Origin of the sequence: Desulfogranum japonicum DSM 18378, from assembly GCF_000429945.1 — a bacterium.
GTDB classification, from domain to species: domain Bacteria; phylum Desulfobacterota; class Desulfobulbia; order Desulfobulbales; family Desulfobulbaceae; genus Desulfogranum; species Desulfogranum japonicum.
The window spans coordinates 1-57,671 of record NZ_AUCV01000032.1 but is presented as its reverse complement, the minus strand read 5'-3'; the positions used below and the strand labels follow the sequence as shown (position 1 = coordinate 57,671).

General features: G+C 47.8%; 47 protein-coding genes, 3 tRNA genes, 1 other RNA gene and 1 pseudogene (1 of these 52 running past the window's edge). 23 read left to right on the top strand and 29 right to left on the bottom strand.

The features are described 5' to 3' along the window. The 4 genes in view from G493_RS29480 to G493_RS32305 are tightly spaced (at most 23 nt apart) and all read right to left on the bottom strand, a layout consistent with a single transcriptional unit that may run on beyond the window. Positions 1 to 246 carry the 5' end (the start) of an exosortase/archaeosortase family protein gene (locus G493_RS29480; RefSeq protein WP_232363772.1) on the bottom strand. The gene continues 618 nt to the left of window position 1, outside the view, so only the first 246 of its 864 coding nucleotides appear in the window; it begins with the start codon at positions 244 to 246; the stop codon falls past the left edge of the window. Next, positions 243 to 899 carry an exosortase C-terminal domain/associated protein EpsI gene (locus G493_RS32310; RefSeq protein WP_153306538.1) on the bottom strand — a complete coding sequence of 219 codons (657 nt, stop codon included), beginning with the start codon at positions 897 to 899 and terminating at the stop codon, positions 243 to 245. The genes G493_RS29480 and G493_RS32310 overlap by 4 nt, the downstream gene beginning before the upstream one ends. Before the next feature lie 23 nt (positions 900 to 922). Further along, positions 923 to 2,407 (bottom strand): porin family protein, encoded by a 1,485-nt coding sequence (locus G493_RS0114960; protein ID WP_028581043.1) that lies wholly within the window; start codon positions 2,405 to 2,407, stop codon positions 923 to 925. A gap of 22 nt (positions 2,408 to 2,429) precedes the next feature. Beyond that, positions 2,430 to 3,149, bottom strand: coding sequence for a polysaccharide biosynthesis/export family protein (locus tag G493_RS32305; protein WP_161629831.1), 720 nt, complete (start codon positions 3,147 to 3,149; stop codon positions 2,430 to 2,432). 274 nt (positions 3,150 to 3,423) lie between these two features. On the opposite strand from G493_RS32305, the gene G493_RS0114950 reads away from it, so the two are divergent. The 3 genes from G493_RS0114950 (at position 3,424) to htpX (ending at position 7,915) form a co-directional block, all read left to right on the top strand. After that, positions 3,424 to 5,709 (top strand): tetratricopeptide repeat protein, encoded by a 2,286-nt coding sequence (locus tag G493_RS0114950; RefSeq protein WP_028581042.1) that lies wholly within the window; start codon positions 3,424 to 3,426, stop codon positions 5,707 to 5,709. Between the two features lie 359 nt (positions 5,710 to 6,068). Further along, the gene (hpt, locus tag G493_RS0114940; protein ID WP_028581041.1) at positions 6,069 to 6,590 is read left to right on the top strand and encodes a hypoxanthine phosphoribosyltransferase; all 522 of its coding nucleotides are present in this window, start codon (positions 6,069 to 6,071) and stop codon (positions 6,588 to 6,590) included. 491 nt (positions 6,591 to 7,081) lie between these two features. Beyond that, a complete protein-coding gene (gene htpX / locus G493_RS0114935; RefSeq protein WP_028581040.1) occupies positions 7,082 to 7,915 on the top strand; it encodes a zinc metalloprotease HtpX in 834 nt (277 codons plus the stop codon). A 219-nt stretch (positions 7,916 to 8,134) separates the two neighbouring features. Here htpX and G493_RS32300 read toward each other — a convergent pair whose 3' ends face one another. From G493_RS32300 to ychF, 8 genes are all read right to left on the bottom strand, one after another. Further along, positions 8,135 to 8,830: a triose-phosphate isomerase gene (locus G493_RS32300; protein WP_051309334.1), complete on the bottom strand. Its 696-nt coding sequence runs from the start codon at positions 8,828 to 8,830 to the stop codon at positions 8,135 to 8,137. 291 nt (positions 8,831 to 9,121) lie between these two features. Further along, a complete protein-coding gene (locus G493_RS0114925) occupies positions 9,122 to 9,424 on the bottom strand; it encodes a DUF167 domain-containing protein (RefSeq protein ID WP_028581039.1) in 303 nt (100 codons plus the stop codon). Positions 9,425 to 9,461: 37 nt separating this feature from the next. Beyond that, positions 9,462 to 9,758, bottom strand: a complete 297-nt coding sequence (locus tag G493_RS0114920) for a YggT family protein (RefSeq protein ID WP_028581038.1) — start codon at positions 9,756 to 9,758, stop codon at positions 9,462 to 9,464. 76 nt (positions 9,759 to 9,834) lie between these two features. Further along, complete coding sequence (metG, locus tag G493_RS0114915) at positions 9,835 to 11,772, bottom strand: methionine--tRNA ligase (protein ID WP_028581037.1); 1,938 nt, start codon at positions 11,770 to 11,772, stop codon at positions 9,835 to 9,837. Positions 11,773 to 11,923: 151 nt separating this feature from the next. Next, on the bottom strand, positions 11,924 to 12,838 hold the full coding sequence (locus G493_RS0114910; protein WP_028581036.1) for a PSP1 domain-containing protein: 915 nt from the start codon (positions 12,836 to 12,838) through the stop codon (positions 11,924 to 11,926). Positions 12,839 to 12,863: 25 nt separating this feature from the next. Then, on the bottom strand, positions 12,864 to 13,838 hold the full coding sequence (holB, locus tag G493_RS0114905) for a DNA polymerase III subunit delta' (protein ID WP_028581035.1): 975 nt from the start codon (positions 13,836 to 13,838) through the stop codon (positions 12,864 to 12,866). Positions 13,839 to 13,877: 39 nt separating this feature from the next. Further along, positions 13,878 to 14,963: a 3'-5' exoribonuclease YhaM family protein gene (locus G493_RS29460; protein ID WP_051309333.1), complete on the bottom strand. Its 1,086-nt coding sequence runs from the start codon at positions 14,961 to 14,963 to the stop codon at positions 13,878 to 13,880. A gap of 60 nt (positions 14,964 to 15,023) precedes the next feature. Beyond that, on the bottom strand, positions 15,024 to 16,121 hold the full coding sequence (gene ychF, locus G493_RS0114895) for a redox-regulated ATPase YchF (RefSeq protein WP_028581034.1): 1,098 nt from the start codon (positions 16,119 to 16,121) through the stop codon (positions 15,024 to 15,026). Positions 16,122 to 16,391: 270 nt separating this feature from the next. Here ychF and G493_RS29455 point away from each other — a divergent pair, with 270 nt between their 5' ends. Both G493_RS29455 and G493_RS0114885 read left to right on the top strand, forming a co-directional pair. Further along, positions 16,392 to 17,702: an amidohydrolase gene (locus G493_RS29455; RefSeq protein ID WP_035274629.1), complete on the top strand. Its 1,311-nt coding sequence runs from the start codon at positions 16,392 to 16,394 to the stop codon at positions 17,700 to 17,702. 12 nt (positions 17,703 to 17,714) lie between these two features. Then, a complete protein-coding gene (locus G493_RS0114885; protein WP_028581033.1) occupies positions 17,715 to 19,856 on the top strand; it encodes a fibronectin type III domain-containing protein in 2,142 nt (713 codons plus the stop codon). A gap of 37 nt (positions 19,857 to 19,893) precedes the next feature. Here G493_RS0114885 and G493_RS0114880 read toward each other — a convergent pair whose 3' ends face one another. The 3 genes from G493_RS0114880 to G493_RS29450 form a co-directional block, all read right to left on the bottom strand. Continuing rightward, positions 19,894 to 20,760: a deoxyribonuclease IV gene (locus tag G493_RS0114880; protein WP_028581032.1), complete on the bottom strand. Its 867-nt coding sequence runs from the start codon at positions 20,758 to 20,760 to the stop codon at positions 19,894 to 19,896. 97 nt (positions 20,761 to 20,857) lie between these two features. Beyond that, entirely contained in the window at positions 20,858 to 21,610 is a 753-nt protein-coding gene (gene surE / locus G493_RS0114875) for a 5'/3'-nucleotidase SurE (protein ID WP_028581031.1), read from the bottom strand. Further along, the gene (locus G493_RS29450) at positions 21,603 to 22,343 is read right to left on the bottom strand and encodes a DUF1499 domain-containing protein (protein WP_051309332.1); all 741 of its coding nucleotides are present in this window, start codon (positions 22,341 to 22,343) and stop codon (positions 21,603 to 21,605) included. The genes surE and G493_RS29450 overlap by 8 nt, the downstream gene beginning before the upstream one ends. Positions 22,344 to 22,953: 610 nt before the next feature. On the opposite strand from G493_RS29450, the gene G493_RS33465 reads away from it, so the two are divergent. Beyond that, complete coding sequence (locus tag G493_RS33465; RefSeq protein ID WP_028581030.1) at positions 22,954 to 24,327, top strand: HD-GYP domain-containing protein; 1,374 nt, start codon at positions 22,954 to 22,956, stop codon at positions 24,325 to 24,327. Positions 24,328 to 24,438: 111 nt separating this feature from the next. Here the strand turns inward: G493_RS33465 and G493_RS0114855 are convergent, their stop codons facing one another. After that, the gene (locus G493_RS0114855; RefSeq protein WP_028581029.1) at positions 24,439 to 26,259 is read right to left on the bottom strand and encodes a M48 family metallopeptidase; all 1,821 of its coding nucleotides are present in this window, start codon (positions 26,257 to 26,259) and stop codon (positions 24,439 to 24,441) included. Between the two features lie 97 nt (positions 26,260 to 26,356). Here G493_RS0114855 and G493_RS0114850 point away from each other — a divergent pair. The 8 genes from G493_RS0114850 to G493_RS0114820 all read left to right on the top strand — a co-directional run bounded on the left by G493_RS0114850 (position 26,357) and on the right by G493_RS0114820 (position 31,742). After that, positions 26,357 to 26,433 (top strand) — tRNA-Ile (locus G493_RS0114850). A gap of 176 nt (positions 26,434 to 26,609) precedes the next feature. After that, the gene (locus tag G493_RS29445; protein WP_051309331.1) at positions 26,610 to 27,455 is read left to right on the top strand and encodes a Nif3-like dinuclear metal center hexameric protein; all 846 of its coding nucleotides are present in this window, start codon (positions 26,610 to 26,612) and stop codon (positions 27,453 to 27,455) included. A gap of 72 nt (positions 27,456 to 27,527) precedes the next feature. Continuing rightward, entirely contained in the window at positions 27,528 to 28,256 is a 729-nt protein-coding gene (locus G493_RS0114840) for a zinc ribbon domain-containing protein (protein WP_028581028.1), read from the top strand. Continuing rightward, positions 28,246 to 28,830 (top strand): ribonuclease HI family protein, encoded by a 585-nt coding sequence (locus tag G493_RS29440; RefSeq protein WP_051309330.1) that lies wholly within the window; start codon positions 28,246 to 28,248, stop codon positions 28,828 to 28,830. Before G493_RS0114840 ends, G493_RS29440 begins: the two co-directional genes overlap by 11 nt. Before the next feature lie 197 nt (positions 28,831 to 29,027). Next, positions 29,028 to 29,396, top strand: an RNA gene (gene rnpB, locus G493_RS32315) — RNase P RNA component class A. A 72-nt stretch (positions 29,397 to 29,468) separates the two neighbouring features. After that, positions 29,469 to 30,122 carry a 2-C-methyl-D-erythritol 4-phosphate cytidylyltransferase gene (ispD, locus tag G493_RS0114830; RefSeq protein WP_051309329.1) on the top strand — a complete coding sequence of 218 codons (654 nt, stop codon included), beginning with the start codon at positions 29,469 to 29,471 and terminating at the stop codon, positions 30,120 to 30,122. Next, positions 30,119 to 30,610: a 2-C-methyl-D-erythritol 2,4-cyclodiphosphate synthase gene (ispF, locus tag G493_RS0114825; protein ID WP_084813598.1), complete on the top strand. Its 492-nt coding sequence runs from the start codon at positions 30,119 to 30,121 to the stop codon at positions 30,608 to 30,610. Before ispD ends, ispF begins: the two co-directional genes overlap by 4 nt. Further along, on the top strand, positions 30,597 to 31,742 hold the full coding sequence (locus tag G493_RS0114820) for a M20/M25/M40 family metallo-hydrolase (RefSeq protein ID WP_028581025.1): 1,146 nt from the start codon (positions 30,597 to 30,599) through the stop codon (positions 31,740 to 31,742). The genes ispF and G493_RS0114820 overlap by 14 nt, the downstream gene beginning before the upstream one ends. Positions 31,743 to 31,907: 165 nt before the next feature. On the opposite strand, the gene selD is transcribed toward G493_RS0114820, so the two are convergent. Continuing rightward, positions 31,908 to 32,984 carry a selenide, water dikinase SelD gene (gene selD / locus G493_RS0114815; RefSeq protein ID WP_084813601.1) on the bottom strand — a complete coding sequence of 359 codons (1,077 nt, stop codon included), beginning with the start codon at positions 32,982 to 32,984 and terminating at the stop codon, positions 31,908 to 31,910. A gap of 216 nt (positions 32,985 to 33,200) precedes the next feature. On the opposite strand from selD, the gene purF reads away from it, so the two are divergent. The 5 genes from purF to G493_RS32295 all read left to right on the top strand — a co-directional run bounded on the left by purF (position 33,201) and on the right by G493_RS32295 (position 39,905). Further along, positions 33,201 to 34,640, top strand: a complete 1,440-nt coding sequence (gene purF, locus G493_RS29435) for an amidophosphoribosyltransferase (protein WP_051309328.1) — start codon at positions 33,201 to 33,203, stop codon at positions 34,638 to 34,640. Between the two features lie 198 nt (positions 34,641 to 34,838). Then, positions 34,839 to 35,036 carry a ferredoxin gene (locus tag G493_RS0114800; protein WP_028581023.1) on the top strand — a complete coding sequence of 66 codons (198 nt, stop codon included), beginning with the start codon at positions 34,839 to 34,841 and terminating at the stop codon, positions 35,034 to 35,036. 330 nt (positions 35,037 to 35,366) lie between these two features. Further along, positions 35,367 to 36,440 (top strand): hypothetical protein, encoded by a 1,074-nt coding sequence (locus tag G493_RS0114795; RefSeq protein ID WP_028581022.1) that lies wholly within the window; start codon positions 35,367 to 35,369, stop codon positions 36,438 to 36,440. Beyond that, positions 36,437 to 39,055, top strand: a complete 2,619-nt coding sequence (locus G493_RS0114790; RefSeq protein ID WP_028581021.1) for a cytochrome ubiquinol oxidase subunit I — start codon at positions 36,437 to 36,439, stop codon at positions 39,053 to 39,055. The genes G493_RS0114795 and G493_RS0114790 overlap by 4 nt, the downstream gene beginning before the upstream one ends. A gap of 232 nt (positions 39,056 to 39,287) precedes the next feature. Then, positions 39,288 to 39,905 (top strand): methyltransferase family protein, encoded by a 618-nt coding sequence (locus tag G493_RS32295; protein ID WP_051309327.1) that lies wholly within the window; start codon positions 39,288 to 39,290, stop codon positions 39,903 to 39,905. A gap of 246 nt (positions 39,906 to 40,151) precedes the next feature. On the opposite strand, the gene G493_RS0114775 is transcribed toward G493_RS32295, so the two are convergent. The 12 genes from G493_RS0114775 to rdgC form a co-directional block, all read right to left on the bottom strand. Continuing rightward, positions 40,152 to 41,363: an acetate kinase gene (locus G493_RS0114775; RefSeq protein ID WP_028581020.1), complete on the bottom strand. Its 1,212-nt coding sequence runs from the start codon at positions 41,361 to 41,363 to the stop codon at positions 40,152 to 40,154. Next, positions 41,360 to 43,504 (bottom strand): phosphate acetyltransferase, encoded by a 2,145-nt coding sequence (gene pta, locus G493_RS0114770; RefSeq protein WP_028581019.1) that lies wholly within the window; start codon positions 43,502 to 43,504, stop codon positions 41,360 to 41,362. Before pta ends, G493_RS0114775 begins: the two co-directional genes overlap by 4 nt. Positions 43,505 to 43,883: 379 nt before the next feature. Beyond that, the gene (locus G493_RS29425; protein ID WP_035274627.1) at positions 43,884 to 44,387 is read right to left on the bottom strand and encodes a PilZ domain-containing protein; all 504 of its coding nucleotides are present in this window, start codon (positions 44,385 to 44,387) and stop codon (positions 43,884 to 43,886) included. After that, positions 44,374 to 44,892, bottom strand: a complete 519-nt coding sequence (locus G493_RS0114760; protein WP_035274636.1) for a nitroreductase family protein — start codon at positions 44,890 to 44,892, stop codon at positions 44,374 to 44,376. The genes G493_RS29425 and G493_RS0114760 overlap by 14 nt, the downstream gene beginning before the upstream one ends. Positions 44,893 to 45,100: 208 nt before the next feature. Further along, on the bottom strand, positions 45,101 to 46,720 hold the full coding sequence (locus G493_RS0114755; protein WP_028581017.1) for a fumarate hydratase: 1,620 nt from the start codon (positions 46,718 to 46,720) through the stop codon (positions 45,101 to 45,103). A 290-nt stretch (positions 46,721 to 47,010) separates the two neighbouring features. Next, positions 47,011 to 47,844 (bottom strand): MBL fold metallo-hydrolase, encoded by an 834-nt coding sequence (locus G493_RS0114745; protein WP_028581015.1) that lies wholly within the window; start codon positions 47,842 to 47,844, stop codon positions 47,011 to 47,013. Between the two features lie 53 nt (positions 47,845 to 47,897). Beyond that, positions 47,898 to 49,049, bottom strand: a complete 1,152-nt coding sequence (gene hemW, locus G493_RS0114740) for a radical SAM family heme chaperone HemW (protein ID WP_035274625.1) — start codon at positions 49,047 to 49,049, stop codon at positions 47,898 to 47,900. Between the two features lies 1 nt (position 49,050). Continuing rightward, entirely contained in the window at positions 49,051 to 49,788 is a 738-nt protein-coding gene (gene radC, locus G493_RS0114735) for a RadC family protein (RefSeq protein ID WP_028581013.1), read from the bottom strand. A 15-nt stretch (positions 49,789 to 49,803) separates the two neighbouring features. Beyond that, positions 49,804 to 51,234, bottom strand: a complete 1,431-nt coding sequence (gene gatB / locus G493_RS0114730) for an Asp-tRNA(Asn)/Glu-tRNA(Gln) amidotransferase subunit GatB (protein WP_028581012.1) — start codon at positions 51,232 to 51,234, stop codon at positions 49,804 to 49,806. Positions 51,235 to 51,257: 23 nt separating this feature from the next. Next, positions 51,258 to 51,803, bottom strand: coding sequence for a hypothetical protein (locus G493_RS0114725; protein ID WP_028581011.1), 546 nt, complete (start codon positions 51,801 to 51,803; stop codon positions 51,258 to 51,260). Between the two features lie 427 nt (positions 51,804 to 52,230). After that, the gene (locus G493_RS0114720; protein WP_028581010.1) at positions 52,231 to 54,516 is read right to left on the bottom strand and encodes a tetratricopeptide repeat protein; all 2,286 of its coding nucleotides are present in this window, start codon (positions 54,514 to 54,516) and stop codon (positions 52,231 to 52,233) included. 147 nt (positions 54,517 to 54,663) lie between these two features. Next, complete coding sequence (rdgC, locus tag G493_RS0114715; protein ID WP_028581009.1) at positions 54,664 to 55,269, bottom strand: recombination-associated protein RdgC; 606 nt, start codon at positions 55,267 to 55,269, stop codon at positions 54,664 to 54,666. A gap of 607 nt (positions 55,270 to 55,876) precedes the next feature. Between rdgC and G493_RS0114705 the strand changes: the two genes are divergently transcribed. The 4 genes and pseudogenes from G493_RS0114705 to G493_RS29420 all read left to right on the top strand — a co-directional run. Then, positions 55,877 to 55,952 (top strand) — tRNA-Lys (locus G493_RS0114705). A gap of 15 nt (positions 55,953 to 55,967) precedes the next feature. Then, positions 55,968 to 56,045 (top strand) — tRNA-Glu (locus G493_RS0114700). Positions 56,046 to 56,461: 416 nt separating this feature from the next. Then, on the top strand, positions 56,462 to 56,959 hold the full coding sequence (locus G493_RS0114690) for a NifB/NifX family molybdenum-iron cluster-binding protein (protein ID WP_028581006.1): 498 nt from the start codon (positions 56,462 to 56,464) through the stop codon (positions 56,957 to 56,959). A gap of 504 nt (positions 56,960 to 57,463) precedes the next feature. Continuing rightward, positions 57,464 to 57,671: pseudogene (locus G493_RS29420) on the top strand (IS1634 family transposase); the annotation flags it as partial.

Below are 57,671 nucleotides of genomic sequence, written 5' to 3'. Positions count from 1 at the left end.
TAAAATCAGAAGCCCCCAATTAGCAGGTGAAATCTGCTTTTCTTTGATCTTCTCCCGAATGCTGAAAATCATGTACGCGGAAATAAAAGGAACAAAGAAACCATGGGAATAATTATCGTTTATTCCCCAATCATTTATGAGTTTTGTCAGAACTGGAAAATAAACCCCCAGAATTACGCCCAGAACCAAAACAAGAAAAGCAAGATCTATCTTGGTGTAAGATGTTGTTGAGCCATTGTTCATCATTGCGGGGCACCTGGTAGAAAGTTCTCTAACTCCTGCATTGCCATTGGTGCGAACTGATTTAATCTTTCCCTGGCAGTATCGAGGTCACCACCGGGTGCATAACTTATCAGGCGTACAAAACTTCCGTCACGGCGCTTCATGGTTATGGCATCAAGCACAAGGTATATTTTCTCCCAATACTCTGAAGCAATTATGCGCCCCCTGTTCTGGAACCAATAATAAACAACCTGATATTCATTACGATTACGTATTATAAGTTCTGAGACAGTCACAGGTTCAGGCAGGTTTGGCCCTTTGATGGTAACGGTATTTACGCTATCAATTCCCCAGCCTCCGCCTGGTATACAGTTCTTAGGAGAATGATATCCGCGCCCTCCTCCTACAGCCTCATAATAGGCTACATAAAAATTCACAACATCATCGGCAGTATTCTGGTAGTTATAGTCTAGGTAATCATCCACCCCCAGCATGCCGATAACCGCAGCACTGGACTTCATCTCACTCTTGACCTGCCACTGGCCCAATGTTTTCGGAAAATACTGCAGCGACTGCTTAATGGGGGTTCGCTGCACCCCCTGCACATCCTGAAGCAGGAAAAACATACCAACACACAGGCAGCAGATAAAGGCTACACGGATCAGAGAAATGTTCATAATAGCGAATACAGTTTGTCCTTTTACCAGCGCCACAGATCCTTGGCAGCACTCAAAGTCAGCATAACCCTATGGTCATTATACTGATCTGAACTCAGGTCACCATCTGAGACAAAATACGCGTATTTTACACCCACAGAATAGTAGCGCCAAAATGCGTAATCAAAGCCTACACCCATCTCATAGGTGTTTTTATCGTAAGTGACATCTCCTGTAGATTCTTCATCAGAGATATCATTTCTGTTAACGGCATCAAGATATTCATCCTGTGGATCCAGGTTGGATTCCCATTTGTACTTGCCATACACATTAAACCCCAGAGCCTGGGTGAGCTGCTGCTGGAAACGAAGCTGAGCGTCAAAGGTATCTTTCAGGCCGGAATCACCATTACCTGTGAAATTCTGCGTGTCATAGCGTTTATTCAAAGAAAGTGAAAGCTGCGCGTGTTCGTAGGTTCTGCTGAGATTAAAATACGCATTATACCCCCATTCACCATCAAGATCCTCTGCCTCGGCATATGAAGGGCCACCACCCAGTTTCATCTGGGTACGCTGGTTAAAAGCATGGTTCCAGCCCATGGACACATTGTGGGCAAGGGTATCCCTGCGATAATCATTTTCATACTTGGTGGTCCTGAAATCGTACAAAAATGGGTAAGAATCTTTGGCGTTTGGTTCGTAGGCCAGCCGGTAAAGGAACCTGTACGAATCCAAGTCATCGGAAATGAGGGAACCATCTTCCGGGTTTTCAGCGTCATCAAAAAGTCCACGGGAATACATACCTGCCAGAGATGTCGCCCATTTGCGATTGAAGGCGTATGTTGCATTTGCAGAAAACGCATGCCGATCATACTCATCATAGGCGTCATCATCTGATGACTCATTGCGCAAGACACTAAACGCATAGCCCAGTTCCAGAAGAGTTCTTTCGCTAAAAATGTATTCTGTCTTCAGTGCCAGATTATTCGTCCAGTAACGACTCCGGCCGTTATCTTTGGAAAGTTCATCCACATCGCTTTGACTAACCTCAGACTCTTGCTGCGAAGCATCTTCCCCTTCAGATGCAGGAGAATCGCTTTCCATGTCTTCTGTAATCACAGAGGAGGTGTCGGCAAACTCTTCAGCTGAAAAATACGGGTCATCGGAAAGTCTGAAATCATTGTTCACCTTAACAGCCCATCTCTGGCTGAGCATTCTTGTTGCTGCCAAACTCAGATAATGATCAATATCGGTTTCATCGTTCGTGTCATCATACTTGATGATTGGTGCATACCTGAAAGACAATGAATCACGGATGCTTTCAGAAACAATAATGATATCAGGTCCGATCCCAATCTGGCGTTTGTCACCATCATCTGCAGTTGCATTTTCTTGAGCGTCATCATCATAATTTCGTTCCCAGTAATCCACACCGGTATGTACGCTGCCTGAAATTATGGTTTGTCTTGCCATTGCAGGGGAACCAACGAGAAGGGACAGTGCCATAAGGGGATAAATGTGTTTCTGCATCGTGAATGTCCTCATGCTGAACTTAATGAACCACAATTACATCACCAGGCTGAATGATGATATTCTTTTCCAGGTGTTTTCCTTTGAGAAAATCACTATAGTCAAATTCAAAGGTCTGGCCGCCCTTATCCTTTTTCTTGTCGGTACTGCCTTTCTTTTCCTCATGCGGCACAAGATGGTCATCCTGTCGAATCACTGTAACCTCATTATTCGCCCACTCATTAAACCCGCCAGCCTTTGCGATGGCTTTAACCAGTGTTAATGGAAAATCAAGGTGATAAAGTCCTGGCGTCTTTACCTGTCCCATCAATGTGTATTGCCTGCTGTTACCCTGCACCAGGGTAACTGTTACACTTGGATTTTCATAAATGGAACTATATAATTCTTTCAGATAATCCGCTATCTGGCTCAGGGTCATGCCAACGACATATACATCGCCGATATGACGCAGTGAAACTCTTCCGTCCATACGTACTTCGGCGCCAGTTCCCCTACCCCGTAAAAAACTTGGAGTATTTTCATCACCCTCACCAGCGGAACTGCTTGCAGGGGCTTCCACCCCCACCGCCATGGATCCTTCGCCGTAAATCTCGACATAGATGATATCACGATACCCGACAATGTATTCACGGTCTGCATTCTTGGTTGCAGCCCCGACTATTTCTTTACGCAGTTTTTCTTTAGTTGCAGTGGGTACAGGCAAATCACCACTGGATTCAGCTGCAAAACTAAAAGATGACATACTGCTAACCAGCACACCGATACACAAAAAAAGACCAAGGATTTTTTTGGCGGAAATCATGTTGACCACCCCTATTAAATATTGTTTGTACAATCTATAATGTTATCCATGTTCTACCATCTTTATCACAATCACTGCAACCAATGCTGCAACAAAATCCCGAATAGTTGTTTTCTTCACAGGTAAGAGGCCTGGAAAACTTTTATTTTTCTAACAATTTTGCTAAAGTTGAGAGTGTCTGGCATTTTTCATCTACCACAGAAACGGAGACATCATGCTATTTTACCACAAAAAACCCCTTTTTTTCACTATCTTCTGCGCAGTGTGTCTGCTCCTGTGCAACGGGTGTACCGATGACACTAAGAAGTTGGAAACACATTATAAAAAAGCTCAGGTCTACTTGAACGAAGGAAAAGACGATGAGGCTATCATTGAATTCCGCAATGTCGTTCAGCTTGACCCTAAACATGCAGACGCAAGGTACCAACTCGGCCTGCTCTACCTGAAAGACCAAAAATTCAAGCAGGCTTTTGGAGAACTGCAGCGAGCCGCATCGCTAAATCCGGATAACCTGGATGCACGTATAAAGACTGCGGAATTCCTTCTGCTCAGCAGGCAAAAAGATGACGCCAGGACTCACATTGAGTTTGTGCTGCAGAAAGAGCCTGAAAACGTTGATGCCTTGGCCTTGCTTTCCAACCTGGAACTCATGGACGGGCAAAACGACAAAGCCATGCAAGCCATCAACAAGGCCATTAGTATTGCCAAAGAAAATCCCCGCCTGTACCTTATCCAGGGACGGGCATATGCCGCTCTGAAAAAAATGGACAATGCTGAAGCAAGCTTTAAACGTGCGGTTGAACTCAACAAGGAAAACCAGGGAACATACATTACACTGGTGTCGTTTTATGTGAGCAGCAAACAATACGACAAAGCCAAAACGGTTTTACATGAAATGGCAAAAACCTTTCCTGATTCGCCCCAACCCTATCTGCAGCTTGCCTCCATTTATCTTCGGGAAAATAACGTCAAGGAAACCGAGCAGTACCTGAACAAAGCCATGGAAATAGCACCTGAAGATGCAAATCTGAAGGTGGCTGTCGCAGACTTTCTTATAAAACAATATAAACCTGAAGAAGCTGAAAAGCTTTATATCGAAGCCATTGACAAAGCAGAACAGCCTGAAAATGTGGAAGCGAAACTGGCTAATTTCTATTTTGATCAGCGCAGATATGATGAAGCCCAGAAAAAAATAGATTCAGTTTTAGCTTCAAATCCGAAAAACGGCATAGCAAAGCTCGTTGAGGCCAAATTTGATCTGAAAGAAGGCAAATTTAACAGCACCCTTGATATTACGACCTCTTTGATTCACGATTACCCCAATTGGGGAGAAGTGTATTTTATCAAAGCAATGGCGCATTATAATCTCAAGGAGACGGAACTGGCCAAAAACGGACTTCTGGAAGCGATTGCCAAAGATCCGGTGTATTCCAAAGCCCACTCCCTGCTTAGCCTTTTACTCCTCCAGGAAGGTGATTTTGAAGGAGCAAAGAAGGAAGCTGCCACGGCTTTAAAAATTGACACACGAAATTTCCAGGCAGCTCTCACACTTGCCAAAAGCGCTCTTTTTTCCAAGGAGTTTGAGAACGCTGAAAAAATGTTTTCAGAACTTGACCAGAAAGTCCCTGATAACGTGGAAATTCTTGGCAACCTCGGCCTCGCATACATTGGCTTGAAACAACCAGAAAAAGCAAAAGAGGCCTTTGAAAAAATTCTGGCCTTACAGCCTGGCAACGCCAAGGCATTTATCTTTATCCTTCAAATGGCTAAAGAAGAAGGCATAAGTAAAGAGGCACTCCTGAAGATGACCCAGGAACAGCTTGAAAAAGCCCCTGACAGTGCCAGCCTGAATATTCTGTTCGGCGATCTCATGATGGGAGCGCAACAATTTGATGAAGCATTAAAAGCATATAAGAAAGCCCAGGAACTGGCACCACAAAATCCTGCACCATACTCCAAAAGTGCTCTCATATACAGAAAACAGGGTAAAACCGACCAGGCTCTCAGCGAATATCAGGGACTTCTCCAAAAAAATCCGGATTCCGTACCTGTGCTAATGGCCCTTGGCACGCTGTATGAGCAGACCGGCAAGCCTGAAGAGGCCAAGGAAACCTACAAAAAACTCCTTTCTGTATCGCCAAACTTTGCCCCTGCTGCCAACAATCTTGCATGGATGATTGCGGAAAGTGCCGACCCGGACCTTGGAGAGGCTCTGCGCCTTGCGATGATCGCCAAACAGGAGCAACCAGACAGTCCAAACATCATTGACACTTTAGGCTGGGTACATTACAAACGCGGTTCGTTCAGCCTGGCGCGGAATGAATTCAACCAGGCAGTGGCAAAAGATGAAGATAATCCAATTTTGCGATATCACCTTGCCCTTGCTTTAAATGCAGAAGGAAAACGGGTGGAAGCAATTCAGGAATTGAAAAAATCCCTGGAAAGCGACAAGCCATTTCCATTTCGCAAAGAGGCAGAGCAACAGCTAAAAGAATGGTAAAAGTAACACCCACAGGGGAATTGACTAACTTTGACAACTCCCCTGTGTTTGTAACTGATTACAGACTGCCTGGAGTTTTCACAAGCAGGCTGGCGCAGCATTTTAGGGTTGCGGAAAATAATAAATATCCAAAAATTGCATAAGATATCGATTTGCTAACGTTGTCATCTCAACGGTTCCTTACTGCCCGTATTGAGCCATTGACGTGACGATGTTACCGAGTTGAGAGACAAGCAAGATTGGATAATTTTTTTTCCGTGGCCCTCAGGGCACACGTAATCCAGAATAATCTCTGGAAGATCAGATACATAGTAAGCAGTTACCGGTAAAATAAAATTTGTGCGGAGATGAATACCCCTATGGATACAGAGGCTTCACTGGTCATTGGCCCGGAACAGATACAAAGCAAAGTAGTTGATCTGGGAAAACAGATAACCACTGATTATGCAGATAAGAGTCTGCTGATCCTGGGGGTGCTTAATGGCGCCTTTATATTTACCGCAGACCTTTGTAGGGCTATCTCCCTTGATATGGAGATAGATTTTATTCGCGTTGCCAGCTATGGCTCTTCTATATCCTCTTCAGGGGAAATATGTCTGCGAAAAGCTCCTGAAGGAGATCTTAGGGGAAAAGACATTCTCCTGGTGGAAGACATTGTAGATACCGGATCTACTCTGGCGTGGCTCCGCGACTACTTTGCAGATCAGGGCGCTGCATCGGTGAAAATCTGTGCTCTTATTGATAAAACCGAACGTCGCAATGTGGATGTGCATGTTGATTATCCGGGTTTTACAGTGGAAGAGGGCTTTCTCATTGGATATGGCATGGATTACGCAGAAAAATATCGCAATCTGTCAGCCATCTATTCACTGCATACCTGACACTGCCTCTTGTCGATGCACTAAACAGGTCAAATGATCGTGGTGCAGGCATAAATATCTTCTTCTGGTGTGGCTTCCATCTCATATTCTTGAGTTGATCACACCAGAAAAAATTTTCGCAACATCATCCAACTCCAGGATTATTTCTTTAGGGCCGCGGAAAATAATAAATATCCAATAATTGCATAGGATATCGATGTGGTAACGTCGTAGCGTCAATGGTTCCATACTGGCCGTATTGAACCATTGACGCTACGACGTTACCGAGTTGAGAGACAAGCAAGATTGGATAATTTATTTTTCCCGTGCCCTACAACGAGCTATTCCACATACTGCTCTTTCTCCCAGGCACAAAGAATCATCATGTCTTCTCTCAAGGATCTCCATACCGAATTCGCTTGACTGCTTCCACAAGTTTCTTATTTTATAAAGCATTAAAAAAGTGCGTAATATCAGACAACAATACTAACATTTATACTAACGACTCAGCTATGAACACTGCAAAAACCTTTATGCTAATGGCCGCGTTGACGGCACTCTTGATGATCGGCGGTCAGGCTATGGGGGGGCAACAGGGCATGGTCATTGCCCTTCTGCTGGCCTTGGGACTCAACTTTTTTGCCTACTGGAATTCAGATAAAATGGCTCTGGCCATGAATGGAGCACGGGAAGTCTCCCCAGGCGAAGCCCCTGAACTACATGCCATGGTTGCCTCTCTGTCTTCACGCGCGGGCCTGCCCAAACCCAAAGTATACATTATAGAAAACCCTACCCCCAACGCGTTTGCGACAGGCCGAAACCCTGACCATGCAGCAGTTGCCGTAACGACCGGAATCATGCGCATACTGAACCAGGAAGAGTTGGAAGGCGTTATTGCCCATGAGCTTGGCCATATAAAAAACAGGGATATTCTCATCGGCAGCATAGCGGCAGTGATGGCCGGTGCAATCTCATATCTTGCCACCATGGCGCAATGGGCCATGATTTTTGGCGGTGGCAGAGATGATGAGGATGGAGGCAATCCTCTGGTTGCCATTGTTATGATGATTGTTGCCCCCATTGCTGCTTCATTAATACAGATGGCCATATCAAGAAGCAGGGAATACATTGCCGATGCTACAGGAGCAGAAATTTGCGGTCGCCCCAAAGCATTGGCCAGTGCGCTGAACAAGCTCTCAAATGCGAACCAGCAGCATCCCATGGATGTCAATCCGGCCTCTGCTCAAATGTATATTGTCAATCCACTTAAAGGCAGCACCATAGCCAATCTTTTCTCCACCCACCCTCCCATGGATGAACGGATACGACGACTGCTGTCTATGTAAATGCCAATATGGTTGCCTCTACTGCTACAGAGATGTATTGAATAATCAGGGAAAGGTTTAGGGTCACGGAAAACAATAAATATCCAAAGATTGGATAGTTTATTTTTTCCGTGACCCTTATATGGCTGTAACCAACGTTGCCTTTTCGGCGTAGGCATGCAGCAAATCAGTTACCGCAAAAGGGATACCGGTTAATCAACCGCTATCCCTTTTGTATTTCTATAAAATGCTGGCAAACGCTTTCAGAAATTCCGTCGCATCCAGACAACCACGGCCCATCATAACGCCAGCAATACAGTCTATATCTACAAGATCCCGACAATTTGAACTCGTTACCCCTCCACCATACAGAATGGGCTGCCCTCCAACACGGGTTTGCATGGAGCGGACAGTTTCTTCAATAGCTCCGTAAGAGTGTGATCGTTCCAAAGAAACAGCATCTTTCGGGGTATAGGCCCAGATAAGTTGATCCTGCTGTTCATAATCAAATGGAGCTACCTGCGAAGACAAAGTGTCCTGATCAACACAGACTATTGGCTGCAAACCTTCTGCCAGGCATTCAAGAGCCTGCCGCGCAACATCCTGTGAAGATTCGTGAAAATATTTGCGTCGCTCCTGATGACCGACAAGTACATATTTTACAACTCCCTGCAACCAGGCAGCCGGAGTAGCACCAGTATAGCCCCCCTGTGGAAATGGAGAAACTGTCTGGGCTGCAAGAGATACCCCTTGAATTCCCTGTAGACGTTCAGCGATCTCACGCAGATAGAAAAATGGAACAGCAAGTACAACTTCGACGTGTTCAAGTGGACGGTATGCAGCAAGAAACTCATCGCACCATTGTGCCGCACGTTGGGGCGAAAAATGAACTTTCCAGTTCGCAAGTACTATGGTCTTCTGTGGATAATGGGACATACTTGGCATCTGTCTCCTCAATGTTTCTCTTAAGGTAACGGCTCACAGGGCACCTGATATTTCCGCAAGCAGCTTGTAAACAGTTACAAATGCTGGGGATTTGTCACGTTTAGCCACATCCCCTATGGAACCTGATCACGGGGTTAACAACACCGTTATTTCAATCAGTTCTGAATTGTAACGGGTCACAGGTGCTTCAGATTTGGGCAAGTGCGGTTTTTCGCTGGTAAGCGACCAGAGGGAGACTCCGTGAAGTACCTGGGAATCAGTTACCCCCTATGTAGTTATCTCTCAACTATCCAGCGCCTTTCTCAAAATCTCCTCAGCCTCCTTAACACCCAGGCCCTCTATCTTTACCTGTTTACTTCGGCTTTGATGGCCGCTTTTCAGGTTTACAGAACTTTTGGGTACCCCAAACAGATTTCCCAGATACGCTTCTACGGCCTTATTGGCTTTCCCATCCACCGGGGGAGTATTGAGACGCAGCTTCAACGCATCACCATGGAAACCGGTAAGGCCGTTTGTCTTGGCCCGAGGCTGCACATGCAGTTTCAGGAGAAAAGAATCTGCTGTTAAGGAAGTAAGACACTGCACGGTTATCACTCAATCATGATCCACTATGAGCAGCATGTTAGCGCATACTCATTCCTACCTGTTGCATTGTAGAGACAAGAAAGCTCTGTACAAAAATAACCGCCAGAATAAGAACCATAGGGCTGAGATCAAGGCCTCCCATTGGTGGAAGATAGCGACGTATTTTCGTCAGAGCGGGTTCGGTGACCTGAATAAGAAAACGCACAATGGGATTGTAAGGATCTGCATTAACCCACGAAATTACAGCACGTCCTATAATGATCCAGATATATGCTCCCAAAACAATGTCCGCCAATTTCGCCACAGCAAGAATAAAATTACTTAATATGATCATAGTGTATTACCAAATGGTTATGTCTCCCCCCTGAAAATCCTCTTTCAGGATGGTTACTATTCATGTTTTTCTGGTCTTACGCTACCCGACTCCCCGGAGCCATCTTTTCAGCCACGGTAGCCAAGGTGAGTTGTTCTGTTCCATCTTCAAGCTTCTGTTTGGCAGCCAGTACCATGCCTTCAGAAACAACACCTCGCAACTTGGCCGGTTTCAGGTTAGCTACAATGATAACCTGACGGCCGGGAAGATCCTCAGGCGCATAGTACTCAGCAATGCCTGCCACGATGGTCCGCTTTTCAGGTGCTTCAACGGTGAGCTTGAGCAGTTTATCAGCCTTTGGAATACTTTCCGCAGCAATAACAGTTGCCACGCGAAGCTCTACCTGGCCAAACTGTTCAAAGGTAATGACCCCGTCTAATTGTTCAGCCTTGGTTGCTGGTTTCTTTTTCGCTTTTGATTGAGCCTGCTGCTTCTGTTCCTTTTTCTTTTTCTCAAGACGTGGAAAAAGTGGTTCTGGAGCAGCCAAGGCCTGCCCTGCTGTCATCCCTCCCCACGTGCAGTCGGTAAGCGTTGCCTGGTCGAAATTTTCCAACGACAATGCCGCAGCCATTTTGTCTGCAGCAGACGGCATAACCGGTTTCAGAACAATTGCCAGAACTCGCAACGCCTCCAGCAGGGTATACAGTACCACATTCAACCTGCCCTGCTGCGAATCATCTTTGGCCAGATCCCATGGTGCATTGGTCACGATATATTTATTCAGCAGACTGATAACCTCCCACACACTTTGCAGCCCCTTGTGGAAATTAAAGCTATTCATATGCTTTTCATACGCTACAAGCATATCTTGAATTGCCTGCTGCAGTTCCTGCTCTGCCTCTTCCTCAAGGCTCTGCTCAATCTGCGGCACCTTCTGCCCCGCATACTTATCGATCATGGTCAAGGATCTGGAAAACAGATTGCCAAGATCATTTGCCAGATCAGAATTTTGTCTGGCGATAATGGAATCCGCTGAAAAAGAGCTGTCCAATCCAAAGCTCATCTCCCGAAGAACAAAATAACGCAGTGTATCCACACCATATGCTTCCACCAGGTCTTTTGGACGGACCACATTTCCTATGGATTTAGACATTTTGGTCTCATCCACATTCCAGTACCCGTGCACATGCAACCTCTTGTACGCTGGTACATCCATGGATCGCAGCATGGTTGGCCAATAAATGGCGTGGGGTTTCAGTATATCCTTGGCAATGACGTGCTCTGCATCCTGCCAGTATTTTGCATAAAGCTCCCCGTTCGGATAACCAAGGCCTGTTAGGTAATTGATCAAAGCGTCAAACCAGACATAGGTCACAAAATTCTCGTCAAACGGGAGCGGGATTCCCCAGGTAAGCCTGGAAGTCGGCCTGGAAATACACAGATCCTCCAATGGCTCACTGAGAAAAGAAAGCACCTCATTGCGATACCGTTCCGGGGTAATAAATTCAGGATTCTCTTTGATATGATTTATCAGCCAGTCCTGGTATTTGGACATTCTGAAAAAATAATTCTGCTCACTGATTTCCTCCGGCGCAACCTGGTGATCAGGGCATTTCCCGTCAACCAGTTCCTTTTCCGTCAGAAATCGCTCACAGCCTTTACAGTATAACCCACTGTATTCACTAAAATAAATATCACCTTTATCATATACCATCTGCAGAATATCCTGGACTGTCTGCATGTGGTCAGCATCGGTTGTCCGTATAAGGTAATCTGGCTCCACGGAAAGTGATGGCCAGGTTCCCTGGAATGCTGTCGATATTCTGTCTACGTATTCGCGCGGTGAAACACCTTCCTTGACAGCTGCCTCAACAATCTTTTCACCATGTTCATCTGTACCGGTCTGAAAACGGACATCATCACCACAGAGCTTTCTGAACCGGCTGTAGGTATCGGTAACAATGGTGGTATAGGCATGGCCTAAATGGGGGAGCGCATTAACATAATATATGGGAGTGGTGACGTATGTACTCATAACAACTGTTTATTTATATCTGAAGTAAAGGAGATGCTCTGCGTACCGGGAAGTATCCCCTACCCGCAGGGCCCTGAACACTATTCTTTGATTATTTTACCGAGTTGACATAATTACCGGTTATATTAGGCGATACACCTGTACAGGACGTTTATTTTTTCTTTCCTCCGCCTTTACCCTGCTGCGGTTTTTGAACTATTTCAGCATTCCGCCACTCTTTTTCCTGGAAAATCCGTTCTTCCCCTTTCCGGTTGATGCCGATCAACGTGCCGGAAAGCGGTACCTGCCTGATCACTTTATATACATCATCTTCAAAACGGATACTTTTGCCGGTTCTTGGCATTCCCTTTTTCATATGACGATAATTGTCATACTCATAGGTCAGGCAGCATAACAATCTATTGCAGAGCCCGGATATTTTCGATGGATTCAGGGGAAGGTCCTGGGTTTTGGCCATTTTAATGGAAACAGATTCAAACTTATTCAGGAAACCGGAGCAGCACAGTTCCCTGCCACAGGAGCCCAGCCCGCCAAGCATCTGGGTTTCATGACGAACTCCGATCTGCCGCATTTCAACCCGGGTGCGGAACTGTTGAACCAGAACTTTTACCAGTTCCCGAAAATCGACCCGATTCTCTGCGGTGAAGTAAAAAATAATTTTTGATCCATTAAAAAATTGCTCGACTCTGACCAGGTCCATGGGCAAATCAAGCTTCTCAACCTGTTTCTGGCAATAGCTGTAAGCTTCCTGCTCAACTTCAGGCAGCTCAAGAAAACGCTCCAGTTCTTCGGCATCAAGTTCCCGGGCGATATGAAAGCTTACCGGACGATCTTTGCTTTCCCCCGGCCCTGCTGCCTTACGGATAATGGTTGCAGGCTCATAGCCATGCTCCACCTTAATCATTACAGAGGCACCTTTGGGGTATTCCTGATCAGGTGAACAGGCAGTGAACTCTCTCCCGTCCATGCGAAAACGAAACTTGTAATAATAACTTGTGCCAGTATCCTCGTTCACTTGTTCCGTCTCGGCTGGAACAGCAGTATCATTTTCAGAGGGAGGTATCATGTATGTCGGCAATAATCGTTTGATTTCAGGTTAGCAGCTGCAGAGCAAGCACTTCGCAGGCCAAGCCCTTATTACAGTTGCGTTGCAGAGCCTGTTCTGCATAATCAATGTTATCTATCTTAGCAGAAAGCTGGCGGAAATTCCACCGTTCTCTGGCCTTGTCCAGCCAGAGCATACGACTGGTTCCAGGTTGATCGAATACCAGGGGTACCATGGCATCTTTAAAAAAAATTCTGAACAGGTGAAAGAGGTAGGGCAAATCATCTTTCAGGGTGGTCCATTTTGCGGCCAGGGCAAGGCCAGCCTCCACTTTTTCTGCTTCACTGCGCCTTTGTGCAAGTAATGCCTCAAGAGATTCTGTATACAGGGGATACAGGCTGCTGCTGTTTAAGCTCAACGCCTTACCGGGTGAACCGTCTGCAAGTTGGGCAAGCATAAAGGCTTCATCCGGAGGTAGCTCCGGATCTTTCTGTTGAATAATCCGAGCTGCGAGATCAAACGGCAAGCTATACAGAGGGATGAGCTGGCAGCGGGACCGAATGGTTGCCAGAACAACTTCAAGTGAAGCGGACAACAGCAAAAAGATATTTTGCGCCGGAGGCTCTTCAAGTATTTTCAACAGGCTGTTGCCGGCTTCCCTGCGCATGGTATGTACGTCTTCAATCAGAATAATGCGATACCCTTTTTCAAAAGGAGCATAGGTTACAGCCTGTTTCAGTCCACGTATCTGGGCGATTTTTATAGTTGGCCCGTCTGGCGTAATGCGGAGGAGATCAGGATGATTGCCGGAAAGGTATTTCTGACAGCCAGGACAATTACCGCATGGTTTCTCCCCTTGCTCACGCTGACATAGCAACACCGCTGCAATCTGTTCGGCCAGAAGACGTTTTCCCACCCCATCAGGTCCATGGAGGAGATAGGAGTGAGAAAGACGGTCGCTGCTGATAGCCCTTTGAAAAAAGGTTACAGCTTTTGTCTGGCCGAGAATATGTGCAAACATAGGTCTTAAAGGCTCACCAATCGACGGATAGCGGCACAGTTAAAACAGCGACTGTTGCCGTTTTTCAGCTTCCTGTGTGGTCAACAGTTTACGCACGTTCTGTTTTGCAGCTTCACAGGGCTGTGAAACAGTGCCCACCTGGCACTGTTCTTCTTCAGCATCGGCATTGAGATAGAGAAAACGTTCAAGGGGCCGCTGATACTCGGTCCACTGCCATCCGGGTTCTTTCATGTTGCTCTGTAGCCTTTGCACATAATTCATTTTTGCGTCCATATCATCAAGATGGTGCAGCAGCATGGCTTCCGGCGTCATAGGTAGTACAGGGGATCCATATTCAAGCTGTCCGTGGTGGCTGAGAATAAGGTGACAAAGTTGATCGGTGCGCTCCTGCGACATCTCTGATATGACAGACGACGCCTCCCGAACCATTTCAACGCCAAGGACAAGGTGCCCGACCAGCCTCCCCTGATCCGTATAATTAAACGGCAGGCTGGAAAAATCAAACTCCCTGATTTTCGCCAGATCGTGGAGCAGGCTGCCGGCAACGAGCATATCTTTGTCCAACAGGGGGTAGTGTTCTGCTGTTTTCTCAGCCATCGCTGCGATGGACAGGGAGTGTTCAGCCAAACCTCCGATATAGGCATGATGCATTTTTTTTGCAGCCGGTGCTTTCAGAAACTGTTCCAGCACATCGCCCTGGAATATTACCGCAAGCAGTTTATGCAGTCCCACATCCCGTATCGCCCGGATACGCAGCTTGAGTTCCTTTTCCATATCTTGAGGATCACGATCACTGGAAGGGAAAAAATGCCCTAAAAAAACCTGTTCCGAACTGAATTGCTCCAGTGAGGTCACACCGAGTTGCAGTTGCTCCCTGTACGATTTCACGACCGCTGTAACCAGAACAAACGCACCTTCTTCTGCCAAAGGCGCAAAATGCTCTGCATCATCCCACAGGCGGGCCTCGATTTCACCTGTCTTGTCCATCAGGCTTAATGCCAGATAAGGTTTTCCGTTTTTGGTTTCAGCCAGATTTTTGCGGCTGACCGCAAACAGTTCCCGAACTTGCTGGCCTTCAACAAGTTCCTTTATAAATACTTTCTTTTCAACCTTCTTCCTGTCCATAACACCAGTATTTTCATTCCCTGTACACAGATCCTTATACGTTACAAGCCGTTGTATTGATCACACATTAAAACGGAAAAGTATACAGTCACCATCTTTAACCACATACTCTTTGCCTTCAGACCGCATCAACCCTTTTTCTTTAGCCACATTCTCTGAGCCGCACTTTACATAATCCTCATAGGCAATAACCTCTGCCCGAATGAAACCTCGCTCGAAATCCGAGTGTATTTTTCCTGCAGCCTGTGGCGCCTTGGTTCCTCTGGTAATTGTCCAGGCCCGGGTTTCTTTCTCGCCAACCGTAAAATATGTTATCAGGTTCAGTAACTCATAGCCGGCATGAATCAGGCGGTTGAGTCCCGGTTCCTCCATGCCCATATCCAGGAGGAACTCCTTCTGTTCCTCTTTATCAAGCAGACTTAGTTCCTGTTCAATACTTCCCGCGATTGTCACCAGGGAGGCGCCCTCTTCTTCAGCGGCTTTCTGCATATCAGCAACAAATTGATTCCCGTCTACCACATCATCTTCGCTGACATTGGCGACATAGAGCACTGGTTTGGTGGTCAGCAGGCAAAGATCCCGTAAAAGGTGCTGATCGTTTTCATTTTCAGGTGCAACCACCCTTGCCGGCTTGCCTTCATTGAGAACTGCTGCCAGTTTTTCCAGGAACGCGACCTCGGCAATAGCCTTTTTATCACCGGATTTCGTTTGATTACGCGTTTTAACCAACCTTTTTTCCACAGTTTCCAGGTCAGCCATGACAAGCTCCATGGTAATGACCTCGCGATCCTGCAGAGGATTAATTTTGCCATCAACATGCACGATATTATCATCTTCAAAACACCGCACGACGTGGAGGATGGCATCCACTTGGCGAATGTGTCCCAGAAACTGATTTCCCAACCCTTCGCCCTGGCTGGCACCTTTTACAAGCCCGGCTATATCCACAAACTCCATCTGAGTAGGCACCTTGCTCCTGGTCTTGGCCAATTCCGCCAGCGTATCCAGACGGACATCAGGCACAGCCACCACCCCTACATTCGGTTCGATGGTGCAGAAAGGATAGTTTTCCGCATCTATTGCCGCAGCTGTCAACGCATTAAAAATTGTGGACTTGCCCACGTTGGGCAACCCAACAATGCCACATCGAAATCCCATGATATCCTCTTAAAATTTCCCTTCTCAGGGCTGATAATTGCTGTTATTCACATGAACACTCTTCGAGCAAAGGGGTGCTCCAGACTTGCGCAGGTGTGGTTGTTTGCAAGTCATTCAACAAGGTCGACACAACTCCAACATATTACTTTCAAACAAGAAAAAAGAACCATCTCTTGCCTCTTGTTACAGTGCTCGGGTATAGTTGCTGTATGGCCTTTGAAATTCTGCCAACCTGTGATACACCATCTCTTCCTACTTTTGCAAGCAGTTATGAACTCAGATATCAGCATCACCAACTGTCTCCCCGTTGAAGACATGGCCCTTTCTGCCGTGCCGTCTCTTTCATATATTACCATAACCGGGGATACTATTACAGACATCGGCCCCATGGAGGCATATCATGCGGGACGCGACAGGACAACCCTGGACGCCCATGGCCAGCTGGCTCTTCCCGGCCTGGTCAACGCCCACAGTCACGCAGCAATGACCTTGTTTCGCGGCCTGGCAGATGACCTGGACCTGTCCACATGGCTTCATACATATATATTTCCAGCTGAAGCACAATGGGTTTCAGAAGAGATGGTCTACTGGTGCTCGAAACTTGCCGCAGCGGAAATGGTACTGGGCGGAATTACCACCGTAGCAGATGGCTATTTTTTTGAGCATGCCGCAGCCAAGGCTTTTGCCGAAGTTGGGATGAGATCCGTTGCAGCCCAGGCTTTGGTTGATTTTCCTGTGCCGGGGGTTCCCGATCCAACCAAAGGGCTGACGACCTGTGCAGAATTCATCTCTACCTGGAAAGATAAAAACCCGCTTATCACCCCTGCCCTGTTTGCCCATTCTCCGTATACATGTTCTCCAAAGAATCTTGTAAAGGCAAAGCAACTGGCAAATGATGCAGGAGTGCCGCTTTTCATTCACCTTGCTGAAACGCAATACGAAATCGAAATAATTCCCTCTCCCCTCGGAGAGACCCCAACCCGCCACCTGCTTGAAACGGGTATACTGGATGCCAATACAGTGTGTGTTCACTGCGTCTGGTGCACGCCAGCGGACCTGGATATTCTCGCAGAAAACAACTGCTCCATTGTCATCTGTCCGCAAAGCCATGCAAAACTTGCCTCCGGCATGGCTCCGTTACGGGCAATGCTTGACAGAAATATACGTGTGGGGCTGGGAACCGACGGCAGCGCATCCAACAATAGTCTTGATATATTTCGCGAGATGGATTTTTGTGCCAAAGTACAGAAAATGGTATGTAACGATGCGGTTGCTGTTCCTGCACGGGAAATTTTAAGCTGTGCCACGGATGGTGGTTCAACGGCACTCCTGCCGTCAATGCACATCGGCAGACTCGCTCCGGGACAAAAGGCAGATATTCTACTGGCAGACATACATCGTCCCCACCTGCAGCCGTTTTATACCACCGACACAATGGTATACAGCGGTGATCCGGCAGATGTACAGACCGTACTGATCAACGGCAATATCGTGGTCCGGGACAGAGTTCTCCAAACCTGTGACCTGGCTGAGGTTATGGCCAAGGTACGGGAACTGGCTCAACACGTTGGCAACCAATAGGAAACAAGCAATATGTTGATAATATCGCACTCCATACAGACCAGAGTGTTATTCATATTTCTGTATATCTGTTTTTTTATGCCTGCGCTCTGTTTCAGCAGCCCGGCATCACCGGAAACCAAAACAGATATCCAGGTTCAAACTTACCCTCAGACAAAAACAACCCTGTTACAACATGTCGCCATTCTACCGTTTTCCAGCTCAAAGAAAGATATCGATAAACTGACCACCTTTTTCTGGGAAAAACTGAACCACGCAGGACTTTACGAGCTGATTCCACTTGAACATGTAAAAAGTGTTCTGGAAGAACACCACATTCAACACGCTCAAGGCAAACAATCCCATGAATACCTTCTCCAGGTCGGTAAATCTTTACGTACGCGGGGCATACTCAGCGCAACCCTTACCCATCTTCCGGAAAGTATCCTTACGACAGCTTTACCGGGTAAACAGTCTCTTCTTACCATCAATCTGCTTGACATTCAGACAGACCAGGTCATCTGGGATATTCACATTACATTCACCCACTACTCTGGCAACGCCTATCCCAGCGATGCATCTCTGGTGACAGCCCTGGATGATGCCCTAAAACAACTCATTGAAGCCCTGATTTATCAGGGTGCGATATTTTCTTCACGTATTCCTGCGCCCAAAATCATCTCTGTACGGGGGCTTATACGTAAAGCCCGGATAGTTGTTCAACCTGCACCGCCATTCATTCACACTGGTTATCAACTTTTTCGCGCAAAAGCAGCAACAGATATGTTTACCCCTGTAGGTTCAATTATAGCTAACAATACCACACCGATTGTTCTTGAAGATACAGATCTGGAAGACGATTCCACCTATTTTTATACCATCAGCGCCTACAACAAAGAAGGGCTGGCATCCATTCCACAACAGCCTTTCTCCATTACTACCATAGGCAAACCGAAACCCATAAGTACCATCTTGGCCACAGGGAACGGCCTGCGCAGAATATTGCTTTCATGGGAGCCCTCACCGGATCCCAATGTCACAGGATACACAATTTACAGAGCAGGTTCAAAGGAAGGTCCTTTTGAGCGTATAGCAGAAATTGATGACCGTGACAGGCAGAGTTATGTAGATAGAGGCAGTGCCAGATCCTATGAACGGTACGGCAAACTTGCCGACAACACCACCTATTATTACACCATCCGCAGCCAGAACAATGTTGGCGTGGAAAGTGAAGACAGCGATGTTGTCTTTGCCACTACCAAGGGTGCCCCGCCGCCTCCGCAGCACCTTAAAGCAATCAGTAACCAACCCAGAAAGGTTTCACTTTCCTGGGCAGGAAGCAGCGATCCTCACACCAGAGAATATATGGTGTTCAGGGCAATGGACGAGGCGGGTCCTTTTGAACAGATTGCCAATATCGATGGTCGCCACCAGCTGCAATATGTTGACGAGGGTGGTTACCTGGATCCTCTCCAGGATAACACAACCTATTTTTACACTTTGCAGGCCGTCAACGTGGTTGGAACAGCTTCAGAAAACAGCAAAGCCGTCTCAGCAACCACTAAACCGGCCCCGGCAATGGTTGAAGGGATCACCTGCTCGCAATCCTCCCTGAAAAAAGTGGAACTGCAATGGTCTGGTAACAGAGCTCCGGATATTCGTAGATATGAAATTTTTCGTGGAACACTTCCAGACACTGTCACCTTGAAGGTAGGCGATGTGTCTGCCGAACGTCAATCATTTACGGATATTTCTCTGGCCGATGGCCAAAGATATTGGTACGGAATACGGGCAATAGATTATGACAAGCTCAAGGGCCCGATCTCAAATCCGGTCTCCTGCTCAACAAAACCGCCTCCAACTGCCCCATCAGGTCTTACCGGCAACATTACAGACAAGGGGCTCACCCTGACCTGGGATGCCAATACGGAACTGGATATCGCTTACTATTCTGTTATCAGTGTAGGATTCCTGAATCGGGAAATACAAAAAACACAGAAAACCGGCGTCACTCTGGAGCTTGATCTTGAACCGGACAGAGAATACAATTTTCAGGTCAAAGCTGTGGATAAGGATGGTCTGGTGAGCGAAGCTTCTGAGCCGGTAACCATTCAATACCATCCGAAAGAACACAAACTTCCTATGGAGAGCGAAACCGAACCACAGGCACCATAAGAATGAGCCGATATCCTGGGCAATTTTTGAACAGGTATTATTCTTCGTGCCCCATGAGCAAACGCAACACCCGCAGATTTTCTCTATCCTCTGCAAGATCATCGCCTTTGGGCGTTTCCAGAGTCATGGGATGACTGACAAACTGCGGGTCATTCAGCAGGTGGGCAAAGCCTTGCTTGCCGATACACCCTTTACCAATATGTTCATGCCTGTCAACCTTGCTCCCCAGCTCTTTTTTCGAGTCATTCAGGTGAAAGAAGTGAACGTGTTGCAGCCCGACCTGTTCTTCCAGGGCAGCCATGGTCGCACGGTATGCTTCAGGTGTGCGTATATCGTAACCGGCTGCAAAAATGTGACAGGTATCAACACAGACACCGAGACGTTCAGCGTAGCTGGAATTCGCCCGTATCCATCCCAGTTCTTCAAACCGACTTCCTAAGCCGGTCCCCTGGCCCGCTGTGGTTTCCAGCAATATTCGAACTTGACCGCTCTTTTTTCCCAGGGTCTGCTCAAAGACAGTATCCAGGTTTTTCACAACAGCCTGCAAACCAGCTTCCACCCCTTTGCCGCCATGACTTCCCGGATGAAGAACCAGAAAAGGTATACCGAGTTGCTGACAGCGCTCAACTTCGGCTACGAGAGCCTGAACAGATTGGCCTGCCCGTTTTTTGTCTGAAGACCCCAGATTAATCAGATAGCTCGCGTGAGACGCCACAGGCAGAGTACCGGTTTTTCCCCAGCTCTCCCTGAAAAGATCAATTTCTTCCTGACGTAGAGGCGCAGCTTTCCACTGCCTCTGATTACGGGTGAATATCTGCAGGGATTCACCACCAACCTGCTCAATCCGTTCAAAGGCGTTATGCAACCCTCCTGCGACTGATTCATGGGCCCCTAAAAGCGGCATATCCTTTTCCTTATAGCATATTGTTGTCTGAATTGAGAGATAAGCAAGATTGGATAATGTATTTTTTCCGTGACCCTTATGATCATATTCAGAAATTTCAACTTTTCCAATATTGCTGAAGATACCCCAGGCCTATATGGTTTGTGAGGTCCAGCTGGATAGGGGTTACTGATATATACTGATTGCGAATAGCCATTTCATCGGAACCTTCATCCTCTGCCCAGTGTACGGTTCCACCACCTATCCAATAATGTTTACGTCCCCATGGATCAAAGGTCTCCTGGATGGAGTCCTTATATCTCCGCCGTCCCTGTCTGGTAAAAAGAACGCCCTGAATATCGCCGGCAGGACAGTTGGGAATGTTAACGTTCAACAGGCTCCTGGGAGGGAGCTTGAAGGCAAGAGCCATGGAAGCCATCTTCCAGGCGACCGAGGCTGCAGTGGTAAAATCAAAGGGTTGATTGCCTGCCAATGAAAAAGCAAGGGATGGAATTTCATACATGGTTCCTTCAATAGCTGCGGACACCGTCCCGGAATAACTGATATCATCTCCAAGGTTCCCACCGGGGTTAATTCCGGAAACAAGCAGCACAGGCCTGCTCTCCAGAATTTTGTTCAGAGCTATGGTCACACAATCAGTAGGTGTCCCGTTTACAGAATACACATCTGATGCAATCTGCTCCACCTTGAGAGGACGATTCATGGTCAGGGAATGGCTCACTGCGGAATTATCGCGTTCAGGAGCAACGGTAATTGCGTGCCCCAGCGTGGAAACAGCCTCATGCAGGGCTTTGACTCCTGGTGCATGAACACCATCATCATTGGTCACAAGAATATACGGTTTATTCATCACTTACCCCTTGTACTCGCAACTGCGAGAAAAACTCCCGTATCCGACGGGCATTGGCACCCAAATCGCCTTTTCCCACCCTGGATGCAGATCGGATATCCACCCTGACACCCATTTCCTCCGGGGTCAACCGAATAATAATATCATCATGAAATCGAAATATTCGGGTAGTTGCCACAGCCTCAATAATTCCATCTTCCTTTCTACTGGAAACGATCTGCCACTGTAAAGATTCTGCCACCTGCAGGCATTGTTGGAAAACTTCTCCTCGATTCCCTTCCATGACAAGTGGAACAATATCCGGGTAGGCCTGCTTCTGCAAGGTGGCTATTTCCTGTCCTGCATAGTCAGGGCTATTTTCATGGCCTGTCCTGCGGGCAGCAAGAACTTCATACGTTGGAACCGACACACTGTCTGTTGTAATATCATGAATCAACGGGAAATCTCTGCTGCCAGTCCAGACTATCAAAACCAGAGAGAGGGGAATCCAGGAGAAAAGAAAACTGGCAAATCCTGTCATAAATCCTGACCACTGCCCCTGGTGCATGCCCATCAGGGCTGTCATCAGGCCTAAAAAGCCCAGTACGGTCGTCAACACCACACATACTCCAGCCACTATCATTGCAAGCTTCCAGGATATCACCTGATAGCGTACCCCCAGAACACAACATGCCATGCATAAAAGCAGACAGATTTGCACAATCATCCATGCACCAGACCTAATGTTTTTCATTTGAGACTCTCGACTTGCTATTGAAATGGTATAAGATACCTGGTCACAGAGGGTTGTAGTTGTCGTAAGCAGGCTGACGCAGCGTACAGGGTCATACGCAAGCCAGGCTGATCGTGGAAAGATTAAGGCACTCTGTGAACATTTCACGGTATCAGTAGGCAATTATTTATGCAATTCCTTGAATTACCTCTTTGCTCCCCATATAATCATTTTGTAAGGAAATAATCACGGCCAATATTTTTTCCATATTTGGCATGATATATCTTACAGTTACAATTGATGGGTCGCGGGAAAGAATAACTATCCCAAAAATTGCGCAGGATACCGGCTCATTCCCCTGACTGCTTCTATGGTTCCGCACTATCCATGGATCCATGAAACTGTCAGGGGAATACGTTGAGAGAGCAATACAATTGGATATTTTTTCAGATCCCTTAGGCTGTCATCCGAGATGTCTACCGGTTACTTGCCTGTCCAGCAATGATGGTTTCCTGCCCGAGCTAAGAAAAACAAAGCTTCTAGGCATACGACACATTTCATCATAGGCTGCTACCGCAGGTAACACCCCGACATATTATAACTAAAAATGTAGTTCAATTCGCCGTAACAGATGAGTATAAGTTCAGGAAAGACCATATTAAAGGCTGTACACAAATTCAACCGTACCAGCGGCATGAATCTCTCAGACCTCGACCAAAGAACCGGTTGCCTCATCTTAAAGGCAATCAATGGGCAAAGCGCGATAGCAGAAGTCACGCAATACCTGCAGAAATACGCCAAAAATATCCACCCGGAAAGTGTTCCGGGATTACTGGAGGAATTGCCAGTCGTGCTTGCCAGAAAAGTCCCGGAAGCAACGGCCAGGAAGGTGCGCAATGACTTGCGCCAGCTCCAGGCAGACGTTGCGTTTATTCCCATAAGTGAACAACCAGCAACAGATGAAGCCGGTGACATGCCCCCTGAAAGCAATGAAACAGACATTGCTCAGGCAGTCAAAAAAGCCAGCACAAACAAAGGCGAATCAAAAAAAGATGCCTTTACGCTGGCCGGATTTCCGTTTCACCAGTATGCTGGCCTTGCAAAAGAGCTTGCCATTATTGCGGCCATGCTGCTGGCAGCGGGATTGCTTAATTTTACAGTGGCATCCCAATACCTTCTGTTGGGTCTTTTTACCGTTCCCACCATCCTCTCGGCATTCTTTTTTGGTAGAAACCAGGCAGTCATGACAGCCTTTGCATCCATCCTGCTCGTCACTATTACCTGCCTCAATATCCCGGAGAGATTTATCACGGAAAACGGTGCCGGACTTGGTGGGACCAATCAATGGTACCACGTTGTTTCCTGGGGATGCATCCTCCTGCTCACAGCCTATCTCATGGGGAGTCTCTATGAGTTGCACCAGCAAAAAATAAAGGAATTACGCCGTACCTACCAGGGAATTCTTTTGCTTCTGAGACATGTTATCACCCAAGATGACAACACAGAAGATCATTGTTTTCGTGTATCCATTTATGCTGCAAAAATAGCCAGGGAATGCGGCCTTAACGATGAGGAAATTGCAGATATCCGTTCAGCCGCCCTGCTGCATGATATAGGTTCCCCTGACATCAGCCGAGAAGTTCTTGAAAAGGCTTCATTTCTTGCATCTGAAAACAATCAGAAAAACAGCAGCACAAAAACAGACCAGGAAACCCTGCTTTCACGCATTCTCCCCCTGCTCATATCCAATCACACCATAGAAGCTCATCCGAAATCAGAGCAGGCAGATGCAGCACCTTTGCCCATTGGAGCCCACATCCTGGCAGTTGCCGATCGCTACGACACCCTGGTCAATACCAAACCATTCACCGACACAACCAGCCAGGAAAAGGCCAGAGAAATCATCGTCAGTGGCTCTGGCAAGGAGTTTGACGCAACCGTTGTCAAAGCGTTTGACCAGGCATGTCTCAAAGGGGAAATGACGATTCCTTCCATGCTTCTTTAGGGTCGTGGAAAAGGGTATCTACCCCAACTTTATACAGGATACCCGGCTCTCTCCCATGTACTCAAAAAAACATTTCAAGAGAAATGCTACTCCATGGGCTATACAGCTGTATCAGGGAAATGTTTCCACTTCCTCCCATTTTTTGTGAAGGAAGAGATCCAGCTTCGTTTTGTAGTAGTTCCTGTTATGCCCATCAACCTGCATTGCTTTACGTTCAGTAAAAACAGCCTCTTCCACCAGGCCGTTTGCCCAGAACGCCGTTGCCAGTGTATCCAGAACAAAACCACTCTTATCAATCAGGGCTGCTGATCGGGCGAGGGTCAGGGCCCGCGCGGCATCACGCAGCTCCCGATTCTCTGCGGTCAATAACAGATAGGCCAGATTATTGTTCACATGGGGATTTGTTGGTTGCAGAATCAGGGCTCTTTCATAGGCAGCAATGGCCTTTTTTTCCAGTTGCCTCCCCATATACAGATCTGCCATCTCGATGGCCAAACGACTGTTCCCGGGGTCCTTCCGCATGTTATAGCCATAGAGTTCTTCATAAAACCTGAGTTCATTTCCTTTACGAAGCTGATCGGTATCAATGCTGTGCAACCCTCCTATCAGCAGTACCATACAACAGGCATAAGCCAGTAAAGAGAAGCCGACTTTACGGTCGTGGCGCCCTATCAGTTTTTTATCCTGTTCGCATCGCAACAGAAAATCAATACGTTCACCAATGCCGAAGTGATGCCAGTTTTTTTCGTCACGATTATTGCCGCTCAGGCTGGCTATTTTTTCAAAGGAAGCAATCAGTGGGGCAGCGGTCTGTTGTGCCTGAAAAACAAAGGTATCTGCCTGACGTTCAAAATTACGGATAAAAAAACCAAAAACATATCTGAAATAGACAACAAGAAAAACAAGAATCATGCTCGTAATCAGGCTCAGCAGTGTATTTGCCGGGGAAAGATTCAACCATTCGCAGACTGTATACAGCAACTCCGAGCCGAGCAGTATGTAGTGCAGCGGTTCAAACAGTGAGTTAATCAACAGACTGGCTCCCAGAAACAAACCGATATAAAGAAGCAGGTGCTTCTTACGGACATGCCCGATTTCATGGGCCAGCACACTTTCAAGTTCCCAGGGGGTAAGCACCTTTGCAAGCGCAGGCGTAATCATTAAATAGCGAAATGGTGGCACAATACCCATGATACCGGCAGTCAGTGCCTGGCCCTCGAACAGGGGCCAGTAAAGAATATCAAGGTGCAGATTCTGCTGCCGGAGAAACCCTTCAACCTGTTCCCGTAACGGCCCATCCGGTATGGGCGTACACCCCCAGACCCTTTTCACCAGAACAGGAAAAAATACCACAAGCACGCAGATAAAAACGAGAAAGAGGAAAAGGTCTCCCCAGGTGGAAGCAAGAAAGGTGTTCACTCCCGGCAAGGGTAACAGCTGCAGACTGTCAAACAGCAGAGAAAGGATCAGCCAGGGAAGGACAATGGGAATATTGGCAGTGATATTGGAAAAAATATACTTTCCTGCCACATAGTGTCTGCCGAAAACCTTTTCATACATGGATTTCTGATTCATCCACATAATGCTGAGCAGACAGAAAAACACCACCAGACCTGCAAGATTTTCCAGTACCGGGAATTTGCCCTGCAAAGACAAGGGATGCAGGTAATATTTGATATCAAGGACAAAGGTCATGATAGCAAAGACAGCCACAGCAAGAAGAGATAATTTCTTTTCCTGACTGAAATACCGGTTCACCCCTTCCTTCACAGCGCCGGAGCATACTTTTTTGCTCAAAGCCCAATACCCCAGGATCAAACCGAGGAAAAACAGCAGGGTCATCCCTGGTGAAAAATTCGGTTTTTCCGGGGCTGATTGGGTTGAAAAGAGAAAAATGACAACCAAGAAATATATGAGATTATTATAGATCATAAAACAATGATACGTCTTTTCAGGTTTACACGCAAAAAAATATTGACCTGTTTAAAATTTATGTTATTATTTTACGTTTGCTAGTTTGCTAACTTGAGGGCCTATAGCTCAGTTGGCTAGAGCCACCGGCTCATAACCGGTCGGTCCCTGGTTCGAGTCCAGGTAGGCCCACCATATAAATGGAAAGATATGTAATCATTTCTTTCCCGGATGATATACCCCAGGAAGTTGAACACTACCAGAGTTTACCGAATATTATTGCTGATAGAACAGCAAGACATTGACATCAATGTCAACAAAGAGGTACACCCCAACAGGGATGTACCTCTTTTTCTTTTATAACACAGGCTATGCCAACAAAGGTACACGATCTTCTCACCATACTCCAGGATATTGCACCTGCCTCACTGGCAGAGTCATGGGATAATGTAGGTCTTCTGGTGGGCTCACCGGACACGCCCGTCACAGGCCTCCTCATTGGTCTCGACCCCTGTTCCGCCGTCATAGATGAGGCCATCAGCAACGGGTGCAATCTGATCATAACCCATCATCCTGTAATTTTTCGTCCCCTCAAAGCAGTTCATACGCACACTTTTCCCGGAAACGTTATCGCCCGTGCCATGCAGCACAACATTGCTCTTATCGGATGCCATACCAATCTGGATGCCACGTCCGGAGGCGTGAGTGATATTCTGGGCCAGGCCCTTGGCCTTGGCGGGATGCGTCCGCTCATTCCCAACCAGGGAAAGAGTGACTGCCTGCAGTCGTGCGGATTAGGTAGAATAGGAACCTGTGCAACGCCCATGTCTGCCGAGGCGTTCGTCTCCCTTCTGTACAACGCGTTGTCTCCTCCCTGGCTTCTTGAAGCTGGACTACGACCAAACTCCATAGAAACAGTGGCTGTCTGTGGAGGATCGTGCGGAGATTTTGCAGAAACAGCTCTTCAACAGGGAGCAGACGTGTTCATAACTGCTGAGATCAAACATTCGGTTGCCCGCTGGGCTGAAGAGGCCGGCCTGTGGCTCATAGACGGAGGACATTTTGCAACTGAACAGCCTGCGGTTCCCGTGCTCGGGAAGCGACTGCAAAAGGAGTTCGATAACCTGAATATATCACTTCCTATCTGCTTTAGCAGGCAGGCGGCACCCCTTTCTCTGGTCATGCCCCCCATCATCAGTACCCCAGAATCCCCATGACCAGATATCACCACGCTGTATACACCCATAAAAATAAATTGTTTTACCCGATAGGCTACCAAGGAGTGAACATTGAAAAACGAAATAGCCAAACTTATCGACCTGCAAACCATAGACAGTGAAATAGCAGGCTTTGACGCAGACATTGCTCTCAAGGAAAAAATCATTACCAATAAGGAAGCACTTATCTCAGAAAAAGAAAACGAGATAGCTGTCTGCCAGGAAAAAATCACCGCGCTCCAGGCCAATGAGCGGCAGGCGAAGATGGACCACGAAGATGCCAATGCCCGCATAAAAGACCGACAGAATAAGATGATGCAGGTGCAGACCAGTCGGGAACACCAGGCACTCTTAAAGGAAATTGAAGAGAATAAAAAACAGCTCAAAGAGACCGAAGAACAGGCCAAGGCCTTTGCTGAGCAGGTAAAGGAGACTGAGCAGGAAATAAAAGAACTGGAAAATCTCTGTGCCGGAGAAAAAGAACTCCTTGCAGAAGCAGTTCAAGAGGTCGAGCGTGAAGTGAAAAAAATAGACGCTGACCGCAAAAAAATTGTCAGCAAAAGAGAAGAACTCTCCGGCGAACTCAAGGCCAATCAGCTGAAACGCTACAACATGCTGCTGAAAAAACGCGATGGCCTCGCGGTTGTCCAAATCATCAACGCCGTCTGCCAGGGTTGCTTTATGACCCTCCCTCCACAGCAGTTCAACGATATCCGCAAAGGGGAAAAACTGCACCTTTGTCCTAACTGCCAGCGTATACTCTACTATATGGAACCAGAGGAAGAAGCCGTTGATAACTGATCCTCCGGGCAGGGAGACCATACTTCGCACCCTTGCGGAAAAACTCGATGACAGCACTATCAAATCGATTTTTCCGGGGGCAGCTCCGGAAATCATACGGGCGCAGATTGCCGGCAAACCGTTATCCAGGGGAATACAACCATCCGTGACAGAGTTCAATGCAGGGGCCACTGCCGATGTCTGCAGGCTTTTCACTGACGGAGCTTCCCGGGGCAACCCCGGTCATGCCGGAGCTGGAATTTCCATATGCTCTCCTGAAGGGGATGAAATTTCCTGTCTGAGTACGTATCTGGGACAATGCACCAACAATGTGGCTGAATATAAAGCCCTGCTGCTCGGCCTTGAGCATGCCCGAAAAATCGGCTGCATAAAGCTGGACGTATTTCTCGATTCAGAGCTGATCGTCAAACAGATCAATGGTTTGTACAAAGTGAAGAACGCATCACTTAAACCATTGTATACCAAGGTCGTTGAACTTCTCAACCACTTCGCATCATGGTCTGTTTCCCATGTTCCACGGGCTCAGAATGCCCGTGCCGATGCGTTGGCAAATCAGGGAATTGACCATCGATAATCCAGGTCAGCCTACCAGCGGGATTGTCCGTTCGAGAGCACCCGAACGGGCAACGGAACCCCGAGAAGGTCTTTAAGGAGCAGGCACTACACGTTGAAATCTGCATGCGCTGGCCGCATAGCCGGGCGCATGTGGATTCCATGTCAACAGGTCTGGACAGAAGACTATAAAACTGGTACAAAGGAAAGCTTTACTCGAGGGGTGAGCGCGTGATCGCTCCAGCCGAATATGCTGGAGAGGAAAGTCCGAACACCGCAGGACACAGTGGTTCGTAACGCGAACTTTGGGCAACCAAAGGAAAGTGCCACAGAAAACATACCGCCGATGGGGTGCACGCACCCACAGGCAAGGTTGAAAAGGCGAGGTAAGAGCTCACCGCTCTCATGGTGACATGAGAGGCAGGGTAAACCCCACTGGGTGCAAGACCAAATAGGGAAGCGCCACCGGGCTGTCCGTCCGAGCTTCCGGGTAGGTTGCATGAGGTGTCGGGTGACCGGCATCCCAGTCAAATGATCATGGTTCGTCTCTGACGAAAACAGAATTCGGCTTATAACTCACCCCTTTTTCCTTTGAATACGATACACTCTCCATATCCGCCCACGGGCGTCATTATCCCGGCCGCAGGCATCGGCAGCCGTATGAACAGTTCTGTGCCCAAACAACATCTTTCTCTGCGCGGAAAACCTGTTCTGGTTCATACTGTCCTGGCCTTCCTTACCATGCAGGATATCAGCAGCATGGTCATTGTCATCCATCCAGAACACGGCAATACCACCAAAACGCTCATCCTGCAGCACCTGCCGGAAACATTACAACATAAAGTGCAATTTACCGCAGGCGGCACTCTTCGTCAGGATTCGGTTCGAGCCGGACTTGCTGCTTTACCGTCTGAAATTGAACTGGTTTTGGTCCACGACGCAGCTCGCCCTCTGGTTAACCGGGAAACCATCGTACGTGCCATGCAGGGTGCCATGCTTGAGGGGGCTGTAATAGCCGCCATCCCTGTCAAGGATACCATCAAGCAGGTGAACGCCGAACATTTGGTCCAGGCCACGGTTGACCGTTCCCACCTCTGGCAGGCACAGACTCCCCAGGCTGCACGACGCCCATTGCTGGAGCAGGCATTTGCCCATGCCGAGGCAACCGGTTTTCAGGGAACTGACGAAGCCTCTTTACTTGAACATTGCCAGATACCCGTCCATGTGGTTGAAGGCCATGAGCACAATCTCAAAATTACAACTCCGGGAGACATGGCTCTCAGCGAGTTTCTCCTTGAAAACAGATCGCTATGAACATACGAATCGGCCACGGTTATGATGCACACAGACTTGTCCCGGACAGAAAACTGATCCTGGGTGGAGTAACCATTGAGCACCCTCTGGGTCTTGCCGGCCACTCCGATGCAGATGTGGTCTGTCATGCCTTGTGCGATGCCATTCTTGGAGCCATGGGCGCAGGCGATATTGGACGCCATTTCCCGGATAACGATGAACAGTACCGGGGCATCTCAAGTATTCTCCTGCTTAAACAAGTCATTACCCTTGCAGAAGAAAGAGACTTGCGTCTTGGCAACGCAGATATTACCATAATTTGTCAACGTCCCAAACTTGCTCCACATCTGGCAGGGATGCAGCAGCAGCTGGCAGCAGCCTGTAAAATAACGCCAGATCTTCTGAATATTAAAGCCACCACAACAGAACAGATGGGCTTTGCCGGAAGGGAAGAAGGTATTGCCACCCATGCTGTTGTGCTGATGAGGACAATACATGGAAATAGATAGAGAACGACTGGCAAAAAATTTTATAGAACTCTGCGAAACAGATAGCCCGTCGCGTCACGAGAAACAGGTGTCTCTGCTGCTGAAGGATATCTTCACCAGCTTGCAGGCCGATGAAATACTTGAGGATGCTTCAAACGCCATCACCGGCTCCGATTGCGGCAATTTAGTAATTCGCTTTGCAGGTAGCCTTGATCTGGATCCTATTTTTTTCAGCTGCCACATGGATACCGTGGAACCAGCCCGTGGCGTAGAAGTACTGCGAACCGGCGACGTTTTCACCAGCAAGGGGGAAACCATTCTCGGCAGTGACGACAAGAGCGGTCTGGCAGCCTGTATAGAATGCATGCGGGTCTTGAAAGAGAACAACATTCTCCATCGCCCCCTGGAATTTGTGATAACCACCTGTGAAGAAATCGGCCTGATCGGAGCGAAAGCACTTGATCCGGCCATGATACGCGCAAAAGAAGGCTATGCCCTGGATTCCACGGGTTTTGCAAAAGTCATTACCCATGCTCCGGCGCTCAACCGCATAGACATCACCTTACAGGGTGTTGCTGCACACGCCGGGTTACACCCGGAATGGGGTGTCAATGCCATCACCGTTGCGGCAAAAGCCATTGCTGTCTGCCCCTGTGGCCGCCTTGACGATGAAACAACAGCCAATATTGGTACTATTCAGGGTGGCATGGCCTCCAATATTGTGCCGGAAACAGTAACTATCCAGGCCGAAGTACGAAGCCATAACCAGCAGCGGCTTGATGCCGTTACCAGAGAAATAACAGCAGCCTTTGAGCAGACCGTCGCTACATGGAAAGATCACACAGGCCAGGCCAAAGGTACTCCGTCTGTGCAGATCGATGTGCGGGAAGATTTTCCTATCATGGCTCTGGAAAAGGAGAGTCCGGTCATTCAACGGGTGGCCAAAGCTGCCGAGAGCCTGAGTATGCATCTGGTCTATGAGAAAGGTGGCGGTGGCAGTGATGCCAACATCTTTAACGGACATGGGCTGGCCACGGCAATCATTGCCACGGGCATGACCAATGTTCATTCCACCAACGAACAGGTTGAGTTGCAGGACATGGTTGACCTGACCAGGTTGTTACTTGCCATGGCCACAGAGCAGCAATCTTGATGTAAGGGTCACGGAAAAAATATATTATCCAACCTTCTTGTCTCTCAACTCGGTAACGTCGTCGCGTCAATGGCTCAATACAGCCAGTATGGAACCATTGACGCGACGACGTTACCAAACCGATATCCTAGGCAATTTTTCGATATTTATTATTTTCCGAGGCCCTTATACAAGCTGCACAACATGCTTGTCTGTTGCAGCCTCTTTAACAGAACCAATAATTACGCAGGGATAAGGATACCCCTCTTGGGCAAGGGCTTCCATCAGCATACGGGCAACATCTTCTTCAAGGGCCAGTAGTAATCCCCCGGATGTCTGGGGGTCATATCCAACCATTTCCCGCCAGTCCATTTCCGGCAACGTGTTTTCCACCCACGCCTGGTAGTACTTCTGATTGGTATACGCTCCTTTGGGAATAATTCCCATTTCAGCCATTTCCCTGACTCCGGACAACACAGGAAGCTGATCCATTTGCAGTACAATTTGCACCCCTGAAGCAACGGCTGTTTCCTGCAGGTGACCGATCAACCCGAACCCGGTGATATCAGTGGCCCCGTGTACCTTGTATTGCACGTCTTCAGGTTGTTGCCGCAGCCACTCAATGGCCTGCCGGTTCAAAGTGGACATCACCTCAACAATACGCTGCTCATCACCTTCCTGGCCCAGACCACCCTTCATAGCCGTGGACAGGATTCCTGTTCCCAGGGGTTTTGTCAAAAGCAGGACATCACCTGGCCTGGCCCCACTGTTCAGCAGGACTTTTTGGGGATGCACCAGGCCGGTAACTGAAAGTCCGTACTTCAGTTCTTCATCGGTAATAGAATGTCCACCAACCAGAAGAGCCCCAGCCTCTCTGACCTTTGCCAGGCCTCCTTCAATCACCTGCCGGAAAACAGACTGATCCATGGCGTGTGTGGGACAGGCAAGTATGTTCATGCACAACAAGGGCTTGCCCCCCATGGCATAGACGTCTGACAGTGCGTTGGCAGCCGCAATCATGCCAAAACTGTAAGGATCATCCACAATGGGTGTAAAAAAGTCCAGGGTCTGAATCAGGGCAGTGTGCTCATCCAGTTGATAGACTCCGGCATCATCGCTGGTCTGTGACCCAACGAGCAGGCGAGGATCTTGTGGAAGTTCCAGACCGCACAATATTTGACCCAGGTCCCCCGGGCCTAGTTTGGCAGCTCAGCCAGCAGCTTTTACTGTCTGGGTGAGTCGAGCTTGTTCCTGAGGTGTCATAGTCATAATATGAGTGATTAAGCTGGAAATGAGATGTTTTTTACAAATAAAATGGAAATTACCGTATATTTCCTTGAAAAAAAACCTGTAATCTGGTTGATAATAACTTTTTGAGGCTCCTGCCGCTTCAGATAGGATACAATATGGGCACAAGGAAATGTTCTTTGTGCCTTTTCAATTTTTCAGGAACCTCGCAGCGTGATTACAAACTCAGTTATGCAAAGCGTAAACATTTCTCCTTCATCTGTCCAGCAATCTCCCTACAAACCAAAGCACGAGTGCGGCATTTGTGGCATATATGGTCACGAGGATGCAGCCAAGCTGGCCTACTTCGGGCTCTACGCCCTGCAACACAGGGGCCAGGAAAGCGCAGGTATTGTTGCCTCTGACGGGCGCAAGGTTGCCATCCATAAGGATATGGGACTTGTACCGGAAGTATTCACGGAAAGAACCCTGCAGAAACTTACAGGGCACATGGCTGTTGGCCATGTACGCTACTCCACCACCGGTGAATCCAACGTCATCAACACTCAGCCATTCCTTATTACCCACAAAGGACTTCCCCTGAGTGTGGCCCATAACGGTAACCTGGTCAACTCCATAACCCTCCGTCAGCAACTGGAAGAGGATGGATCCATTTTCCAGACCTCCATGGACAGTGAAATATTTGTCCACCTTATTGCCAAACATATCGATCTTGGTCTGCCCGAGGCTATTAAAAAGACATTCTGTTCCATCAAAGGAGCCTACTCGCTTCTGATGATGACCAGAGACACCATGATTGCGGTACGGGATCCCCATGGTTTCAGGCCGCTCTGCCTGGGTAAATTGTCCAACGGGGCTTACGTGGTCGCATCGGAAACCTGTGCACTGGACCTGATAGAGGCAGATTACCTGCGGGATATTGAGCCGGGTGAAGTATTTATCGTGAATAAGGATGGCATTGATTCCTTCTTCCCCTGGAAACCCTGTAAAAAAAGTTTCTGCATTTTCGAGCACGTGTACTTTGCCCGTCCTGACAGCGATGTCTTTGGCTTCAATGTCTACAAAGCCCGCAAACGGATGGGAGAAATACTTGCCAGGGAAACAAACATTGATGCTGACTTTGTCATGCCTTTTCCGGATTCGGGCAACTACGCAGCCATTGGCTACTCCAATGCTTCGGGAATCCCCCTGGAAATGGGAATGATCCGCAATCACTATGTGGGCAGAACCTTTATCCAGCCTACACAGTCCATGCGCGACTTTTCCGTGCGCGTCAAGCTCAACCCCGTGCGCTGCCTCTTACGTGGCAGAAAAGTTATCATTGTCGAAGATTCAATCATCCGCGGCACAACAGGACGCAGCAGGGTCAAAAGTCTGCGAGAGGTAGGCGCCAAGGAAGTCCACATGGTTGTCAGCTGTCCTCCGACCTGTCATGGTTGCTATTACGGCATTGACTTTCCTTCCAATTCTCAGCTTATAGCAGCTGGAAATACGGTTGAGGGGATCCGCGATTACCTGGGCCTTGATTCACTGACCTATCTCAGTGTCGATGGAATGGTGGAAGCCACCGGTCTTCCCAAGGAGCATTTCTGCCTGGCCTGTTTTAATGGTGATTATCCCATTTTACCAGACGCCAATTTTACAAAAGATGCGCTGTCCAGCTGTCTTTAACAGAGCCAAATACACGAGTGAAGACATACCCTGGAGTCACTCAGCGTATATCTGATCGTTCCACAGGGCAGGGGGAGATCCCTTGCCCTGCAGCTGAGACTCCTGGCACGCCACAACTTCACAGCCCCGTATAACCAACTGAAATCAAGGGAATTAAACCTGCAAAGAGTACCCCCTACAGCTGCCGGATTACAATTTATGGGCTCAACAACATCCATCACCATTGATACCTATCGATGCAGTGCCTGTATGACCTGTATTGAAATGTATCCGCATCTTTTTCGGCTCAACGAACTTACAGAAAAGGCAGAGCTGATCAATCCAGCACAGCCTGTTACCGAAGAGGTATTAAAGGCAGCGGCGTTTTGCCCTGAAAAATGTATTGAAATTGAGTAGTAACCTCACATATAGTAGAAAACGGAAAGAGAGAAGGGGGCAGTCCAGAAAAAATATAACGTATCCCAAAATTGCTCAAGACATCAACTCGGCAAGAACGTGCCTGAGCCGGGAGACAAACAAGTTTGGATAATTTCTTTTTTCCGCTGTCCTCAGTCTGCATTTTTCTTTCCGTTAACATTGGCACAGGAACACGCAAATCCGTGCTGATCCAATAATGGGGTTCATCATGAATATGCACCATGTCATCTGCACGGTGCGTTTTACCCGGGCGACATCACCACCCTGAATCACTCCCATTTTTGGCCGGCACAAACTGAGGAGTCTTTCATGGATCCAGCAACCCTCATCCCTGCCCCGGATGCTCTCCCTGTACACTGGAGCTGGTTTTACCTGCTGCTCCTGGTAACTTTTTTTCTGCATATTGTGCTCATGAATATCATGCTGGGCACGGCCTTCATAGCCACCGCCACCCATCTGTGGAATACAGGTGGCGACTCTCCTGTTTGTGAATCTGCGGCCAAAGGCCTTCCCTACTCCATTGCCTTGACGGTCAACTTCGGCGTTGCTCCCCTACTCTTTGTACAAGTCCTTTTCGGCCATCTGGTCTATACAAGCTCCATTCTCATGGCAGTTTACTGGCTCTGGATAATAGGAATATTGATAGCAGCCTATTACCTGGCCTATATTTACAAATATCGTTACCACTGCCTGGTCGGTGGCCGTTTTCTGCTTACCGGTGCCATAACCCTGTTGCTGCTTCTGATAGGCTTCTTCTTTACCAACAATTTTACCTTGATGCTAAATCCTGCACAGTGGTCACGATATTTTGACAACCCGGGAGGATTTATTTTGAATACCGGTGACCCGACTCTCCTGCCCCGTTATCTGCATTTTATGACTTCCGCAGTGGCGGTTGGCGGGTTAAGTCTGGCGGTGTGGTTTTCCTGGAAGCAAAAAAAGGGGAGCCATGAAGCCAGTCATATGATCACCAGGGGATGTCAATGGTTTGCCGGTGCCACCCTGATTAATGCAGGCTTTGGAGCCTGGTTCCTTGGCAGCATTCCCCATGGAATGCTTTCCGCTTCCGGTTCAGTTACCTGGTTTACCATATTACTCATGATATCTATACTCTTCATCTGTTTTGCTGTAATATTCGCGTTGCGCGAACAAGTGTACCCTGCTGTAATCAGTGCGCTGCCGGCAATATTTTTCATGATTCTGGTGCGTGATCAATTACGTTCCGCCTACCTCCATCCCTGGTTCTCCCCATCTGATCTCCCTGTCCATCCGCAATATTCGCCACTTTTTCTTTTTCTGGCAGTTTTACTCGGTGGCCTGGTTCTTGTGGGCTGGATGCTAAAACTGGTTCTTACCGCTGAGACCAAGGGGGTACAGTCATGAATTATCCAGTCTGGCAACTGGAAGCGGCAGGCGGCGGATTACTGATAGCCCTTATCGCGGTATTCCATGTCTATATAGCTCACTTTGCCGTGGGCGGAGGCCTTTTTCTCGTGCTCACCGAGTTAAAAGCGCTACGTGAAAACAACGGTTCCATGATGGAATTTGTTCGCCGACATGCCCGCTTTTTCGTCCTGGTTACCATGGTCGCCGGTGGAATCACCGGAGTCGGCATCTGGTTTACCATAGCCTTGCTTAATCCGGCGGCAACATCTGTCCTTATTCATACCTTTGTTTTTGGCTGGGCCATTGAATGGGTATTTTTCCTGATTGAAATAGTGGCTCTGTTCATCTATGCATCGACATTCGACAAGCTTCCCCCCAGACAGCATCTTCTCATCGGCTGGATCTATTTCGGGGCTGCCTGGCTGTCTCTATTCATGATTAACGGTATCATCGGCTTCATGCTCACGCCTGGCCAATGGCTGGAGAATGGCAATTTCTGGTCTGGTTTCTTTAACCCCACATTCTGGCCCTCTCTCTGTTTCAGGACGTTTTTTTCCATTCTCATTGCAGGGTTGTTCGGATTGGTTACAGCAACCTGGAGCCGCAACCCTGCAATACGAATCCAACTTACCAGATATTCTGCCCTCTGGCTGCTTATCCCCTTCACCCTGTTTCTGATGTCAGGTTTCTGGTATAAAGGTGTTCTCCCTGCAGAGTTGCAGCAAACTATCTTTGAACGTATGCCAGCCACAGCACAATTTGTGCAGGGATTCATTTTCTTCTCCCCAGTATTGCTGGCAGGATGCCTGTTGCTGGCCATTCGCATGCCGGGTATACTCAGCCGCCCTCTGGCTCTGACGCTTTTAGTTGCAGGCCTGCTTTATATGGGATGTTTTGAATATATCAGGGAAGGAGGCAGGCGACCGTTTATCATATATGACTACATGTACTCCAACGGCATCCTTACCAAGGATGCCCCAAAAGTATCCACAGAAGGTTTACTGAAGCACGCACGCTGGAGCAAATATTCAACCATAACACCAGACAACCAACTCGCTGCAGGCAAAGAAGTGTTTACCCTGCTATGTTCCTCCTGCCATTCAGTGGATGGCCCCACCCTGGACATCAGGGCTCTGAGCAGAAACTACACTCCCGCCTCCCTTGATAATATGATACGGGGGATGCATCACGTGTACCCCTCCATGCCGCCCTTTATAGGTACAGATGAAGAGCGCAAAGCCCTTGCTTGGTATCTGGCTTACGGACTTAATGGCCGGATGGATCGAGTAGCAGCACCAAATATCGCAGAAAAAACCACCGAGCCTCATGTCTTTAATCCTGACCAGGATGAATATGTGCTCCTTGCCTGGAGCAGCGATGGCATGCACACCTTTGCAGACGCATTGCCGTACTGGAGTTTCAGACAACCTGGAAATACGGTGCGGGCGCAACTGGTGCGACGCGGAGAGACACCCGAAGTCGTTGAAAATGCAACCATACTCTATCAGGTAGAATCGTCTTTCCAGATTCCTGGTGCGTACACTGTTTTCTGGGATGCGGCATTGCAGAAATTCAAATGGACCTACCCCGTCCACCAGGGATACACAGGGCCCGAATCCTATGGCGAGATGATAGGTCAGGCAGGTCTGTATCTAACTACTGATATACGAGTTGTTCCATACCCCGATCAGAACACCTTTGACCCCTATCCTCTTCTTACCCTGGAAGCTGAAAATCAGGCAGGAGACTTGCTCGCCACCACAACCGTACCTCTGCCTGTCTCCACAGAAATGGGTTGTAACTCCTGCCATGGCGGACAATGGCGCGTTGCTGATCGTGCCGGATTTATGCAGTCAACTGCCCTCAATATTCTTTCCATCCATGATAAACTCAGCAATACCCAGCTGGTTGAACAGGCAGCCCAAGGAAAACCTGTAATCTGCCAGGATTGCCATGCTGAAGAGCATACCTACCGCTCGCAGATGAATCTTTCCGCTTCCATGCATGGTTTTCATGCTGTTTTTCTCAGTCATGAGGGTACCGATGCCTGTGCGGCCTGCCATCCTTCTTCCAGTACTGGAGCAACCCAAATGCTGCGTGGAATACACAACGTTATAGGGCTGGAATGCACAAATTGTCATGGCAACCTGGCCGAACACGCCTTGGATCTTCTCAAACAGGAAGAAAACAACGGCCTCTCTCAGGCCACCGAATACAGCAGGCGGATCGTCGTTGAATTCGGAGAGATTGCAGACATTACTCCCCGTAGTCCCTGGAGCAACCAACCTGACTGCCTGCATTGTCATGTGGAATTTGCAGCACCTGAAACGGATAGCACCCTGCATGAATACACCGAAGACATGGATTCCCTGTATCGCAACAGAACCGATGAAAGCGGTGCACTTTACTGCGCTGCCTGTCATGGCAGTCCCCATGCTTTGTATCCGGCTTCCAACGATTATGGCACGGTATTGCATAACCTGGTGCCTCTCCAATACCAGGATGAACCCCTGCCAATGGGATCGAATTTTGGATGTGCGGTCTGCCACACCACAGAAATGGAAGATGAAATGCATCACCCCAATATACTGGGAGAATTTAGGAACTTGTAATAACTTGAAAATAACTACTCATAGGGGAAACTGATACATTTAAATTCACCTGTATTCGTAACTGGTTACAGGATACCTGAGATTTTCACAATCAGGCTGGCGCAGCGTATTGGATCATACGTAAGCCAGGCTGATCGCGGAAAGATCAGGTGCACTATGAGCAGCTCACGAAAACAGTTGTCTTTCCGAGTTCCATAAAACAAAAAAAATACAGATCCCATAATGGGTTACCATGCAAGAACTCTTCTTGGTTACAACGCTTTGGGCAGCCTGGTGCGGTGTGCACAGTCTTCTCATCAGTCGGGCGGTCAAGGATGCTATTTTTCGTCTATTTCCTGTCACCCGGTCATATTTCAGGCTTGCATATTGCGGGGTCTCTCTTATCACCTTGATTCCCCTCTGCATCTATACCGTGCAGCTGCCACAATCAGTGGTGTTTACCTTTCACGGCCTGTTTCGTCTTTTCCAGATATGCCTGGCTGTCTACAGTGTTATCCTGTTTGCAGGCGGGGTGCTTGCTTATGATATGCAATATTTTCTAGGGATTCGTCAGCTCCGGCATGGTCGGGACCACCTAAACAACAAACAAGAAAATTTTCAACAACATGGGATTCTTCAAATAGTCCGTCATCCTTGGTACAGCGCAGGAATTGCTCTACTGTGGTGCAGTCCGACAATTACCGATATAGGACTGAGTATCCGACTCCTGCTCACCCTCTACTTCACAGTTGGCGCCTATCTTGAAGAAAACAGATTGCTCCATCAATTCGGTACCCCCTATAAACGTTACCGCAAAGAAGTACCTATGCTGATTCCGAATTTTCTGAAGATATTACGTAAATGCTCTTAAACGTAACTGATCACAGGGTTAACACCACTGATATTTCAATTGGTTTTGAGTCGTAACTGGTCACAGATGCTTCAGATTTGTGCAAGCACGGTTTTTCGCAGGTAAGCGAAGATTCCGGTAGGCTATCTGTGAGGGAAACCGCGATCGCGCAAAGAGGTTTCTTCTACGCCCCCTTTGCAAAAAAGGCGTAGAAGAAGAGTTGTGAAGAAAAGTGTAAATAAAAAACAGACAACCTCAAGAGAATGTCTATTTGGTCTGCACCACATCCAGGGTTTCCCTGGCTATGGCCAGTTCTTCATTGGTGGGCAACACCAATACTCTGACCTTGCTCTCCGGAGTGCTGATGGTAAACGGCTCACTGGATCGCTGGTCATTAACTTTTTTATCTATAACAATACCAAAATTTTCAAGCCCTTCCAGAGAGAGCTCGCGCACGACAGGATCGTTTTCGCCGATACCTGCTGTAAAGACGATGGCATCCACACTTCCCAGAACAGCCATATATGCGCCCAGGTATTTTTTTACACGGTAGGTTTGCACATCCAGAGCCAATTTAGCACGTTTATTGCCGTCCTCAATGGCCGTATGAATGTCACGCATGTCATTCATACCACATAAACCTTTCAAACCTGATTCCCTGTTAAGCAGATCATCAATGGCTTCCAGATCCATGCCTTTGTTACGGTGCAGGAACATATGAATTGCAGGGTCCACATCACCGGAACGTGTCCCCATAACCAGACCTTCCAGTGGAGTCATTCCCAGAGAAGTGTCTATACTTTCGCCATTTTTCACTGCTGTCATGGAGCAGCCATTACCCAGATGCACAGTGATCAGGTTGCACTCCTTGGCTGGTTTTCCCAACAATTTGGCAGTTTCACTGGCAACAAATTTATGAGATGTTCCGTGAAACCCGTATCTTCTTACCTTATCCTGCTCGTACAACTCATAGGGTAGAGCGTACATGTACGCATGGCTGGGCATGGTCTGATGAAATGCAGTATCAAAAACAGCCACCTGGGGAGCATCTGGAAAGAGTTCCTTAGCGACTTTAATACCATCCAGATTGGCAGGATTATGCAAAGGCGCCAGGGGAATATTGGCTGAAATAGCATCCATGACCGCTTGATCGATAACCACTGGTTGCTGAAAATCCTCGCCGCCGTGAACAACTCTGTGTCCGACAGCATCGATTTCGCTGGCATTTTTGATCACAGCATGTTCACTTTTGGTCAGTACATCAATGGCAGCCAGCATCCCTTCCTGATGGTTGGCGATGGGGTCTTCCTTACGTACCACGGCCTTTTGCGTGGAATCCGGGTGAAAAGTGGTCTTGATGAGCCCGGTCTCCTCACCTATACGTTCCACCAAACCATTGGCCAGAACTGTTTCGGTCTCCATATCGAGGACCTGGAATTTGATAGACGAACTTCCTGAATTAATAACAATAACCTTCATAGTGCTTCTTCATACTCATTGTGTTCTTTTTCTTTGGCCTCTTGGGCCTGTATGGCTGTCAGAGCAACGGTATCGACAATATCCTGCACCGTACAGCCACGGGACAAATCATTAACAGGCTTATTCAATCCCTGCAGAACTGGCCCCATGGCCACTGCATTGGCAGCTCTCTGAACCGCCTTATAGGTGTTGTTGCCTGTGTTCAAATCAGGGAAAATAAATACGGTTGCCCGTCCGGCGACCACGGAATCCGGTGATTTTACCTTGGCCACTCCCAGGTCGAACGCCGCATCGTACTGCAACGGCCCTTCAATAGGATAGTCAAGGCCGCGCTCTTTTATCAGACGGCGGGCTATTTCAGTGGCTTCGACCACCTTTTCCACATCCTGTCCTTTTCCGGAAATACCCGTTGAGTAACTGAGCATGGCTACCTTGGGCTCAATATTAAAGATCTTGGCTGTTTCTGCAGAAGACAAAGCTATCTCAGCAAGCTGATTGGCATCGGGATTAGGAACAACGGCACAATCACCGAAAGCGAGAACCCTGCTTTGAAAACACATGATAAAAACAGAAGAAACAACAGATACGCCGGGTTTGGTTTTAATAAACTCAAAGGCCGGCCTGATGGTCTGCGCAGTGGTCGTCACAGAACCTGATACCATTCCATCAGCAAGGCCCTTATGCACCATCATGGTACCGAAATAGGTCGGATCGGACATACGGTCGCGGGCAACATCGCGAACAATGCCTTTATGGCGGCGAATATCAAAATAGGTTTCAACAAAATCATTGTAGTAATACGAAGCGGCCGGGTCGATAATGTTGGCATTATCGATATTGATGTTGAGCTTTGCCGCTTTATTCTGGATATCTTTTGGTCTGCCCAGAAGTGTCAATTCAGCGATACCCCTGCGCAGAATAATATCTGCAGCATGGAGAATGCGCTCTCCGCTTCCTTCTGGCAGCACGATGTGCTGTTTATTACTGGCAGCTTTTTCAACCAGGGAATATTCAAACATCCTTGGTGTAATTTTCTCAGTTTTCTGGGAGACAACTCTTTCACGCAACTCCTTGACATTGACATTCTCGGTGAACCAGCCAAGGGCAGTGGCTATACGTTTCTGATCAGTTGCTTCGATCCGGCCATAGAGTTCATTGACGCTCTGTACCGTATCATAGGTGTGAGACTCCACAAATAACACAGGAACCGGCACCCCGGTCCATCCCTGAATCAGTTTCTGTACACTTGGACGCAGGTCGATGCCACCTGTGATGAGAATACCTGCAATATCAGGAAATGAAGAAGAGATTCGTGAGGCAAGACTGGCAATAATGATGTCTGAACGATCACCCGGGGTTATAATGAGGCTGCCAGGTTTGATATACTCCAGAAAGTTGCCAATCTGCATGGCTGCAACCAGATAGTTGTCCACCAGGGTAAGCATGTTGGATTCTCCATACAGAATCTCTGCCCCCAGCCAACGTTTTACATCATCCATGGATGGATTTCCCAACGCCTTATTCTCTGGGATTGCATACAACGGTATGGGTCGCTCAAACTGATCCAGACACTTGGCCCTGTCAATAATAGCTTCCATGAAATCACCAGGAGCGCGGTTAATAATACATGCCGCCAGATCCACACCTTTCTCTTCAAGGGTGTCCATGGTAATAGCTGTGTACGAACATATTTCGTCAACAGTCTTGTCCCGACCGGAAACGACCGCAAGAACAGGAGCACCGAGATTGACAGCGATGTCAGCGTTCAGGTCAAACTCAAAACTGACATCCTTACCCCTGAAGTCGGTTCCTTCACACAGAACAAAATCATATTTTTTTTCCAGCTCTTTGTATTTTTTCAGGATATTCTCAAAGAGCAACTCCTCCTGTCCGCTGGTAATAAGCTGCCGGGCCTCACTCAACGTATACGCATGGGTATCCTGATATGGAATTTCAAGCTTGAAATATTTGAGTACCAGATTGAGGTCATGGTCATGGCGGCCAAAGACATGATCGTTGATAATGGGGCGAAAAAATGCTACTTTACCGATTTCCTTCAAAATCGTCTGCATCACCCCAAGGACCACGGCAGATTTCCCGCTTCTCTCTTCTGCTGCTGTTATATACAGATTATTTGACATACATAACCTCATACGATGGAAATGTTCAGACGCAACCAGTCACAGGAAGCTCATCCCGGGATAATATTGAACCCTGCGCTGTAAGCGATCACCAAACCACATGATCTCATCTGCGATAGGTCAGACACAGATACCACCAACCCTCTCAAGAGTTGTGTAATCAAGAGATAACAACCGATACAACGGGTTTGCGGGCATGGAGTGTGTTATTTCAAACAAATTTACCAAATTTATTGGTATTACCAATCTAGCACACTGACCAAAAAAGACAACGGGAAAAGAGGATAGAAACAAAAACTCCTTTCCCTATACAAATGAAAACAGACCAATTTTCAGACCAGCCTTACGGATACCCTTATCAGAGTTACATCCGGGCATTTTACAGAATTCCCGGATGCGATTTGATTTCGCTGTCTATCTGGTCGGGATCTGGGGCATTGTAGAGCAACAGATGCTGGAGATGAAAGAGACTCTCTGGATCAATGGCTGTAAATGTAATCGCAATATCATCATCAACCTGCCGTACAACCCGACCTTGTGCCTGAATAAAGGGCCCATCATCCCCCTCGTCGCTGAGATAGATGGTCACCAGACAGTTACGGCCCTCTTCTGCACTTTGGGTCACGTTCAAAAGGCACCCACCAACACTCAGGTTTTTGACCTGTTTTACCGGCTGAGATTCTCCCTGTTCAAGATTGAGGATGACGGGAAAAGGTAGGAAAATTCGTGTAAAACGACGCTTATCCTGTTCCATGGATCTTGCCTCTCTGTTGGATGGAAATGGATAACCAGGAAGAAAACAATATCTTCTGCAAATAGTGTACAAGGTCATTGTGCCCTTGGCAAACGAAGAGTCAAGGATATGAAACTTACCAATGTTCATAATGCACATATTCTTCCTGATACCTGGTACGGGCTTCTTTGCTTTTAGCGGGCCAGCCAAGGGCAATACCGGAAACAGGAATAACGTTTTCCGGAAGTTGCAGGAGAGCAGAAAATGCAGCCATTCGCTCCTTTCGAGGATGAAGTCCCACCCAGCAGGATCCCAGCCCCAGAATGGTTGCAGCCAGCAGAATATTTTCGATAGAGGCACTGACATCCTGCAATAAAAAGGATTCTTCCCCATCATGTACCTGCCCTCTATCACCGCAGGCTATCAATGCCACTCGGCATGAACGAAGCATCCTCCCGTGGGGTAGAAGTCTTGCCATCTCTTTGAGTATTTCCCGTTGACGTACAACTATATAGCGCCACGGATCCTTCTGCATGGCTGAAGGTGCAGCCATGGCAGCTTGCAGAAGATCCTGAATCAAGGCGTCATCAACGGGTTGGGTTGTAAATTGCCGCACACTTCGCCGACTGAAAAGAGGTGCAAGCTTTGGATTCATATCAGCCATCCTCCTGTTGCCTCATTTTTTTTGCTGCGAATAAAAAATCCGGTCATACCATGGCATGACCGGATGTATATAGCGCAGGAGTGAGAGTATATGCAGCTGTGTCCAAGACAGACGTGATTACCTTTCAGCTTGCTGGAAAAGACCTTTACCTGAAAATCAGCTCACATACTACGAACTTCACTCGCATATTGATAAATTATTAGATCAACCCTTTAAAAAAGTCGTTTCCTTTATCGTCCACCAGAATAAAGGCAGGGAAGTTGACCACCTCTATCTTCCAAACAGCCTCCATACCCAGTTCAGGGTAATCGAGACATTCGACTTTCTTGATATTCTCCTCAGCCAGCAGAGCTGCAGGTCCACCGATGGAACCAAGGTAAAAGCCGCCATGCTTCTGACAGGCATCTGTTACCTGCTGAGAACGGTTACCTTTTGCAATCATAACCATGGCGCCACCCTGACTCTGCAGAAGATCCACATAGGAATCCATACGGCCAGCAGTGGTTGGCCCAAAAGAACCCGAAGGTTTTCCCTCAGGAGTTTTGGCAGGACCGGCATAGTATACCGGATGTTTTTTCAGGTAGTCAGGTAACGGCTTCCCTGCATCCAGCAGTTCCTTCCATTTGGCATGGGCAATATCACGGCCGACGATAATGGTACCTGTAAGCGACAACGGAGTAGCTACCGGATATTTGGTCAGGTCTGCCAAAACGCTTTCCATAGGCTGGTTCAAATCAATGGCAACAACCTTATCAGAACTCCTGTCACGATATTCATCAGGAATCAGACGACCTGGATTGGTATCCATCTGCTCGATCCACAGACCGTCTTTATTGATTTTAGCCTTGATGTTTCTATCTGCGGAACAGCTGACCCCCATTCCCACAGGGCAGGAAGCACCATGACGGGACATGCGAACCACACGAATATCATGGGCAAAATTCTTACCACCGAACTGAGCTCCCAATCCAAGGTTTCGTGCCTCTTCCAGCAACTCGGCTTCAAGCTCCACATCTCTGAAGGCGCGGCCATACTCATTACCGGTTGTGGGCAGACCATCCAGATACTTTGCAGACGCCAGTTTCACTGTTTTCAGATTGGTTTCTGCACTGGTTCCACCAATGACAAAGGCAATGTGATAGGGGGGACAGGCAGCTGTACCCAGACTTTTCATTTTCTCTACCAGAAATTTTTTCAATGTTCCCGGGTTGAGCAACGCTTTGGTTTCCTGGTACAGATAGGTTTTATTGGCACTACCGCCGCCCTTTGCCAGGAAGAGAAATTTGTACTCGTCTCCGGGGGTGGCATAAATATCAATCTGTGCCGGCAGGTTGGTTTTGGTGTTCACCTCTTCATACATGGTAAGAGGAGCGTTCTGGGAATATCGCAAATTTTCTTCTGTGTATGTAGTAAAAACGCCTGCAGAAATTTGTTCGGCATCATCACAGCCTGTCCACACTTTCTGGCCTTTTTTGGCAACTACGCAGGCAGTACCGGTGTCCTGGCAGACAGGCAGCACAAATTCACACGATACTTCTGCATTACGCAGCATGGCAAGAGCGACTTCCTTATCATTGTCTGATGCTTCCGGGTCACTTAAAATTTTCGCCACGCTTTCATTGTGGGCCGGTCGCAGCAGGAAAGAAACTTCCCGCATCGCCTTGTTTGCCAGTTCTTTCAGTCCCTCAGGAGCAATTTTAAGTACCTGTTCTCCGTCAAAATCAACAACGGAAACATACTCTTGAGATCCTTCGAGCAGTCGATATTGGGTTTCGTCCTTACTTAAAGGAAACGGGTCCTGGTACACAAACTCAGCCATGATCTTACTCCTTAATGTGTTAAATAGGTTGGAACCGACAGACAAGGTCGGTCTATGCAAAACGTACACCCCAATACGTTTATTGCGAGGGTGGTGGCTGCGACGCGAAAAAAATGAACCGCCATTCACAGTCAGTGGAGATGTTTTACCGCGCTCTGCTCACAAAGGCAAGCAAGAGTGTAAAAAACAGGCGTGAAATCGTATGCTAACCCTCTTGGCACAACTCATCACGGAGCATAGAGTTCCTTGCTCCCATGTGCATCATAACCGTAAGCGATTTCAGCTAGTTATCAACAACTGAACTGACAACCTACTGCTGCGAAAAAAAATCGGTCTCCAAAATGATGGTGCAAAAGAGATGAACGGACAAGCCCAGTACAATGGGCGGCTCCGATCTGTTCAATATTGAATGATTCCAAGGCTTCCAAGGTTTGCTGAAACTGATCCGCATCACCAAAGCCCAGGTGCGTGCCGCCAAAGACAGAATAAATTGGTTCACCGGGCAAATTCTTCTGTACATGTCGTAATATATTAATCAAGCCGGCATGGGCACACCCCAACACCACCACAAGTCCCTTTTCGCCCCGAATCACCATGGACAGATCGTCGCGCAGTTGATCCTGCTGAAGAGAACCATCCTCCAGCCTTTGTTTCATGTGAGGATCCGGCACCTCAAAAGAAGTTGTTCTGGGAACCTCTCCGGTAAGATATACTCCATCAAAAATCTCTGTGAATTCAGATATTGGCTGCAACTGCATACCCAGGGATTCCAGATACTCCCGACGATAGCGGATACCTATCTCTCTAGAACCGTCCTCCTGATCCCAGTAACGGGTAATAAACATATCAGGATGTCCGTACACGTCGATTACACCGGTTTGCTCCAGCACCGCAGGCAGACCAGAAGTATGATCATAATGCCCATGACTGAGAATGATGGCATCCAGATGTTGCAGATCCTTACCCAGCTTACGGCTGTTATGGAGCAGTCCCATTCCCTGGCCTGTATCAAACAGCAGTCGCCTGTCCGGGGTTTCAATAAGTACAGACCAGCCGTGTTCACCAATGAGCCCTCGAGAATCAGCCACTGAATTTTCACATAAAATGGTATACTCCGCTTTCATGCTGCACCTCCTGTTTCATCTTTACCAAACGCCATGAAACTGTTTTTTCCAGATTATACAAACTCCGCCATCACCATATTTGCCACCTGCATCCCTTTCCGGCTCAAAAAAAGGCGGCCTTCTTCAATCTTGATTAATCCATGCTTCAGGAGTCCCGGTATAACCTCCTTATAATAATCAAGCACGGACAGACCAAATCGCTTGCCAAGAGACTCCAACTCTATGCCCTGAACCATTCGCAGGCCAATCATCACAGTCTCCCGAAAATATGCCTCCTGCTCCAGATGTTCCTCTTCCCATGTTCCATCTTGCGCAATACCAAGACCTCTATTGAAGGCTGCCGGATCACTGATGGTGATCCAGCGGGTTCCCTGGTGTGCGGAAACAGCACTGGGACCAAAGCCCAGATAGCTGCCATTGCGCCAGTAATTGCAATTGTGGCGGCATTCATATCCGGGAAAAGCATAATTGGAGATTTCATACCGTTGCAATCCAGCAGGAATGAGGTATTTCTCTATCTGTTCCATCATGGAAAGCACGAGTTCCTCGTCCGGAATGACGAGTTGGCCCCTTTCAACCAACTCTGCCATGGGAGTTCCCTCTTCTACGGTAAGTTCATACAGTGAGAGATGTCTGGGATGGTGTGCAAGCACCTGCTGCAGGCTCTCAGTCCAGGAAGACAGATCCTGGCCTGGAATACCATACATCAGATCCACACTATAATTTTCAAAACCTGTTGCCCGGGCAGCCTGCATGGTCTGTATCGCTTCCTGCACGCCATGCACCCTGCCAAGGACAGCAAGTTCTACGGCCTGCATGGATTGTACACCAATGGAGAGCCTGTTAAACCCACAACCACGCAATTGTTTGAGGCTCTGCACATTCACCGTGGCAGGGTTGATCTCTATGGAAATTTCTGGCTGCCTGCAAGGCACGCGAAAGGACCGTAAAATGAGCTGAACCAATTCACAGAGCATGTCAGGGGCAAGTAATGAAGGAGTTCCACCACCGAAAAAAACCGTGGAAAATTCCATGTTCTTCCACGATCTGCAGGTGCGCATATGCCTGATCTGCGCGGTGACAGCCTGAAAATAATCACGCACAGCCGACGATGTATACCCTCGTGAAACAAAACTGCAATAGCGGCACTTCTGCCTGCAAAAAGGCACATGTACGTATATTCCTGGCCCAGGCACAGACACCATCTCAGGTTAACTGTGCGCGAACAGCACGACTTTGCTCTTGTATGGAGGCCATGATGCCATGATCGGCAAAACTGTATACCTGTTCCCCCTTACCGATAATGAGGTGATCCAGGAGATTGATGTGCATAAAGGAACAGACCAGATACAGAGAAAGGGTGAGCTCTTTGTCCTGGGCAGATGGGGTGAGATTTCCGGAAGGATGATTGTGGGCTATAATCAATGCGCAGGCATTACATGCCAGCGCTTCCTTGATAAGCTCACGGGGATAAATGGTGTTCACATTGATTGTGCCCTCAGCCACCACCCGGGTATCAATGACGGCATGGGCGTTATCCAGAAATATAACTGTAAAGACTTCTTTTTCCAGCCCTCGCATGGAATGAATCAGGTACTCGGCAACATCGCGAGAAGACCGAAGATAGTCTTTGCCCTGTATACGCTGACGCAGGTATCTCCGTGCAACGCCCTGAATAAAATTCAAGGCAAAGATATTTTTCGCCCCCAGGCCTTTAATCTGCTGAAGGGCCCCGGGCGAAGCATCAAGCACTGCAGGTAATGACCCAAAATGACGCAAAGCTTCCCTGGCTGACTCTTTGCAGTCAGAACGCGGCGTACCAAAGGTCAATAACAATTCAATGATTTCAGCATCGGAAAAGGCATCGATACCCTGGTGCAGGAATTTATCCCGTAACCGTTGCCGATGCCCCTTACCTTTATTCTGCCACTGCTGCTTGTCCACAATGGGTACTGCTGGTTATTCGTTTTCGGAAAGCTCCTGCTGAAAGAGCTTATTAGCTATCTGCGGGTTTGCCTTTCCTTTGGTTTTCTGCATCAGCTGCCCCACGAAAAAGCCTATAACCTTGGTTTTTCCTTCTCTGAACTGCTGTACCTGCGCTTCATTATCGGCAATGATGCCCCTGACCATTTCCAGCAATTCCGTTTCATCACTCATCTGGACCAGCCCCTTTTCTTTGACAATACCATCGGGGTCTGCCCCTGTTTCCAGCATTTCTGCAAAAACGGTCTTGGCAATTTTACCGGAAATAGTGTTCTCATCCATCATAATCATCAGGCGTGCCATCTGTTGGGGCTTAACAGGACAATCACTCATGTTTTCCGGCCCATATTCCCGCAGCAGCTCAGTACCGATAAAATTGCTCAGCTTCTTGGCATTTCCACAATCTCTGGCTGCAATTTCAAAAAAATCAGCCAATTCGCGGGAACTGGTCAGGATACCGGCATCATACTCTGACAATTCATAATCCATGATGAATCGGTCCCGTCGCGTATCAGGCAACTCGACCAGATTTTCTTTGACAGTGGCGATCCAGTCATCCTCAACAACCACTGGAACCAGATCCGGGTCAGGGAAATACCGATAATCGTGAGCCTCTTCTTTGCCGCGCATAGCCTCTGTTGACCCCTTATCCGGGTTCCAGAGCAGAGTCTGCTGTACAACCTGGCCACCATCAAGCAGAATATCCCGCTGTCTGCGTACTTCGTATTCCAGAGCGAGTTGCACATTTTTAAAGGAATTCATGTTTTTCAGCTCTGTGCGAATACCAAACTCATCCTGCCCCACAGGACGCAAAGAAATATTGGCATCGCAACGAAAACTCCCCTCCTGCATGTTGCCGTCACAGATATCAAGATAACGGACAATGGCATGTAGTTTTTTCAGGTAGGCAGCGGCTTCCTCCGGTGAACGCAGATCAGGCTCACTGACAATCTCCAGCAAAGGAGTTCCGGTCCGGTTCAGATCAACATAGCTGACAGGCTCACGGTCGTCATGTACCAGTTTTCCAGCGTCCTCTTCCATATGAATTCTGGTAATACCGATGTTTTTTCGGCCGTCTCCCAGATCAATTTCCAATTTGCCATGCTCGGCTATGGGCAGTTCAAACTGTGAAATCTGATACCCCTTTGGCAAGTCGGGATAAAAATAGTTTTTCCGGGCAAAAATATTTTCGTGGTTGATGGTAGAATCCGTTGCCAGTGCGAGCTTAATGGCAGATTCGACCACTTTTTTATTCAATACCGGCAGTGACCCTGGCATACCCAGACAAACCGGGCAGGTATGGGTATTTGGTGGTGCTCCGAATTCCGTTGAACATCCACAAAAAATTTTGCTTTGCGTCTTCATCTGGGCATGTACTTCCAGCCCGATTACCGTCTCAAATTCCATGAAAATTGTGCCTAAAACCAGAATTATTGTTGTAAGGCTCCCTCAGAAACCCACTGACGTATCTTTATCAACTCGTCATTCCACTCTTGGGAACAACGGATATTAACAAACATGCGAAAAAGCTCATTCACAAGATAAATGAGTTCTTCCAAAAGAGCAATACGCTCCAATATCTGCGCCTCAAGTCCTTCAGGATCCTTGCCGTCGTTCTCTGTGCCAGCGGTTTTGGGCAGCCGGACATTACGAAACTCAAGGGTTCCTGCAGAAAGAGTAACACTATACTCATTGTCACCCCTGGCAATTCGAATACGTGCCTGTTCGGGCTTTTTAGCGAGCAGCAGGCCCGCCCTCGCCTCTTTCAATTCAGTCTGCAGGCCACGGCAGATGACTTTTTCTGAGGTATCTCCCTCGCCATATTCCAGCAACATGTGCTTCTCAAAAACCACCAGAATATCGCCGTCATTGGGCAGTTCAACCGTTCCACCCCGTTCCTCTGACTTGTACCACATCCAGGCAAGAAACTCCTGCCCCAAAAATCTTTTTTCCTGAATAAGATCAACAAGATCCATATAAAACACCCTATACAGCGGACGCTGTGGATTGTAAATAACCTCGGTTAATTAAGGGCTGCGGGGAAAATTATCGAAAAACTTCACGAGACAGCCTGTTTCAGGCAAAAATACACGAAATTCTATGAATAGACACAAACTTTATAAAAAATATCAACGAATGTCGGGCGGAAATCAAGAGCCGCAGAAGTACCCCCTTCGCACTTTCTGCGCAGGGAGTACTTCTGCGACTCTAAGAAGCCTGTCGGTGAAAGCTCTTTTTTCCCATATTCGTGGTATTTTCAGAAAATAAATGTTCGCAATATCAATTATATAACTGTGCTTGATTTCCTAAAAATGCCTTAATCTGAGAAAAAATAGCAACTCTCCGACAGACTTCTAAGGAAACAGGAAACTACATGGAAAAATCCCACAAGAAATGCATAACTTAAAGCTCAAGTGAGAATGAATTGTCTGCAGATTTTCTTTCCTGCTCTTCCACAGCCTTGGCAAAAATTGCCGTAGCCCGTTTCTGATATTCCTCAGCCTCTTCACCCTTGCGCTGGCTCTGACACGCTTTAGCCAGCTCCTGAAGAATAGCACCAACCCGCGGATGCTCCGGACCCAATGTTTCTTCTGCAATTACCAGGCATTTCTGATAGCAGCCTTCCGCCATATCATGCATGCCCTGTAATCTGTATGATTCAGCCATGCTGTTCAGGCTCATCGCAACCATGGGATGCGTTGGGCGCAATGTTTTTTCGCGGATGGTCACCAGGCGTTCATACAGTGGCACAGATTCACGCTCCATCTCCAACTCCACGCACAGTGCCGCTAATTTGGAAAGTACACTGGCCAGAACAGGATGCTCTTCGCCATATTGTTTCTCTAAAATTTCCAGAGCCTTACGATACAACGAGATTGCCTTGTCATACTCTCCTATGGTTTCCTGAAGCTCACCAATCTGGTACCAGCTGGTTGCCATTTCCGGATGATCCTGACCAAGTTGCTGTGAAAAAACTGTCATGGCTTCCTTATAGAGAGGTCCTGCCAGTTGGGAACGACCACTCAACACATATGTATACGCCAGGTCCCGCTTTTTGACAGCCAATTCCACCGGATCGATTTCCGCTTTTTTCTGAAGCTCCTCAACCGCACTTTCCATCCATGCCACGGCATTACCATACAGGTAGAGTTGGCGGGCCACCATGGCTGCGGTGGAGAGATATTCCGGATTATCCCCTGCAATCTCAATGGCGTGTTTGTAGCGTTCCATGGCCAGGGGAAGATCAATGCGGCATTCTGCAAGTTTCCCGCTGTAGTAAGCACCCAACGCTTTTGCCTTGCCGGTTGCCTGCAATGCAACCTTGGCAAGCAGGGTTTCTGCAACGTCCGGATTCCCACTTTTCAAAGCCTCGCTGGCTTCCTGTATATCTGCGCCTGCCACTTCAGAGCCCATATCCTGGAGTACAGCCAGAACCTCTTGATATGTTTCCTTTTCCTTCGCGTAACTCTCATCCAGCATGGCTAATTTTTCATTAACCACCACCAACTCACGTTGCAGATGCGCAGGAACATTACCTCCTTCTCCCTGATGGGCGTTTTCCAGGTCTGCCCGCAACTGTTCTTCCAGTGCATTGAGGCGATCGCTGTACTGTTTGTAGGATATTAATTGCGTTCCCGCGGCCAGTGGCTCTTCCTCCACCTCAGCCAGCTCTTCTTCAAGTTCAGGCTCTTCTTCGCCCAGCAGTGCCGCAAGTGGATCTTCATCCTGAACAATCGATGCCGGAGCTTCATATTCCTGATCTATTTCAAGATCCAGGAGATCGTCTTCACTAAGATCACCTTCAGCCAGCAACGCCGAGGTATCTTCCTCAAGTATTGCGGTCTCGGGCTCCGCTTCTTCTTCAACAACAGCCTCTTCAGGCTCAGGCTCAACAGCGACCTCTTCCGCAAAGATTTCAGTTTCTTCAACTTCAGAGATAACAGTCTCTTCCTCTTCCAGCTCATCAGACAACTGCTCTTCAAGAGCAGGTTCACTGATATCCGATTCCTGTAGTTGTTCTGCTTCTACAAGGTCTTCTACAACTGTCTCTGCATCAACCTGAACCAGTTCCTCTTCAAGAAAAATTTCTTCTTGAGTTTCAGGCTCAAGCAGCTCTTCTTCCTCTAACAGGGTGGTGGTCTCGTCTTCCACTGCAGAGGGGATCACGTCATCAGAGACTATCGGCTGCTCTTCTTCAAGAACGCCCTCCGTCTCCAGCAATTCTTCCTCAGCAAAAAGCTCTTCCTGCGGCTCAACAGGCTGTTCTTCAGCCACAACCTCTAATTCCGATTCAGGAACCTCACCTTCGAGCAGGATATCTTCATCCAGTTCCACAACAATTTCTTCTGCCCCGGTTTCTACATCGAGTTCCGTTGGCTCCGGCTCCTGGGCCTGCTCTTCTTCCCCCGGAGCAGTTGCCTCTTCGGCAACGAATCCCTCTCCCAACTCTGCCAGTTCCTCTGACAGATCAACATCTGTGGCGGCCTGCTCTGGAATGGCCCCTGTTTCACTTTCAGGTTCTTCGACAAGTTTATCCGCCGGGGTCTCCAACGGAGCTTTTTCCTGTTCCTGTTCGCCCACTTTTTCAGGGCCAGCCGGCTTCTTCTTTTTGCCGGATAACAATTTTACAAGAACAAGCAGGACAATTACACCTACAACACCCAGAGCGATAAGTATGGCATTATTCATACTTCCTCCACAGCCTCTTTATTTTCGCAGAATCCATGTGGCAACCAGATACCGACAGTTCAACCAACCAGCAGCACATAAGCTGAAAAACAGCCACATAAAAGTTAATATTGAGTTTTATACTGCAAGATACAGGCACGCAGACCATCACAGAAGAACGGCAGGCCTCATATCCTCATATTGGGCGGCCTGGCTTTCATCAACCATTTGCTGTCCCAGCAGCCAGGGAATCTGCAGCACCAAGGTCAGGCCAAATGTTTCCTTAAACAGATCTTCCAACAGTGCAATGGCTTTCTTGCTGGTGGAAAAAAAGAGCAGACTGTTTTCTGCAAGATTCCAGCAAAGGTCAAAGGTGGCAGGTATGGGTGGAGATTGACGAACAAGCTCAGCTCTAATTCGTTCCTTGATTTCCAGCTTCACAGCACGACTAAGCCTGGGAAGCTCTTTCTCCAGCTTGATCCGTTCTTCTTCTTTCATGGTATATTTTTTCAGGACAGAAGAAGAAATTTTACGTTCATCGGTCCGCATTGTCAGCACCACGTAATCTGCAGCCGCATACGAACCATAAGCAAAATCACTGTCAAACATGTTTGCCACAGAAACCCAACCAATGGAAAATTCATCTATGGTATCGTCTATGTCTTTAAAACTGTTTGCGACAACACGATCTGCTACAAAATCCCAAAAATTTTCCGGCAACTCACCTTGAACAGCAAAGCGAGTAAAGGATGCAGATCCGGCAAGTAACCCCATAATATACCCAGTCTCTTTTATCGATTAATGATGTTTCTGCCAAGGCAGAAGAATAAACCTATCACGTTCAGGTGCCTGTCTGAAAAATGAAAAATACTGTTCAAATGTACGGCACGCGGAGAAAATATTTTCTCTAACACAATAACAAATTCTCACTTACCAATGAAGATAATACCAGAACAGACCAAAGGACAATTTCCGCCCAGACACTAATTATGGTATATCAAACCTGTCTCCTGCCAACAAGTGAATTAACCCGTATTTCTTATGATTGTACCCTGCTCCGGCAGCAAGGTCGACTTTTTCACGGGTATATTCCACTTCAACGGAGAAGCAACGGGCACCAATACCTGCGAATACCGCTGAAAAAATCAATTACACGAAAACATTCTCGCTCTTGTTTACGTTTTTTGCGCATTTTTCCACAGAAGCCCCCGCTGCTTGCAAAAACATATTAACTATTTATTTTCAAATAATTAGAATAACAATCAGGTGCGATTTCGGGTGACACTGAAGAAAAAAAAAACAAAAAAACGTTTAACAAATGCTTTTTTATATTGACGCCAACCCCTCACTCGTGTATAAAATGCGGCCTCAGCGAACGGATGGGTCGTTAACTCAGCCGGTAGAGTATCTGCCTTTTAAGCAGAGAGTCGCGCGTTCGAGTCGCGCACGACCCACCATCACTTGACGTTCCTGTCCCCATCGTCTAGCCAGGTCCAGGACACCGGCCTTTCACGCCGGCAACAGGGGTTCGAATCCCCTTGGGGACGCCAATATATAAGGGCGCTTAGCAAATATGCTAAGCGCCCTTTTTTTTACTCACCTTTCTTTCATCCCTCTCCTGTGGACCTGAAGTCCCGCAATAAATTCACGGTTATCTTCATTCAGATTATCACCCTGCTTCTGTAGCGCAACGACATTCCTGCACCTCGGATTATGCTGCTTTAAGCCAAGAAAGTTACTTCGCACCCATAAAAAACAGCACAAGGGTGACGGTTTTCTGAAAACCAGCGTTTCCCCTTCCGGCATCAACAGAATTATTATTTGTACTTGCGGCACCCCAACAGATACTCTTTTATTTTTTAGAGGTACTGAAAAAAATTTTACTTTCCATATTTCGAAACAAGATCGCTCAGGGTATACTACAAATGGTAGAGAAATTCTGAGCCCCCGACATCATGGAGCTACTATGAAAGTTTGCATAACATCCACCGGCAGGGACACAGAATCCCTGGTTGACGAAAGGTTTGGCAGAACACCGTATTTCATTATTTTCAATACAGAAACAGACACCGCAGAGACCGTAGAAAACACATCCTCCGGTAATGCCCAGGGCGCCGGAATCGGCGCAGCAAGTCTCATTGTGGATCATGGTGTTCATCATCTGCTCACAGGCCGGCTCGGCCCTAAAGCAACAGATGCTCTCCAAAGTTCAGGAATACATGTTACAGAAGGTATCAGTGGCCAGAGCACAGTAAAGCAGGCCTATGACACGTTTAAACAATCAGGCCCATCGCGCTCACCCAAACAGAGCATCGACTCACCCCCCCAGACAACCCCCTCAGGTCAGCCAGGAATGGGCATGGGGGGAGGTGGAGGAACGGGATGCGGCAGGAGCGGCGGCAGGGGCCGTTGTGGTGGTGGAGGAGGCGGCGGCAGAGGCATGGGCGGAGGCAGAAGACGCTGACCTACCATCCGTACCACTTCAGAATTCATTAAGAAAACAAACCAACCCGGGAGACTGTCCAGAAATAAGTTTTTCTCCAAGTTCAAAATCACGGGAATACTATTCTCGGACAGCCCATCTCTGCACGGCGGTTAAATCGTGCAAAGATGGGTACCCGGCGAACCAGCACAGCAGACCTACGCTCCCCGGCCAGCTCCACATGCAGCCCGGAGAATCCCTCAAGAACAGGCTATTTATCCAGCTCAAAATTTGCTCGAAAAATAGAAACACCCATGCAATCAACACGGCGAGCATTATTCCTTTGAAAAACAGTGAGTTGTAAAAAAAGCATTCTCACCCTCCCTCCCAATGCGCCTGGACTTACCTTTTGTCCTGAGTTCCCGGCAAAATGTAACGAGGAATTTTAGATAATGGCTTAATAATACACGGAATAGGTCCAATTTCTCTTGCAAAAATCCTCGTCACAATACATACTATTGTAACGAGGAACAGGAGGGATTACGAATGGCCACTATTGTATATCAGACCAATAAAAAGACAGGAGTTACTTATGCGTATGAGTCAGTCTCTTATTGGGATAAGAAGAAGCAGCAGTCCAGAGCGAAGCGAAAATGCATTGGACGGCTAGATCCAGAAACCCGGAAGATCATTCCCACCCGCAAAAGAAAGAAGCCAGCCGTTGAAGAAAAGGCTAAACGAGGGCCGGTTCCCG

What these genes read in the sequence shown, in the direction of transcription:
- G493_RS32310 (WP_153306538.1), bottom strand. Translation starts at nt 899, where the DNA reads ATGAACATTTCTCTGATCCGTGTAGCCTTTATCTGCTGCCTGTGTGTT.
- G493_RS0114960 (WP_028581043.1), bottom strand. Translation starts at nt 2,407, where the DNA reads ATGCAGAAACACATTTATCCCCTTATGGCACTGTCCCTTCTCGTTGGT.
- G493_RS32305 (WP_161629831.1), bottom strand. Translation starts at nt 3,149, where the DNA reads ATGTCATCTTTTAGTTTTGCAGCTGAATCCAGTGGTGATTTGCCTGTA.
- G493_RS0114950 (WP_028581042.1), top strand. Translation starts at nt 3,424, where the DNA reads ATGCTATTTTACCACAAAAAACCCCTTTTTTTCACTATCTTCTGCGCA.
- hpt (WP_028581041.1), top strand. Translation starts at nt 6,069, where the DNA reads ATGGATACAGAGGCTTCACTGGTCATTGGCCCGGAACAGATACAAAGC.
- htpX (WP_028581040.1), top strand. Translation starts at nt 7,082, where the DNA reads ATGAACACTGCAAAAACCTTTATGCTAATGGCCGCGTTGACGGCACTC.
- G493_RS32300 (WP_051309334.1), bottom strand. Translation starts at nt 8,830, where the DNA reads ATGTCCCATTATCCACAGAAGACCATAGTACTTGCGAACTGGAAAGTT.
- G493_RS0114920 (WP_028581038.1), bottom strand. Translation starts at nt 9,758, where the DNA reads ATGATCATATTAAGTAATTTTATTCTTGCTGTGGCGAAATTGGCGGAC.
- metG (WP_028581037.1), bottom strand. Translation starts at nt 11,772, where the DNA reads ATGAGTACATACGTCACCACTCCCATATATTATGTTAATGCGCTCCCC.
- G493_RS0114910 (WP_028581036.1), bottom strand. Translation starts at nt 12,838, where the DNA reads ATGATACCTCCCTCTGAAAATGATACTGCTGTTCCAGCCGAGACGGAA.
- holB (WP_028581035.1), bottom strand. Translation starts at nt 13,838, where the DNA reads ATGTTTGCACATATTCTCGGCCAGACAAAAGCTGTAACCTTTTTTCAA.
- G493_RS29460 (WP_051309333.1), bottom strand. Translation starts at nt 14,963, where the DNA reads ATGGACAGGAAGAAGGTTGAAAAGAAAGTATTTATAAAGGAACTTGTT.
- ychF (WP_028581034.1), bottom strand. Translation starts at nt 16,121, where the DNA reads ATGGGATTTCGATGTGGCATTGTTGGGTTGCCCAACGTGGGCAAGTCC.
- G493_RS29455 (WP_035274629.1), top strand. Translation starts at nt 16,392, where the DNA reads ATGAACTCAGATATCAGCATCACCAACTGTCTCCCCGTTGAAGACATG.
- G493_RS0114885 (WP_028581033.1), top strand. Translation starts at nt 17,715, where the DNA reads ATGTTGATAATATCGCACTCCATACAGACCAGAGTGTTATTCATATTT.
- G493_RS0114880 (WP_028581032.1), bottom strand. Translation starts at nt 20,760, where the DNA reads ATGCCGCTTTTAGGGGCCCATGAATCAGTCGCAGGAGGGTTGCATAAC.
- surE (WP_028581031.1), bottom strand. Translation starts at nt 21,610, where the DNA reads ATGAATAAACCGTATATTCTTGTGACCAATGATGATGGTGTTCATGCA.
- G493_RS29450 (WP_051309332.1), bottom strand. Translation starts at nt 22,343, where the DNA reads ATGAAAAACATTAGGTCTGGTGCATGGATGATTGTGCAAATCTGTCTG.
- G493_RS33465 (WP_028581030.1), top strand. Translation starts at nt 22,954, where the DNA reads ATGAGTATAAGTTCAGGAAAGACCATATTAAAGGCTGTACACAAATTC.
- G493_RS0114855 (WP_028581029.1), bottom strand. Translation starts at nt 26,259, where the DNA reads ATGATCTATAATAATCTCATATATTTCTTGGTTGTCATTTTTCTCTTT.
- G493_RS29445 (WP_051309331.1), top strand. Translation starts at nt 26,610, where the DNA reads ATGCCAACAAAGGTACACGATCTTCTCACCATACTCCAGGATATTGCA.
- ispD (WP_051309329.1), top strand. Translation starts at nt 29,469, where the DNA reads ATGAACAGTTCTGTGCCCAAACAACATCTTTCTCTGCGCGGAAAACCT.
- ispF (WP_084813598.1), top strand. Translation starts at nt 30,119, where the DNA reads ATGAACATACGAATCGGCCACGGTTATGATGCACACAGACTTGTCCCG.
- G493_RS0114820 (WP_028581025.1), top strand. Translation starts at nt 30,597, where the DNA reads ATGGAAATAGATAGAGAACGACTGGCAAAAAATTTTATAGAACTCTGC.
- purF (WP_051309328.1), top strand. Translation starts at nt 33,201, where the DNA reads ATGCAAAGCGTAAACATTTCTCCTTCATCTGTCCAGCAATCTCCCTAC.
- G493_RS0114800 (WP_028581023.1), top strand. Translation starts at nt 34,839, where the DNA reads ATGGGCTCAACAACATCCATCACCATTGATACCTATCGATGCAGTGCC.
- G493_RS0114795 (WP_028581022.1), top strand. Translation starts at nt 35,367, where the DNA reads ATGGATCCAGCAACCCTCATCCCTGCCCCGGATGCTCTCCCTGTACAC.
- G493_RS0114790 (WP_028581021.1), top strand. Translation starts at nt 36,437, where the DNA reads ATGAATTATCCAGTCTGGCAACTGGAAGCGGCAGGCGGCGGATTACTG.
- G493_RS32295 (WP_051309327.1), top strand. Translation starts at nt 39,288, where the DNA reads ATGCAAGAACTCTTCTTGGTTACAACGCTTTGGGCAGCCTGGTGCGGT.
- G493_RS0114775 (WP_028581020.1), bottom strand. Translation starts at nt 41,363, where the DNA reads ATGAAGGTTATTGTTATTAATTCAGGAAGTTCGTCTATCAAATTCCAG.
- pta (WP_028581019.1), bottom strand. Translation starts at nt 43,504, where the DNA reads ATGTCAAATAATCTGTATATAACAGCAGCAGAAGAGAGAAGCGGGAAA.
- G493_RS29425 (WP_035274627.1), bottom strand. Translation starts at nt 44,387, where the DNA reads ATGAACATTGGTAAGTTTCATATCCTTGACTCTTCGTTTGCCAAGGGC.
- G493_RS0114760 (WP_035274636.1), bottom strand. Translation starts at nt 44,892, where the DNA reads ATGAATCCAAAGCTTGCACCTCTTTTCAGTCGGCGAAGTGTGCGGCAA.
- G493_RS0114755 (WP_028581017.1), bottom strand. Translation starts at nt 46,720, where the DNA reads ATGGCTGAGTTTGTGTACCAGGACCCGTTTCCTTTAAGTAAGGACGAA.
- G493_RS0114745 (WP_028581015.1), bottom strand. Translation starts at nt 47,844, where the DNA reads ATGAAAGCGGAGTATACCATTTTATGTGAAAATTCAGTGGCTGATTCT.
- hemW (WP_035274625.1), bottom strand. Translation starts at nt 49,049, where the DNA reads ATGGTGTCTGTGCCTGGGCCAGGAATATACGTACATGTGCCTTTTTGC.
- gatB (WP_028581012.1), bottom strand. Translation starts at nt 51,234, where the DNA reads ATGGAATTTGAGACGGTAATCGGGCTGGAAGTACATGCCCAGATGAAG.
- G493_RS0114725 (WP_028581011.1), bottom strand. Translation starts at nt 51,803, where the DNA reads ATGGATCTTGTTGATCTTATTCAGGAAAAAAGATTTTTGGGGCAGGAG.
- G493_RS0114720 (WP_028581010.1), bottom strand. Translation starts at nt 54,516, where the DNA reads ATGAATAATGCCATACTTATCGCTCTGGGTGTTGTAGGTGTAATTGTC.
- rdgC (WP_028581009.1), bottom strand. Translation starts at nt 55,269, where the DNA reads ATGGGGTTACTTGCCGGATCTGCATCCTTTACTCGCTTTGCTGTTCAA.
- G493_RS0114690 (WP_028581006.1), top strand. Translation starts at nt 56,462, where the DNA reads ATGAAAGTTTGCATAACATCCACCGGCAGGGACACAGAATCCCTGGTT.